Origin of the sequence: Faecalibacillus sp. MSK20_93 (assembly GCF_020589945.1) — a bacterium.
GTDB lineage: Bacteria > Bacillota_I > Bacilli_A > Erysipelotrichales > Coprobacillaceae > Faecalibacillus > Faecalibacillus intestinalis.
In genome coordinates, this window is sequence record NZ_JAJDKA010000020.1 from 1 (window position 1) to 43,971 (window position 43,971).

General features: G+C 29.1%; 42 protein-coding genes. 11 read left to right on the plus strand and 31 right to left on the minus strand.

Annotated elements, in window-relative coordinates:
* Positions 1-13 precede the first annotated feature (13 nt).
* Positions 14-586 carry an EFR1 family ferrodoxin gene (locus tag LJD34_RS07495; protein ID WP_227359573.1) on the minus strand — a complete coding sequence of 191 codons (573 nt, stop codon included), beginning with the start codon at positions 584-586 and terminating at the stop codon, positions 14-16.
* A 231-nt stretch (positions 587-817) separates the two neighbouring features.
* Here LJD34_RS07495 and LJD34_RS07500 point away from each other — a divergent pair, with 231 nt between their 5' ends.
* Entirely contained in the window at positions 818-1,222 is a 405-nt protein-coding gene (locus tag LJD34_RS07500) for a MerR family transcriptional regulator (RefSeq protein WP_227359548.1), read from the plus strand.
* Positions 1,223-1,270: 48 nt separating this feature from the next.
* Here LJD34_RS07500 and LJD34_RS07505 read toward each other — a convergent pair whose 3' ends face one another.
* The 5 genes from LJD34_RS07505 to LJD34_RS07525 form a co-directional block, all read right to left on the minus strand.
* Entirely contained in the window at positions 1,271-2,773 is a 1,503-nt protein-coding gene (locus LJD34_RS07505) for a glycoside hydrolase family 1 protein (protein ID WP_227359549.1), read from the minus strand.
* A 14-nt stretch (positions 2,774-2,787) separates the two neighbouring features.
* Positions 2,788-4,074: a PTS sugar transporter subunit IIC gene (locus tag LJD34_RS07510; protein ID WP_227359550.1), complete on the minus strand. Its 1,287-nt coding sequence runs from the start codon at positions 4,072-4,074 to the stop codon at positions 2,788-2,790.
* A 174-nt stretch (positions 4,075-4,248) separates the two neighbouring features.
* Positions 4,249-6,162, minus strand: a complete 1,914-nt coding sequence (locus LJD34_RS07515; RefSeq protein ID WP_227359551.1) for a BglG family transcription antiterminator — start codon at positions 6,160-6,162, stop codon at positions 4,249-4,251.
* A gap of 40 nt (positions 6,163-6,202) precedes the next feature.
* Complete coding sequence (locus LJD34_RS07520; RefSeq protein WP_227359552.1) at positions 6,203-7,606, minus strand: ROK family protein; 1,404 nt, start codon at positions 7,604-7,606, stop codon at positions 6,203-6,205.
* A 20-nt stretch (positions 7,607-7,626) separates the two neighbouring features.
* Positions 7,627-8,247 carry a flavodoxin family protein gene (locus tag LJD34_RS07525; protein WP_227359553.1) on the minus strand — a complete coding sequence of 207 codons (621 nt, stop codon included), beginning with the start codon at positions 8,245-8,247 and terminating at the stop codon, positions 7,627-7,629.
* A gap of 131 nt (positions 8,248-8,378) precedes the next feature.
* On the opposite strand from LJD34_RS07525, the gene LJD34_RS07530 reads away from it, so the two are divergent.
* Positions 8,379-9,266, plus strand: coding sequence for a LysR family transcriptional regulator (locus tag LJD34_RS07530; RefSeq protein ID WP_227359554.1), 888 nt, complete (start codon positions 8,379-8,381; stop codon positions 9,264-9,266).
* Positions 9,267-9,420: 154 nt separating this feature from the next.
* On the opposite strand, the gene LJD34_RS07535 is transcribed toward LJD34_RS07530, so the two are convergent.
* The 5 genes from LJD34_RS07535 to LJD34_RS07555 form a co-directional block, all read right to left on the minus strand.
* Positions 9,421-9,996, minus strand: a complete 576-nt coding sequence (locus LJD34_RS07535) for a metallophosphoesterase (RefSeq protein ID WP_227359555.1) — start codon at positions 9,994-9,996, stop codon at positions 9,421-9,423.
* An 8-nt stretch (positions 9,997-10,004) separates the two neighbouring features.
* Positions 10,005-10,994, minus strand: a complete 990-nt coding sequence (locus tag LJD34_RS07540; RefSeq protein WP_227359556.1) for a helix-turn-helix transcriptional regulator — start codon at positions 10,992-10,994, stop codon at positions 10,005-10,007.
* A gap of 9 nt (positions 10,995-11,003) precedes the next feature.
* Positions 11,004-11,636, minus strand: a complete 633-nt coding sequence (locus tag LJD34_RS07545; RefSeq protein WP_227359557.1) for a hypothetical protein — start codon at positions 11,634-11,636, stop codon at positions 11,004-11,006.
* A gap of 90 nt (positions 11,637-11,726) precedes the next feature.
* Entirely contained in the window at positions 11,727-12,896 is a 1,170-nt protein-coding gene (locus LJD34_RS07550) for an aminotransferase class I/II-fold pyridoxal phosphate-dependent enzyme (RefSeq protein WP_227359558.1), read from the minus strand.
* A complete protein-coding gene (locus tag LJD34_RS07555) occupies positions 12,896-13,387 on the minus strand; it encodes an Lrp/AsnC family transcriptional regulator (protein WP_032090857.1) in 492 nt (163 codons plus the stop codon). Before LJD34_RS07555 ends, LJD34_RS07550 begins: the two co-directional genes overlap by 1 nt.
* 136 nt (positions 13,388-13,523) lie before the next feature.
* Between LJD34_RS07555 and nagA the strand changes: the two genes are divergently transcribed.
* Positions 13,524-14,663, plus strand: a complete 1,140-nt coding sequence (gene nagA / locus LJD34_RS07560; protein ID WP_227359559.1) for an N-acetylglucosamine-6-phosphate deacetylase — start codon at positions 13,524-13,526, stop codon at positions 14,661-14,663.
* A gap of 67 nt (positions 14,664-14,730) precedes the next feature.
* Here nagA and LJD34_RS07565 read toward each other — a convergent pair whose 3' ends face one another.
* The 11 genes from LJD34_RS07565 to LJD34_RS07615 all read right to left on the minus strand — a co-directional run bounded on the left by LJD34_RS07565 (position 14,731) and on the right by LJD34_RS07615 (position 25,538).
* Positions 14,731-15,729: an MBL fold metallo-hydrolase gene (locus tag LJD34_RS07565; RefSeq protein ID WP_195932718.1), complete on the minus strand. Its 999-nt coding sequence runs from the start codon at positions 15,727-15,729 to the stop codon at positions 14,731-14,733.
* On the minus strand, positions 15,726-16,958 hold the full coding sequence (locus tag LJD34_RS07570) for a hypothetical protein (protein ID WP_195932719.1): 1,233 nt from the start codon (positions 16,956-16,958) through the stop codon (positions 15,726-15,728). Before LJD34_RS07570 ends, LJD34_RS07565 begins: the two co-directional genes overlap by 4 nt.
* Positions 16,948-17,688, minus strand: a complete 741-nt coding sequence (locus LJD34_RS07575) for a tyrosine-protein phosphatase (RefSeq protein WP_195932720.1) — start codon at positions 17,686-17,688, stop codon at positions 16,948-16,950. Before LJD34_RS07575 ends, LJD34_RS07570 begins: the two co-directional genes overlap by 11 nt.
* On the minus strand, positions 17,678-18,559 hold the full coding sequence (locus LJD34_RS07580) for a Nif3-like dinuclear metal center hexameric protein (protein WP_117871812.1): 882 nt from the start codon (positions 18,557-18,559) through the stop codon (positions 17,678-17,680). Before LJD34_RS07580 ends, LJD34_RS07575 begins: the two co-directional genes overlap by 11 nt.
* Positions 18,560-18,610: 51 nt before the next feature.
* The gene (locus tag LJD34_RS07585; protein ID WP_227359560.1) at positions 18,611-19,036 is read right to left on the minus strand and encodes a PTS sugar transporter subunit IIA; all 426 of its coding nucleotides are present in this window, start codon (positions 19,034-19,036) and stop codon (positions 18,611-18,613) included.
* 224 nt (positions 19,037-19,260) lie between these two features.
* Positions 19,261-20,061 carry a PTS system mannose/fructose/sorbose family transporter subunit IID gene (locus LJD34_RS07590; RefSeq protein ID WP_227359561.1) on the minus strand — a complete coding sequence of 267 codons (801 nt, stop codon included), beginning with the start codon at positions 20,059-20,061 and terminating at the stop codon, positions 19,261-19,263.
* Entirely contained in the window at positions 20,054-20,830 is a 777-nt protein-coding gene (locus LJD34_RS07595; RefSeq protein ID WP_227359562.1) for a PTS mannose/fructose/sorbose/N-acetylgalactosamine transporter subunit IIC, read from the minus strand. The genes LJD34_RS07590 and LJD34_RS07595 overlap by 8 nt, the downstream gene beginning before the upstream one ends.
* A 25-nt stretch (positions 20,831-20,855) precedes the next feature.
* Positions 20,856-21,338, minus strand: coding sequence for a PTS system mannose/fructose/N-acetylgalactosamine-transporter subunit IIB (locus LJD34_RS07600; RefSeq protein ID WP_195932723.1), 483 nt, complete (start codon positions 21,336-21,338; stop codon positions 20,856-20,858).
* 72 nt (positions 21,339-21,410) lie between these two features.
* Positions 21,411-22,112, minus strand: a complete 702-nt coding sequence (locus LJD34_RS07605; protein WP_117480747.1) for a nucleoside/nucleotide kinase family protein — start codon at positions 22,110-22,112, stop codon at positions 21,411-21,413.
* Positions 22,099-22,764 carry a hypothetical protein gene (locus tag LJD34_RS07610; RefSeq protein WP_117480746.1) on the minus strand — a complete coding sequence of 222 codons (666 nt, stop codon included), beginning with the start codon at positions 22,762-22,764 and terminating at the stop codon, positions 22,099-22,101. The genes LJD34_RS07605 and LJD34_RS07610 overlap by 14 nt, the downstream gene beginning before the upstream one ends.
* A 2-nt stretch (positions 22,765-22,766) precedes the next feature.
* Positions 22,767-25,538 (minus strand): sigma 54-interacting transcriptional regulator, encoded by a 2,772-nt coding sequence (locus tag LJD34_RS07615; RefSeq protein WP_227359563.1) that lies wholly within the window; start codon positions 25,536-25,538, stop codon positions 22,767-22,769.
* A 220-nt stretch (positions 25,539-25,758) separates the two neighbouring features.
* Between LJD34_RS07615 and LJD34_RS07620 the strand changes: the two genes are divergently transcribed.
* The 3 genes from LJD34_RS07620 to LJD34_RS07630 are packed head-to-tail and all read left to right on the plus strand — an operon-like array spanning position 25,759 to position 28,239.
* Complete coding sequence (locus LJD34_RS07620; RefSeq protein ID WP_175301379.1) at positions 25,759-26,781, plus strand: lactonase family protein; 1,023 nt, start codon at positions 25,759-25,761, stop codon at positions 26,779-26,781.
* A 13-nt stretch (positions 26,782-26,794) separates the two neighbouring features.
* Entirely contained in the window at positions 26,795-27,469 is a 675-nt protein-coding gene (locus tag LJD34_RS07625; RefSeq protein ID WP_195932725.1) for a TIGR00266 family protein, read from the plus strand.
* A complete protein-coding gene (locus tag LJD34_RS07630; RefSeq protein ID WP_032090861.1) occupies positions 27,469-28,239 on the plus strand; it encodes an HAD family hydrolase in 771 nt (256 codons plus the stop codon). The genes LJD34_RS07625 and LJD34_RS07630 overlap by 1 nt, the downstream gene beginning before the upstream one ends.
* Positions 28,240-28,306: 67 nt before the next feature.
* On the opposite strand, the gene carB (LJD34_RS07635) is transcribed toward LJD34_RS07630, so the two are convergent.
* The 6 genes from carB (LJD34_RS07635) to LJD34_RS07660 all read right to left on the minus strand — a co-directional run bounded on the left by carB (LJD34_RS07635) (position 28,307) and on the right by LJD34_RS07660 (position 38,047).
* Complete coding sequence (carB, locus tag LJD34_RS07635) at positions 28,307-31,504, minus strand: carbamoyl-phosphate synthase large subunit (RefSeq protein WP_227359564.1); 3,198 nt, start codon at positions 31,502-31,504, stop codon at positions 28,307-28,309.
* A gap of 1 nt (position 31,505) precedes the next feature.
* Positions 31,506-32,576: a carbamoyl phosphate synthase small subunit gene (locus LJD34_RS07640; protein WP_227359565.1), complete on the minus strand. Its 1,071-nt coding sequence runs from the start codon at positions 32,574-32,576 to the stop codon at positions 31,506-31,508.
* 273 nt (positions 32,577-32,849) lie between these two features.
* On the minus strand, positions 32,850-33,815 hold the full coding sequence (locus LJD34_RS07645; RefSeq protein ID WP_227359566.1) for a hypothetical protein: 966 nt from the start codon (positions 33,813-33,815) through the stop codon (positions 32,850-32,852).
* Positions 33,816-33,927: 112 nt separating this feature from the next.
* Positions 33,928-37,146: a carbamoyl-phosphate synthase large subunit gene (gene carB, locus LJD34_RS07650; protein ID WP_227359567.1), complete on the minus strand. Its 3,219-nt coding sequence runs from the start codon at positions 37,144-37,146 to the stop codon at positions 33,928-33,930.
* Between the two features lie 226 nt (positions 37,147-37,372).
* The gene (locus tag LJD34_RS07655; RefSeq protein ID WP_227359568.1) at positions 37,373-37,687 is read right to left on the minus strand and encodes a hypothetical protein; all 315 of its coding nucleotides are present in this window, start codon (positions 37,685-37,687) and stop codon (positions 37,373-37,375) included.
* Positions 37,688-37,858: 171 nt separating this feature from the next.
* Positions 37,859-38,047, minus strand: coding sequence for a hypothetical protein (locus tag LJD34_RS07660; protein WP_227359569.1), 189 nt, complete (start codon positions 38,045-38,047; stop codon positions 37,859-37,861).
* A 140-nt stretch (positions 38,048-38,187) separates the two neighbouring features.
* Here LJD34_RS07660 and LJD34_RS07665 point away from each other — a divergent pair, with 140 nt between their 5' ends.
* Entirely contained in the window at positions 38,188-38,400 is a 213-nt protein-coding gene (locus LJD34_RS07665) for a hypothetical protein (protein ID WP_227359570.1), read from the plus strand.
* A gap of 21 nt (positions 38,401-38,421) precedes the next feature.
* Here LJD34_RS07665 and LJD34_RS07670 read toward each other — a convergent pair whose 3' ends face one another.
* Positions 38,422-38,718 (minus strand): helix-turn-helix domain-containing protein, encoded by a 297-nt coding sequence (locus LJD34_RS07670; protein WP_158546495.1) that lies wholly within the window; start codon positions 38,716-38,718, stop codon positions 38,422-38,424.
* A gap of 171 nt (positions 38,719-38,889) precedes the next feature.
* On the opposite strand from LJD34_RS07670, the gene LJD34_RS16425 reads away from it, so the two are divergent.
* Genes LJD34_RS16425 through LJD34_RS07685 form a run of 4 tightly spaced genes read left to right on the plus strand, consistent with a single transcriptional unit; the run spans position 38,890 to position 41,376 of the window.
* Positions 38,890-39,021 (plus strand): hypothetical protein, encoded by a 132-nt coding sequence (locus tag LJD34_RS16425; protein WP_264474802.1) that lies wholly within the window; start codon positions 38,890-38,892, stop codon positions 39,019-39,021.
* Positions 39,022-39,037: 16 nt separating this feature from the next.
* Positions 39,038-39,736: a LytR/AlgR family response regulator transcription factor gene (locus LJD34_RS07675; RefSeq protein WP_227359571.1), complete on the plus strand. Its 699-nt coding sequence runs from the start codon at positions 39,038-39,040 to the stop codon at positions 39,734-39,736.
* A complete protein-coding gene (locus tag LJD34_RS07680) occupies positions 39,723-40,910 on the plus strand; it encodes a hypothetical protein (protein ID WP_227359572.1) in 1,188 nt (395 codons plus the stop codon). Before LJD34_RS07675 ends, LJD34_RS07680 begins: the two co-directional genes overlap by 14 nt.
* Positions 40,891-41,376 carry an accessory gene regulator B family protein gene (locus LJD34_RS07685; protein ID WP_158560057.1) on the plus strand — a complete coding sequence of 162 codons (486 nt, stop codon included), beginning with the start codon at positions 40,891-40,893 and terminating at the stop codon, positions 41,374-41,376. Before LJD34_RS07680 ends, LJD34_RS07685 begins: the two co-directional genes overlap by 20 nt.
* A 21-nt stretch (positions 41,377-41,397) precedes the next feature.
* Here LJD34_RS07685 and gltA read toward each other — a convergent pair whose 3' ends face one another.
* Positions 41,398-42,786 carry an NADPH-dependent glutamate synthase gene (gltA, locus tag LJD34_RS07690; RefSeq protein WP_175301391.1) on the minus strand — a complete coding sequence of 463 codons (1,389 nt, stop codon included), beginning with the start codon at positions 42,784-42,786 and terminating at the stop codon, positions 41,398-41,400.
* The gene (locus LJD34_RS07695; protein ID WP_117788143.1) at positions 42,786-43,634 is read right to left on the minus strand and encodes a sulfide/dihydroorotate dehydrogenase-like FAD/NAD-binding protein; all 849 of its coding nucleotides are present in this window, start codon (positions 43,632-43,634) and stop codon (positions 42,786-42,788) included. The genes gltA and LJD34_RS07695 overlap by 1 nt, the downstream gene beginning before the upstream one ends.
* Positions 43,635-43,971: the final 337 nt, after the last annotated feature.

Sequence of the window (43,971 nt, forward strand, 5' to 3'; positions counted from 1 at the left end):
ATTACAAATGTCTCTAATTAAAATGTAATGTCTCCAACCAAAATGTAAGTTTACAGTTTTCAACGTAGAATAAACCACGTGGACAGACATTCGTACAAATACCACAACCTACACATTTATCAGTGACAGTAATTTGTTCACCGTTAATTAGTTCTGGATTTTTCGCAAAGATTTCTTTGGTAGAAGCATGAAAATCTCTCCCTGCCTGTATTGCTTTAGGAATTTCTTCTTTTTTATTTTGAATATCTTGAAGTGCTTGTTGAATTTGTTGTTCAATATTTTTATTCATTGTCCTTTGTTCATTCATATCAAAGGATGGTAAGTAATTATCTACCATTAAAATAGAATTAATATAATTTACGTGTCTTCCTTTTTCTTCTAATAAACGTGCTATACATTCAGGAGCATCTGTGTCATCTTTTCCATAAGTTAAAATCAAATAGAAATAATCTGTTTCAAAGGTTGCCTTTTCTAAAAACTCTAAAACAATTTTTGGTGTTTCTCCAGCATAAACAGGATAAATAACACCAATTTTATCATCTTTAAAATGTAAGTTTTCTTGTTTTAATGCTTGTAGGATACTGATTGGATTAGCTTCTAATTATCTTGCGACATATAAACTATTTCCTGTTCCTGTAAAATAAAATAGCATATTCCTCTCTCCTTTTAATCATGTATTTTGTATTTATTGAGCCACTTTACTGGATAAGTATAATTAAAAGTATTCATTAATAATTCCCCCATTTCATCATTTATTATAGATTGCGATTGTAACTATCGGTCAAGTCCTCTAAAATAAATTTAGGAGATGATTTAAATGTATACCATGATGCAAGTATGTAGTGAAGTTGATATGACTTATCAAACATTAAAGTATTATTGTAATGAAGGATTAGTTACTCACGTTAAAAGAGATAAAAATAATCGTCGTATTTTTGATGAACATGGTGTTAAGTGGATCAAAGATCTTTCTTGTCTTAAAAGATGTAGCTTTTCTATTCAAAAAATGAAAGATTATTTAGACTTATGTCTAGAAGGTGAATCAACAGTTAAAATACGTAAAGAATTTCTTGTTAGAAAAAGAGAAAATTTAGAAAATACAATTCAGGAATTAGAAGAAAATATTGATTATATTGATTGGAAACAAAATTTTTATGATGATGTTTTAAGTGGTAAAAAGCCTTATGCTAGTAATTTAATTAATATAAAAAACGAGAAATAATCTCGTTTTTTATGTGCATTTCTATTTTGGGAAGAAATAAATATTATTTTATTCTAAAATTTCACCGTTTGATTCTATCACTTTTTTATACCAATAGAATGAATCTTTTTTTATTCTTTTTAAACTTCCATTTCCTAAATCATCTAAATCAACATATACAAAACCATATCTTTTTTTCATTTCACCTGTTCCTGCTGAAACAATATCAATACATCCCCACGTTGTATAGCCTAATAAGTCAACTTTATCTATTTCTACTGCTTTTTTCATTTCTTTAATATGATCTCTTATATAAGAAATACGATAATCATCATGAATTCCATCTTTTTCAATAATATCTTCGCTACCCATTCCATTTTCTACAATGAATAAAGGTTTTTGATATCTATCATATAATTCATTTAAAACAAACCTTAATCCTTCAGGGTCTATTGGCCATCCCCATGCAGTTTTTTCTAAATAAGGATTAGGCGATGCTTGTTGTCCTCCTGTTGTTGTTGTATTAGGTGAGAACCTATCATAAGCTGTTGTACGATAATAAGAGAACGCTAGATAATCGGAAGTATTTTCTTTTAACCACTTTTCATCTCCTGGTTCCATTTTTAATGTAAAACCGTATTCATCAAAAATTGATTGTGCATAATTAGGATAATACCCTCGACAAGTAACATCACTAAACATTAAAGCTTTTCTTCTAAATTCGTAAGCCCCAAAAACATCATCAGGATGACACGTTGCTGGATAAATACCTGAAAGTGCACACATTGTTCCTAACATAAAGTTTGGATTAATTTCTCTTGCTATTTTATTAGCCATCGCGCTCGCTACTAACATATGATGAATAGATTGAAATTTAATACCAGCATCTTTTAAAGGAGTTTCACCTTGATTAGAATGTTTACCACTCTTACGATTATTAGAAGCTAATCCTAGCGTCCAATATCCACCTAAAACATTAATTTCATTAACTGTAATCCAATATTTAACTTTATCTTTCCATCTTTCAAATAATACTTTTGCAAATTTTAAATAAAAATCAATGAGTTTTCTATTGATCCATCCGCCATATTTTGTTGCTAAATTCAATGGCATATCAAAATGTAAAATTGTTACTAATGGTTCAATATTGTACTTCTTTAGTTCATCTATTACATTGTCATAAAATTTTAACCCTTCTTTATTAGGTGTATCATCATCTCCATTAGGAAAAATTCTTGTCCATGATATAGAAAGTCGATATGTTTTAAATCCCATTTCTGCCATTAATGCAATATCTTCTTTATAATGATGATAAAAGTCAGTGGCTTGATGACTAGGATAATAATATCCTTCTTTTAAGACTCCTTTATATCCAAAGGGAATACATTCTCCCATTTGAATTGTTGTTTCTTCTCCTTGATCATTTTGACAATAAATACGGCGAGGATCATCTTTCGTTCCATTTGTGAGTAAATCATGAACGGCAATACCTCTACCTCCTTCTTGCCAACCACCTTCATATTGATTTGCAGCAGTAGCGCCACCCCATAAAAAATTCTTTGGAAAACTCATACTCTATTCCTCCATTATTTATTTTCAATTTCAACTTGTTTATTAGAAAGTAATACAAATGGAATCCAAATAACAAATGTAACTGCTAAAATAATTGCTTGAACAATAATACCATTAAATCCATAACTAATAAATCCTGTGATAAACACTGGTAAACCTGGTGGACAATCTAAAATACCACATGTAATAAAACCGATATTTGTCGCACCTATTGCAATTAAAGCAGCAATAGCAGAATTAATAATAAATGGAATAGCAAAAATTGGATTTAAGACTAAAGGTAAACCAAATACCACTGGTTCATTAATTCCACAAATACCTGGAATTAATGAGAATTTAGCAATAGATTTGTGATCTTCTCTTTTTGAAAAAATGAAAATAGCAATAAGTAATGATAAAGTGATACCACCACCTCCAACAACAACGAAACTCGTCCAAAAACCTCTCGTTAAAATATTAGTAGCAACTCCACCAGCTTGTACAGCAGAAATATTTTCAGCAATACCTGCAGCAGATAATGGTCCTCTAACTCCTTCAATAACCATACCACCATGAATTCCTAAGAACCAGAAAATTTGATTGACTAAGGAAAGAATAACAATACCCACTGTTGTATTAGCTAAAGCTTGTAAAGGCACTTGAATAATATTATAAATCCAAACATTTATGTAATTACCAGTATAGGCATTAAATAAACATCCTGCTACAGAAAATACTGTAATAATAATGAAAATTGGAATTAAAATATTAAATGATCTTGCAATTCCTGTTGGAACTGAATCAGGCATTTTAATTTTAATAACATCAATATTTGTTAATACTTTAAATAACTTAACTGCTAAAATTGACATAATCATTGAAACAAATAAACCTTGTGCTCCAATAACACCAGATCCTAATCCACTTGAAACAACTGGATCTTTTAAACCTTCGACAACTGTACTAATTGTATTTGGACATACAGCTAAATAAGATAATAACCCAATTAATCCACTTTCTAATTGAGGTACTTGTTCTTTTTCTGCTAGTTTATATCCAATAAGAAACGCTATTGGTAATGACATACAAGAAATAGTTACAAAATTGATTGTAGTAAATGCAGGTGATAACTTTGATAACCATGGTACCCATTTAGCTAATCCATTAGCTCCCGCAACTAATATATTCAACATACTTCCAAATGATCCAACAATAATAAATGGAACAAACATCGTAAATGCTTCTTTTATTGAACCAAGATATTTATTTGATTCAACTTTTGCACTAATTGATAATAAAACATTTTGCAATTTATCTTTCATTAAATTTCCCTCTTTCCTAAAAAATAATAATTTCATTTCTGCAGATTTGATTTCTTTTTATTTTTCAACATTATTATAATCATCACCTATTATGGAACTCAATGTGTAAAAATTCTATATTATTGTGGAACTTTTCAAAATGCAAAAAAAACTTTGAATAATTCAAAGTCTCTTTTAATTTAAGATTTCTTCTATTTCATTAAAAATTTTTATTATCTCTTCTTCACTTTGTTTCTTTATTATTCTTTTAATGTACACTGAATTTTGTGCTAAATAAGATAATTCTTTAAATAAATCAAATATATTATAGTTCTTTTCATTTCCAATAAGTGGCATAACAATTAATTGAACTTTCTTTTTATTCCATAAAATGGGTTTTGTAAGTATACCAATAATTACTTTCGGATTTTGATTAGAACTATTACTAGCTAAAATAGCAATTTTGTTTTCTAATTCATAATTTGAAATCTGATCACTTTTGAGAATATCATTCATCAACTCATTATTATTTATCGTATTTTTAATAATAAATTCAATAGCTTCTTCTTTGGTATTTACCTCAATATTATTTAAAATTAAATTATTTTCTATGTAACTTTCCATATGAAAATCTTCTTGATTATCGAAAAAAGTTAAAATTCTTTTTTTATCATTATCATTTAAAAAATAATTAACTTCTATCATAGGTATTGGTAGACTATATTTTATTGGAATACTCGATATAAGAAGATCAACACCAGTAAAGTCATATTTTTTTAACCCTATATAATCAACCGTTTTGATTTCATTTATATAATTCCAGTATATTTCTTTTATTTTATAAGCCAATGTACTTGATGTTCCTCTTCCTATTCCACACATAACTAATATATTCTTTTTCTCTTTAATTTGTTTACGATAAAGTGCTAATTCTATATGTAATGCTACATAACCAATTTCTTCATCACTTAAATGATTACCATGATAATCAACAAGTTGTTTACATGCTGTTGTTGCTAAATGATAAGCTAAAATATTTTGTTGTTTAATTTTGTCTATGAGCGGATTTTGTAAAACTACATTGTACCGTGAGCGGACTTCTAAAGGAATAAGATGTAAAAGTAATGATTTTCTTAATTCATTATCTTGATAAAAATCAATATGCCATTGTTCATAAATTGCCTCAAACATAGAGTCTACAATTTTATTTACATCAAAATTTCTAATAATACGATGAACACTTTCATCAATGTTTTTAATAATTCTTTTTGACGCTAAATGAATGGATAGTGATACAATTTCTTGATCACCCATTTCAATATTAAATTCTTTGTCAATTCTTTTTGCAAGTTCTACTGCAACAATGCTATCTGTCCAGCGTGAAACATCAATAATCATTTTTTCAGTTGCATTTAATATTATTCCTTGATTAATTCTTCTTAACGATACAAAAATATCAATAATAAAATTTTGAACAGCTACTTCTGACATAGAAATTTTAAACATCATTAATACATCATTTAAAATATCACTAATTTTTTGTATAATTTCTAACTCTTCTCCATTAAATTGATATCCCGGAAAATTTTCTCTTTGATCAATATAAGAAATATATATTGATGATAAACATAAGCGCTTATTAAATTCACGTCCTTCTATTTTCATTCCATAATGTGATTTTTGTTCTAATGTTAAATCATATTGTTTTAAAGACTTTCTAACTGATTTTAAACTTTGTGACAATACAGAAGGAGAAACATATACCAATTCACATAACCTTTCTAATTTCACCCAATCATTTGTTTCAATTAAATACTTTTCAATCCAGTCTTCTCTTTCTGTAACACTTAAAAGAACATTATCTTTAAAAGGTCGATAAGAATTACTCAAATTAACATACTCTTCAATATCATTGATATTAATTCGTATACCATGAGATGGTTTTACTTCTATAAAGTTATTTGAAGCTTTCATTTCTTCATTTAATAATTGAATATCTTTTAAGATTGTTTTTGTACTTACATTACATATCGCACTTAAATTTTCTGATGTAACATAATCTCCCGCTTCTTTTAAATATTTTAATATAATATAGTTTCTTGTATTCATAATTTAATTATAGTATTTTAAAAAAATTAATAAAAGAGAATCATCTATGATTCTCCTCTAAATGATCCATACATAATTTAGTAATACCATCTAACATATAATACCAAGGTTCTTTAATAGAATAGAAGGTGGGGATGAATTCTTTTGGCACAAAAGAAAGTAATCCTTTTTCTATCTCTAAAGTATCTGGTGTCATCGGTGAATAAAGTGCAATAGCATCAGGCCCAATTAAGGAAATGGATGGTAATAATGATTTAATTACAAGTTCCTTAACACCTGCTTGACTCCAAGCAAGTTGTTGGCAATCATCTGATAATTGCATTCTTCTTAAAAAGAAACGTACTTCTCCCGCAATTCCTTCTTTTCCTGTAATAACTTGCCCATTTACAAGGATTCCTTGACCACCAATACCAAAACCAAAAGGTTGTGAATGGAAAATGATATTTTTATATTCTTCATGTTCCAAAGAAAATCCTACTACCGCCGCATTAGCATTATTATAAATAAAGACATCGATATGATATTTCTTTTCAAATTCATTTCTAATATCTTGATCTCTACCATCAATGGTTGAACGTAGATGTTGATTATCTTTAATAATACCTGGTGTAGCAATACCAATAACATCAATTGTATGATGTTTTAATAAAACAGTATCGATAATATCATACAAATCATTCATATCAAGACTTGCTTTAATAATCGTTTGTTGATCAATAATTGTTGATTTATCATAAACGCGATAATAAATACGAGTTTGTGCTCTATTAGTTGATAAAACAATTGAAAGAATACGTTTATTTGATTTTTTACAACAGTGACATTTCTTAACTTGTTCTTCTTTCTTTTCTTTATTATAATTTTCAATTTCACTTTGAATAAATTTAATCGCACCAATCGCATCATAACTTGCAAAAGTTGCTGTTGGTATTTGTAAAACAAGTTTATCAGGTAAACTTTCTTGTAATCTTTTTAACATATAGCCAATTTGTGGAGCTATTAAAATAAGATCATAATTTTCTACTTGTTCATAAATATTTGAATAAGCAACCGCATCAAAGTGATAATCTTCCCCTAACATTTCTACTACAGAATTAAGGTTATCTGCAAACATTGATGTTGTAAGACCTGAGGAACAAGATAATAAAATACGGGTTGTTTTTTTGTCTTTTAAACCAATTAATGTTTCAATCATTTCATCATAAAGTTGATGAGCATGATTTTCATCATTAAGTTCAAAATGAAGATAAAACTGCACTTCTTGATTTTTATAAGAAATAATATTAAATTCAACAATTGTTCCATTGGTAACATCAGTAAATTGAATGGTAGCTTCACCATAAGATGTTGTTAATTTAATTGTTTGTTCACTTTCTATGTTGATTTGATAATCATCATTTTGATGATCAATAATCCATTTTTTAAATAGATCAGATGTATACATTTTATCTTCACACCTTTCTTTTATCTTATAAAGTTTGTACGATGGAATTTTTCTTTTTCTGGTAAACCATATTTTTCTTTACCATCATGAATACATTTCATTAAAAATGACATGTTTCTAGCAAGAACGCGCATTGTTTGTAATCCTTCTTCATCTTGGCTTGCTTCTCCCATTTCTCTACCATGGATTGCATTCCAATATTGTGAAGAAGCAATTGGCATTCCTGAAATAGCAAAAAATTTATTGATTTCATCATAAGTTGAGGAAATACCACCACGTCTTGCGACAATCGCACTAGCTCCTACTTTCATACTTTTATCAAAAGATGTACTATAGAATAATCTTGTTAGAAAAGCAATTAAGGTTGCATTGGCAGAAGCAAAATAAACAGGTGTTCCTACTACAAGACCATCAGCTTCTTCAAATTTTTTAGCGACTTCATTGACACAGTCATCAAAAACACAATGATCTAATCTTGTTTTACATGACATACAAGCAATACAACCACGAATATCTTTATTACCGACATGCACGATTTCACTTTCAATTCCTTCTTGATCAAAAATCTTAACCATTTCATCTAAAGCAATCTTTGTATTTCCTTGAGGACGAGGACTACCATTAATAATTAATACTTTCATTTTCTTTCTCCTTTTTCCTTTAACTTTATTTTAATCATTATTTATTCTATTGTACATGACTAAAAACAAATATCACTATAACAAAAAGTTATAGTATGTTATAATACGAAAAAAGACGAGGACGTAATACAATGATTGAATTTAACCAATTAGAACATCTTGTGGCTATTGCAAAAAATAAAACGATTTCTAAAGCAGCTGAAGAACTTCTTATTTCTCAGCCTGGCCTTACAAAATCCATGCAACGTTTAGAAGAAGATTTAGGTTTATCGTTATTTAATCGTAAGAAAAATAAAATAGAATTAAATGATAATGGTTTACTTGCGGTTGAATTTGCGAAAAAGTTACTTGATGGTAGAGAAGAAATGATCAAAGAACTGACAAAACATAATCAAAATTATTTATCTTTTGCCAGTTGTGCACCTGCTCCTTTATGGGGAATTGAATATACTTTTCAAACAAATACAAATTCACAATTTGAAAGTTATCTTATTCAAGATGAGCAAACACTCATTGATTGTTTAGAAAATGGAGACTATTCATTAATTGTATTAACACATCCTTTAGATAATAAAAACTATATTTGCCAAGAATTCTTAAATGAATCACTTTACTTATCTGTGCCTCCGGCACATCCTTTAGCACCATTTAAAGAAATTTCATTTTCTGATTTAGATGGACAAAGTGTTCTTTTATTATCACATATTGGATTTTGGAATGAAGTATGTAAACAAATGATTCCTAAATCTCATTTGTTATTTCAAGATGATCCCTTTGTCTTTAATGAACTTACAAAGATGTCTGCTTTGCCTAATTTTAAAAGTAATATTACAATACAAAGAGACAATGAAGAAGATAATCGTATTTTAATACCAATCACAGATAAAGAGGCTCATGTTAACTACTATGCTATTTATCCAAAAGACAAAAAACAATTCTATCAACCACTTCTTAAACAAATAAAAGATCTTGATTGGAAAAAAACAAAAGATTTACCTAAAGTATTCAATAATCAATAATAAAATATTTCTATCTAAAAAGCTGTTACATTTGTAGCAGCTTTTTAAAATTCAACAATTTCATTAAACATAAATATCATACAATCTATCTTTTTATCAGTATGAAAATGTCCACAATACCATTTCTTATAATCTAATCTTAATTCTAATTTATCTAAAAAAATTCTGTACTATAATCTACTTTTAAAGGATTAATACTTTTCATAAACACTTCTCGCGGAAGATATTTATAAGGACAAGTATGAGAAAGTACAACATCTATTTGTGGATTCTTTTCTACATACATTAAAAGTTTATCTTTTATTTCTTCACTAGGTTGTTCACTTGAATACCAATTATATCCCATTTGTAGACGATAGTTTTTATCAACACTATAAGCTCCACCAATAACTAAAACACTTTGTTCATTAAATTGATACACTTCACCATCTTTCGCAAATAATATATGAGGATATTCTTCTTCATAATATACAAGACCACCATGAAATATTTTTGTTTTATAGCCTTCTATATTTTCAGGACGTTCTTCATGATTTCCATGTATACAAAAGAAAGTCATTGGATATTGTAAAAGACTATTTTTTAAATAAATATCTTGTTCATTGGCGTAATAGTTAATACCTGCATCTCCTAAAACAATCATAAGATCATCTCTTGTTGTTTTATTTTTACAACAAAATGCATAAACCTCACTAAAATTTCCATGCTTATCACCTGTTATATAAATCATAATTTCTCCTATTGATATTGTTTTAATGTCTTTTTAATTCTTTTTTTCATTTCTTCTTGTAAAGAATAAGGTTTAATAACTGTAATTTTATCTTGTAACATCATTAACCACCCTATTAATCCTTCATTAATTAAAACATCTTTTACTATTAAATGATACCGATTTTCATAATCCTTTGTCACACGATTATCTTGTCCAAATTTATCAACAACTTCTTTAATAATCGATTGATCAAAACTAATCTCTAAATCTTCTTTTTCTCCGGAAATATACATATTAATTGGATTATCAATTTGTTCTACATCAAATTGTTCCCCTTCAAAATATTTACTCTTATGATTTCTTACAAGTCTCATACGATCTAATCGATAAAGAGATAAACTATCTGGTCTTTTATCAAAATAACCAATCACATAATATTTAGAATTATTTTGAATGAGTTTATACGGAGAAATAATATAAAATTCTTTATTATCTTGATGATTACCATGGATATTTGATATTTCTACCAACCTATTTCTTTTTATTTCATAATTAACATACTTAAAATAAATATTTTTCTTTTCATTAATAGCTTTAATAATGGTTGTCATATTTAATAGCAAATCATAATTTCTTATATCATTTTGTCTAATTGTTTGATTTTGAATACGGGATAATTGTTTATTTGAACTTAATGTTTGTAATTTTGTAAGTAGTATATTTACTTCTTTTTGATCTAAATCATTATTATAAAGAATACTATCCCATAAATATTGTATTTGTCCATCATTAAAGAATTCTTCATTTATTGTATAGCCTTTACGATGTTTAGTCTTAATGATTTCTTTTTGATAAATATACTTCGATAATTCATTAATATTTTTTATGGCTTGATAAACCGTTTTAACATCAACTTTGATTCGATATTTTTCTTCAAGTTGCCCTTTTATTTCAATAGCAGGTATATAATCTAATGATTCTTTGATAATAAGATATGTGTAATAGAGTCTGTCCATAGTTTTCTCCTATCTTGCATAATTAAGTGAATATGTCTTGTCTTTATGATACAACATTTCATAACGATATGGTGAATAATTATAAAGAGATTTTTCAAAGCGTTTAAAGGCTTCATCAAGTGTTACAAATGGTAAATGAAAATAAGCTTGTTTATATTGTTTTTCTAATAAAAGAATAAGACTTGCTTGATAATGTGTTTGTTCATCACTCATCATTTTATAATGTGTCATACCTAAAATGACTTGATTGAGTTGATTCATTTTAAATGTAAGCAAATGCCTTACTAGACAATAAATTTCTATATTAAAATCACTATGATCTAAAATATAATAAAATAAATTATATTTATATTCGACTAATGGTTTAAAATGTTGATTGATTAATAAATTCATCATGATTAAATGATATTCCATTTCATTATAAGATAAACTACAATCAATATATCTTTTAATATTTGAAAAAAGCCATAATTGAATATCTTTTCTTTTATTTAATTTTCTTTTTAATTGAAAAACATCAATACACGTATTCATTAAATCATAAATATCTTGTTGATAAATTCCATCACTATGAATTAATAAATACGTTTTTACTTCCATAATTGATACATCTGTCATTTGTTCATAACTTTTAACTACCATTAAAATCATCCCCTTTTCTTTATCTATATTATAGGAAAATGATGATTTTTATGATTAATTTGTATCTGCTTTAAATCCAAAAAAAAGGAGTTAAATAACTCCCTTATTTTCTAAGAATTTTCTAATTTTCTTTGTTGCCGCTTTAAGTTCTTCTAAACTATAGGCATAAGAAACACGAATATAACCTTCTCCAGCTTCACCAAAAGCACTTCCTGGCACGCAGGCTACTAACTGATCATTTAATAATTCTTCACAGAATTGTTCCGATGTTAAACCTGTTGATTTGATGCATGGGAAAACATAGAAAGCCCCTTGTGGTGTAAATGTTTTAAGTCCCATTTCATTAAATGTTTTGACTAAGAAATTTCTTCTTGCAAGATAAGCTTGTCGCATTTTTTCAATTTCTTCGTCACAATGTCTCATTGCTTCAATGGCACCATATTGAGCACATGTTGGTGCTGACATAATGACATATTGATGAATCTTTTTCATCATTTTAATAAGATATTCATTAGCAAGAACATAACCTAAACGCCATCCTGTCATCGCATAAGCTTTTGAAAAACCACTCACTAAAATAACTTGATCTTTGATTTCATCAAAAGATGCAATTGAACAGAATTTATGTTCATAAGAAAGTTCTGCATAGATTTCATCAGTTATGATCATAATTCCTGATTCTTTAAAGATAGGCACCAATTTTTCATAGTCTTCTTTTGTCATAAATCCACCTGTTGGATTACTTGGATAGTTTAAAAGAATGGCCTTTGTTTTTTCATTGATAGCTTCTTTTAAAAGTTCAGGTGTTAATTTAAATTCATTTTCTTCAGTTAAAATAATGTTTCTTACTATTCCACCAGCAAGTGCAACACCTGGTGTATAAGCAACATAACTTGGTTGTAATAAAATGACTTCATCACCTGGATTAATAATTGTTCTAAAGGCTAAATCGATTCCTTCAGATCCCCCAACAGTGACAATACATTGTTCTGGTTTATAATCTAAATTAAATCTTCTTTTTTGATATTTACAAATTTCTTTTCTTAATTCTAATAATCCTTGATTAGCAGTATAGAAAGTTTTTCCTTTTTCAATTGAATAGATTGCAGCTTCTCTAATTGTCCAAGGGGTTGCAAAATCAGGTTCACCTACCCCTAAAGAAATAACACCTTCCATTTGATTAGCTAAATCAAAAAATTTACGAATTCCACTAGGTGGAATATCCTTTACAATAGGATTTACAATTTTTTCAAAATCCATTATGGAGTTACCAATAATCTTTCTGCTGCATCTTTATTATCATCCTCAACAAGTTTACCCATATTTTTATATTGTTTCAAAACATACATTGTGGCTGTTCTTTCAATACCTTCAATAACCGCTAAACGACTATTAACGAATTTAGCAACTTCCACCATTGTTTTTCCTTTAACAATTAATAAAAACTCATAATTTCCCGCTAATAAATACATTGTATCTACTTCTGGAAAATTATAGATTTTTTTTGCAATACGATCATATCCATAATCTCTTTCAGGTTTCGCATTAACTTGAATCACAGCTGTACACACATCGTGATTTGTTTTATCCCAATTGATCAAAGTATGATAACCATAGATTGTTTTATTTTTTTCTAAATCTTTAATTGTCTTATCAACATTTTCTTCTGTTTCGTTTAAGGCGGCCGCAAGATCAACGACTTCCATTTTCGCGTTGTTTTCAATTAATGATAAAAGTAAATTTTCATCCATATCCTCTTCCTCCTTATTATGACTCTAATTATATACTAATTTAGAGGTAAGGTAAATTGAATTTTTATTAGAAATAAGAGGAGTTGTTTCTTGTCTAGATAAGTAAAGTGTTCTATAATAAATATGAGGTGAAATTATGATTATACAAAGTAAAAAAGTCTGGATTGCGGATCAATTCACGCCAGCACAATTAGAATTAGAAGATGGAATTATTAAAGAAATATATCCTTACAATGAAAAAGAAGTTACGAAAGATTATGGAGATTTAAGAATTCTTCCTGGCTTTATTGATATTCATTGCCATGGAGCTTATGGTTTTGATACAAATGATGCTAATCCTGAAGGATTAAGAAAATGGGCAAAAGGAATCGTTGATGAAGGAGTTACTTCTTTCCTTGCGACAACTCTTACTCAAAGTGAAGAAGTTCTTACAAACGCGGTAAGTAATGTCGCAAAAGTTGTAGAAGAAGGTTATGAAGGTGCAGAAATCTTAGGTATTCATTTTGAAGGTCCTTATTTAAATAAAGCACATAAAGGAGCTCAACCTGAAGAATATTGTGTAAAACCTAATATTGAACAATTTAAAAGATATCAAAAAGCTGCTCATGGTTTAATTAAATATATTACTATGGCTGTTGAAAATGATGAAGATTACGCTCTTACAAAATATTGTAGTCAAAATAATGTGGTCGTAAGTATTGGACATTCAAATGCAACTTATGAACAAGCTGTTCAAGCATACGCTCATGGAGCAAGAAGTATGACTCATGTTTATAATGCAATGACACCATTTACGCATCGTGCAAATGGTCTCGTTGGTGGAGCCTTGCGTATTAGAAATATGTATGGAGAAATTATTTGTGATGGAAATCACTCAACTCTTGCAGCTTTAAATAATTTCTTTACTTCTAAAGGACCTGATTATAGTATTATGATTACTGATTCATTAATGTGTAAAGGATTCCCTGTTGGTACTAAATTTGATTTTGGTGGACAAGAAGTTGTTATTTATCCAGATGGAAGTGCTCATTTAGTAGAAGCAGGTAACTTAGCTGGTTCTACTTTAAACGTAAACAAAGGATTAAAAATCTTAATTGAAGATGCTTTAGTTCCTGTTAATTACGCGATCAATGCATGTACATCAAACCCAGCAAGATGTTTACATGTTGATGATCGTAAAGGAACAATTGGCGTTGGTTATGATGCTGATCTTGTTGTTTTAGATAGAGATTATGAAGTTGTTCAAACTTATTGTAAAGGCGTTGGGCAAAAATAATTATTTTAAAGATATAAAAGATAAAGTGAGCTAAAATTATGTAGCTCACTTTTTATATATTTCTCTTTTAAAATTCTCTTTCTTCTGGATCTTCTTCTTTGATTACAGCACTCTTTGTATATTTCAAATCACTACCTTGTTGATAAATAAATTTAGCGTACATTGGTGTACCAAAGAAATCAACCTTTGTATCATACCATTCTGGATGATAAATAACACGATTTGCGGTATCTAAAATATATTTTAAAGTTTTTGGATGTAAATCAATCGTTCCATGTCCTGGAAATACTCCTGATACTTCTTCTAAACGTGGCATAAAATCTTGTAAAGCATCTCTTAAAGCATTGATTGTACAAAATTCTGGATAAACATCCCATGCTTCGCCACCAAAAGCACTTGTGACATCTCCAATAAAGAAACATCCTGTTTGATGATCTAAATATCCTGATTGACCTGGAGTATGACCTGGTAAATGAATTAATTCAACAATATAGCCATCTCCTAAATCAAATTGATGATGATTTTCGACACCTTCTACTTCATAAGAAGTAAATGGTGGTAGGTCATTAGCATCAAACCAAGTATATCCTAATTCACCTTTTTCATCATAAACAAATTCATCTACAACATCTTTTCCTTGATGTTCTTCAATATATTTTTGATCAGCATAGTGACAATAAACTTTATCAAAATGACTATTTCCTGATACATGGTCAATATGACAATGTGTATTACATACAATAATTTCTTTATCACCAATAAGTTTATGAATTAAGCCTTTTAAATCTCCTAATCCAAATGCTGTATCAATAAGCATTGCTTTTTGTGGACCATCAATAAGATAACACCACATTTCTCCACAATGAATTCCATCATAATAAATACAATAAAGATTATCTCTCATTTTATAAACTTCAGCATTAGGATTTATTTCTGGATAAAATAATCTTAAATCACTATGTTCTCTTAATATTTTCAAAAAAGACCATCTTGATGGTTTTTCTTTTTCAGGATTAATTAATTTTGTTTTAATATTTGTATTAATTGGTCTTGGATCTTGCATCATTTTTCCTCCCATAATATTTTTTCAATTTTTCTTTGTCTAGAATTATAAATAAAGCATTCTTCTCTATATTTTGTAACCGTTCTTCTTGAAATATAAATATCTTTTTCTTCTAAAAGTTTTCTTATTTTTTCATCACTATAAGGTTTTAACTTATTTTCCTTTTCAATGATTTGTGTGATTTCTTTTTTTATAGCCTTATCATTTTTGATAAAAGTTCCTGAGTGAATAAACATTTCTTTGATAGAATAATATTGATTATTAAATTCAAAAGATTTATGTGTAATTGCACGTGAAATTGTTGAGATAGCAAGTCCACATTTTTCCGCAACCATTTCTAAAGTTAAATGTTTTAACTCTCCATGATGAATAAAAAAGTCTTTTTGAACATGACACATTTCATTCATTATTTGTAAGAGTGTCATATTTCTTTTTTGTAAAGCACTTAGAAGTGTCTCAGCTTCTTTTCTTTGCTTCTTTAAAGAATCATCATCAATGACAGTAATAGATAAATCAAATTTTAATAGTTCTACTTGTAGATTTTCTCCTTCAACAGAAACTTTACACTCTGGTATAAGAAAAGTAGATTCTTGTGCGTAGTTTGCTGCTGGTTTAGGATTCAACGTTTTAATAAAATCAAATCCTTCATCTATTTCCTCTTGGGTTAATTCTGTTTTTTCTATAATCGCATGATAATGTTGTGTTGCCAGTTCTTCTAAATAATCACATAAAATCAATCCTGTTTCACTTTCTGCTTTTTCACTCATTAAACATTGAATACTTAAACATTCTTTTAAACTAAATGAAAATAATCCATAAGGTTCCAATTTTCTTAATAACTTTAAATGATATTTAAGAGAATCTAAGCCCCATAAACTCTCTTTAATAACTTCATCCTTGGAATATTTGAAATAACCATTACTATCTAAACAAGAAATCAGATAATCACAAACATCTTCATCATATTTTTCATTACTTAAATGAAGTTGTTCAAAAAGAACATCTCTTAATTGAGGTTTTGAATAATCATCAAATTCTAATAATAAATCTGGGTCTAATGATGAATTATATTCAATTAAAGGATTTGTTGACGCCTTATCTAATATGTATTGATGTAATTCTTCATAGGATGAAGATAATATTTTAAGATATTTTTCTTGAGTAGAATTATATTTTTGTTTTTGTTCCAACTTTAAATTAGGAACAAGTTGAATGCGCATATTATTTTTCATGACAATATTTCTTAATTAAGTTTTCCTTTACTTCTTTATCAATTGCATATTCTTTTTCAAAGTATTCATCAAATGAAGAATAACGTTTTAATATTTCATCAAATGATGATTTCAACAATTCTTCATGAACACTGCAAACATACAATAACATCTCTTTAATTTCATCCGTAAAATCTGATTGAACAAGACGTGGCATTAAATCTTTTTCTACACTTTTATTACTATAAAGATAATCTGCATATATTGTCTTTTCATCACAATCAAATAATTTTAATAGTAATGCCGCAAATAATCCTGTTCTATCTTTACCTGAACCACAATGAAAAAGTATTCCATCTTTTTCTTTTATTAATTGAAATAATTGTTTATAGGCCAAATTATCAAAAGGCATTATTTTATAGCCTTTGCGAATAAACCCGGCACTATTATAAACCTCTTCTTTTGTAGATTTTTTGGTAATCAATCTTGGAAAATAGAAATCATCGATTCCCGTTTCCGGTTTTAAAGCACTCCAATTATAGTGTTGAAATCGTTGATCACATTCATAACTATCTTCTTTTCTTTCAAATTCACTGCGAAAATCAATAATATAACGAATACCTAAATTATAAAGTTTGTCCCAATCCTGTTTCGTAAGATTTCGAGGTAGCGCACTACGATAGAGATGCCCTGCCTCTATAAAATCATAACAATCATGTAAATCTCTAAAATTAGAAGGATTAGTGATCATGACAACAATCCTTTGTCATATATTCATAATTGTCTCCTGATTGTTTAAACCACGCAGGTATATGTTCACCTATCGCTTCATCTAAGTATTCCAACATATATTCCATTCCAGGTTCTTCTAGATTAAAATGTCCCATTCCTAAAGCAACTCTATTTCTTCCTAACATTCCACTATCTCTTAGATACTCTGCATAAGTAAAATCTATAAGTTCCATCGATAACAGACAATCGACATCACTTTTATCAGTATTTTTAATAGCTTCATTAGCATCACCAAATACATGGAATAACACTGCTGCTTTTTTAATATCCGCATTTGAATTTCCTATCAATTTGATTCCATTTAAATGACAGGTATCAATTAATTCCTTGGCTAGATCTTTGGCTTTGATTGAATGATCAAAGCTATAGGCAGTAGAACATAATAAAGATGGTTCAAATTCATTGATTGGATTAACAATAAGTTTATCTTCCCATCCCATTTTCTTAGCTAGACCTAAGAAGATACCATCAATATAGTCTCCTTTATAAGGAATACCTGAATGAATATAATCATGATCTCTCCAGACTACGATTTGATGATCATCCAATAGTTTTCTTTTTTCTAAATAGACACTATTTTTTGATTCTTCTAGCCATTCTTGATGATCTCCATGATTCCAAAATAATGCTTCATGACTGATAATCAAGTTGGCTCCTTTTTCAATGGCATATTCAATAACATCAACAGAAGCCCAACAAGAAGTCACAATTCCTGTACATTCTTGATCAACATTTCCATAGAGCACTTTATCTCTTGTTTTTTCTTCATCAATTGTTCCATATCCTTTATGATATTTTTTCATATTTTCAATTATTGTACTAATTTTCATATCATTTCCTCTTTTCTAATAAAAAAGATAAGATGCAGTACGCACTCTTATCTATTCATCATCTTCATCGACTGCAAAATTTACTTCATTGACATATACAATTTGGTTTTTACTGTCCTCAACATATTGATGAACAAGTTCTTGTGTTAAAGGAGTATCTTCACTTTCTAAAACAAGTGCTAATGTTAAGGGTAAATTTATTCCACAAACAACATGTACTTTATCACTCATATATGGATAGAATTTTTGATAAACACTTCCACCCATCATATCAGCAAAAACTAAAACTTCATCATTTTCATCAAAAGAAGCAAATAATTCACTTACGACTTCTTCAATTGGTTTTTCTCCATCTTCTACATCTTCTACATAAGCATTTACATCATAAATCTTTTTGATTCCATTAGTTAAAAAATCTACGGTATCTTTTAATCCATAAGCAAGTTTATGATGTGAAGCAATAATATATCTTCTCATAATCTTCTCCAATCTTCATTAGTATAATTGGTTCAAAAGTTTGGCATTTAAAATTATTTCTAAAAATAAAATATTATTATATCCACAAGGGAGGGAATAGAGTGAACATTATATATAGCAATGCCAAAACAGTTCCTTTCTTCAATTATATCAAATATTATTGATGTTTTATATAACGAATGAGATTAACGGAGCTTTCACTCCTTTAATCAAATATTTATAGATTATGCAGTAAAGATTCCACATGCAGCACCAATCCATGAAAGAATGATGATAATCAAAATCATGTGTGTCATTTTAACTTTCTTTTTATTCATAAAATAATAAATAAGTGCAACAGCTGCAACTGGTAATAGTGAAGGCATAACACCATCAAGTAATTCTTGAACCTTCATTGTAACATCACCATTTGTATATATAATACCTGTTTGTAATTTAACCACTGAAGAAATAAGTGATCCAACAACAGTTAAACCTAGAACAGAACATGCTTCTGTAAATACAGTAATTTGTTTACCAAGCTTAGTAACAACATTGATACCCATATTATATCCCCATTCTACTTCTAGAATACGGACAGCTAAGAATGCAAAGGTAAAGGCAGCCCATAAGAAAATTCCTAAAGGATTTCCTTGCATACCCATACTTGCAGCAATTGAACCAAAGATTGTAGGAATCATTGCCCAACCAATAGTATCACCAATACCTGCAAGAGGACCCATGATACCAATTTTAAAGTTATTAACAGCTTCTAGTGATTCTACACCACCATCATCTTCAATACCTAAGGCAGCACCCATAACAAATGGTGAAATCCATGGCATTGTATTATAATATCTCATTGCATTTAACAATGAAGCTTTAAAATCTTCATCATCAGGATACATTTTTCTAAGTAATGGATAAACAGCAAAAGCATAAGATGGTGCTAATTGTGTTTCATAGTTAAATGTTGAAATACCGATCAACCAACGTTTAGCAGCAGTTCGACAATCTTTTTTAGTTAATACTTTTCCCTTACTCATCTTCTAATTCACCTCGGAAACTAGCTCCTGCTGGTGCAGTTGCAGTTGCTAATCCTTTTTTATAAACTTCATAAGCAGCAGCTAAACCAACAGCACCGATACCTAAAGTAGGTACTGATAAATAAGCAGCTAAAACAAATCCAACAATTAAGAATGACCAGTATTTATTTAATGGCATATACATTAATAACATTGCCATCCCAACACCAGGTAATAAACCTCCGGCAATTGATAATCCAGTTGTAAACCAAGTTGGCATGAAATCCAAAATAGCATTAACGATAGATGGACCAATTGCAACACATAAGAATACAGGTACTGCTGAACATAAACCATAGAATATAGGTGAAACTTTAACTAAACGTAAGAAAGAGTTAAATTTGCCTTCTTCAATTAAAGAAACTTCTTTTTGTTCTAAGAAACCATTGAAGATTTTATAAATAACATCAAAGTTAACACCTAACATTGCAACTGGAAGCCCAATAGCTAAACCAGCTTCCATTCCACGTCCAGTAGAACATGCAATAGCAGTAGCGATAATTGCTGCAACAGGGTAATCAGGCATTGATGAACCTCCAACAGCCACAACACCCATAGACATTAATTGTAAAGTAGCCCCAATTGTAAGTCCCGTTGCTGAATCACCCATAACTAATCCAACAAGCCAACCACAAATAATTGTATTAAATGCAAATAATTGTAATGTGACATTATCTGTCATTTTCCAATAGGCTATTAGTGTAATCAAAAGAATTTGAACAGTAGTCATATTATTTCCTCTCCTTTATTTTCTATTATAAGCTGACTTTTGATTCTAATGGCTCAGCCTTATCAGTAGTTGTAAATTGAACATCTACTTTTGTACCATTCTCAATAATTTTTTTGTAAACTTCTTTTTGATCATCAAGGACACTTGCTCTTGAGCTAACAACTGTACCTTCTTTATTATTTCTTGTAATTCCTAAAACAATGCGAGGAATTTTTTGCCCCGCTTCTTCTTGAAGTTTTAAGAATGTTTCTGGATTTTCTGTAACAACAAATACTTTATGATTGTCATATTTACCAGCTTTAAAATTTTTGATAGCTGTTTCTAAAGTAATGATTGAACAAGCCATACCTGCTGGTTTACCCAAACGCATACTTTCTTTAATAATAGGGTCATTAGCCACCTTATCATCAATAACCATAACACGTTGTGCTCCTGATTGAGGGGCCCACATTGTTGCTACGATCCCATGTAATAAACGAAAATCAATCCTTCCTAAAGTAATACTCATTATTTAACTCCTCCTTTCACTTCCTATATAGCAAAATTCATGCCAATTAGTGTCGAAAAAAACAAGGTAGTGTCAATATACCCTGTTTTTTGCAATATTTAAGACAATATCTGCTTTTTTACTTCTATTTATAACTGTTTCAACATTCTTTTTATCAGAAGCATTATAAAAATCAATTGCTTCTTCTTTAGATAAATGACCTTTCATCTTACGTAAAATCAATCTGTCTTGTAATTCTTCAACATTCACATTATAAAATAAACTTTCATCACATAACCTTTCTAACTGATTCCATGGTTCATCTTTTAACAATAAATAATTTCCCTCAATTATAATGATTTCACTATGTACAAAAATTTGATTTTCTATAGGATCATGTAATTTTCTTGAATAATAAGGCCAATAACAGTCTTCTTTTTTTGTTTGAATAATCTTTTGTTTTAACTTTTCTACATTAAAAGTACGGGGGCTTCCCTTTTCTTTCCTTAAATTCATTTTATCTAGTTCTTCATTATAATAATGAAAGCCATCCATTCCTACCGTTTGCAACTTACAATCAAAATCCATTTGATTAAATAAATACTCTAAAAAAGAAACAAAAGTACTCTTTCCACTACCAGGACATCCTGCAATAAAAATAACAATACGACATTGTTTTTGTTTATAAAGATCATACCAATGATTTAATAGAGGCTTATAGACTTTATCAATATCTTCTTCGTCATATTTTGCCTCTACCTCTAAACCATTTACTAAATATTTAAATGTTTTCATTCATTTTCTCGATGACTTGATTCATTTCAACTTCGTATGTCGTTCCTTTACAGTGAATTAATGCTGGTTTAAAATACTTCATCATATTCTTCTTATCATTTAAATAAGAATATTGTAATCCTATCAAATACTCTAATGAACCTACCATTAAGTCTTTATTAGGCATATTATTCCTTTGAGCAATTTCTAATTTCTTTTTAATTTCATCAATATGTTTGCTTTCTTTTAAAATAAAGATATCATATTGGATTTTAAGATTATTATAGGTTCTTTCATCTCCTAATTTTTTTACATAGTCTAACATTTGTTTACATGATGCCTCTTCTCTTTTTCCTAAAAAGAAATAAAATGCATTTGAAATACTCATTAATTTTTGTTGAGGTTTTATACGCATATTTTCTATAAGGGCTATTTCTTTTTTTACCTCTTCACTTTCTTCTTGGGCAATATATGCAGAAAGTTTCATACTTTCTTTTATATAAGGCTTTACAAATAAGAAACATAAAATACTTTGACTTGTTTTAAAAAAGGCATCATATTTTTCTTCTTCTAAAGATGTTGTCATTTTTTTCATTACAATGTTTTTACCAATATATTGTAATACTACGAAAACAATGATAATAAAAACAGCTATCATTAAACTTTCTTTCATATCTATTCCTCCATACCTTCATATTCATCAAATGATCTTACCATCATATTTTGAATATAAATATTAATAAATTCCACTTCTTCAATAGGAATTTCTACACGATAATATTTTTCAACCTGCTTAAAAGCTTTTTTTACTGTCATATAAAATTTAATGAAATCTTCATTACAATCAGATAATTCTTTTTGATAAGATTCAATGCCTTCTCTTGTCACTAATCTTTCCATCAAACAACATATATGAACATATAAGCCAAAGCATGTATTATTTGTAAATGTTGTCTTCATTTCTTGTTGTAATAAATCTATTGCATTGGCAACTCTTTCTAAAAGTTGAGTTGGATTTAATACTGTTAAATTATTTATTATATTTGTTAGTGAAAAATTCTTTAACATTTTCTTTTGAAAACTATCCATATCCTCTTGACTAATAACATCTGCAAAATAAGAGGTTAAGAAATCTAAAGAACTATTCATTATTAATTCTTCTATAGCAATAAAATGAAGATTCTTTAATTTTGGATTCAATGTTCCAATAACACAAATAACATCATAATCCTTTAATAATTTTTCTTCTAAATTAACTTCTAATAAAGAAGTATAATCATAGGTAATTACTTTCACAGGTAAATGTTCAGGTAAAGAATCTTCGATGATTTCTTTAAGTTTTTCAGCTGTTCCTAACCCTGTTGCACATGAACAAACAATTACTTTTTCCTTCTTTTGAGAATTAATAATTTTATAATTTGTTTGACTATATTCTATACTTTCATCAAATATTTCTTGTAGAGACTTTTTATCAAGAATTCCTTTTCCAACAAATAAGGTAAATCGTGTATTAACATTATTAGCGATTGCAATATTCGATTTTGAAACATTATTTAATCCATTATAAATTTCTTCTAAAGACCCCATATCTACAAGCAATATTAAATTCTTAATATTTCCACCATAACTTTCAATAAAAACATTCAATTTATTAATAATTAATTGCGTAGATGTATCTAATGGCATATCTATTGCCTCGAAAACATATTCATCTAACATACGATTAACTGCATCTGCGATAGATGATGCCGTAGCATAACCATGAGATAAAACAACTCCAACGGTTTGATTTAAAACACGATTACCATGATAAGATTCTATAAATAAAGCAAAAATCGATGTTAAATAATTGTGCCAATTCAAATTAATATAAATACCACATAATTCATTTAAATATTTTGCGATTTCATAAGATCTAAAATAGTTGGATTTAACAACCGTTTCTAAAGATTGAAATCCTTCTTGATGAATATCGAAATAAGATTCAACAATAACATAATATGTATAATAATCTTGAATAAGTAATGATAACGTAAGTATTTCACTTGATTGAAAATCACAACGATATTTATCATTAATAAGTTCTGCCATTTTTTTTATAACATTTGTAAAATAGGCAATATCTATAGATTTCTCTTTATTTTCTCTAAATAAAGAATCATTTGAATATGTTTGTGTTTCACTGAGTGCTTGTTCTAAAAAAGACTGAATAGATATTTCTTCTTTTGAATAATTTTCTAATAACTCTAATAATTTATTAGAATATTCTTTAAAAGGAAATTCATTTTCATATTTATTTTTTAAATCATTTAAGGAATATAACTGATTTCTTCCTACTAAAATACTATTATCTATATGATTATTAAAGCGTACACGTGATGGTAAACAAAGTGAATTTATTTCAATATAATCCTTATTCTTATTTGAATATAAGGCATTCATGCAGGTTTCTTGTATTACATTTTTCAATTCTCCAATATTTCCTTCATATTCATTGTTTAATAATGCTGCATATACAACATTACCAATACGAATTTCTTTATGAATATGTTTCGCTTCATTTTCTAAAAACCGTACAATAATATTTGATTTTTCCATTTTACTTCTTTTAGACAAAGAAGGTATTTCCATTTGAATTGGAATACGCCTTAATAAAGTTTTTAATAAAACTTCTTTAGGGTTTTCTGTTGTCGCAAAAGCCAAAAAAACATTACTATGATACTCGTTTTCACTATCTCCTAAAACATGATAATTTCCTTTATCCATAAATAGAAACAATTTTTCTTGGCATTCAGGTTTTAAACAATGAACTTCATCAAGAAACAACATTCCTCCATCAGCAACTTTAATTAGTCCCGGATTATCATTATCTGCTCCGGTAAAAGCGCCTCTTTTATATCCAAATAAATTCGCGGTAATAAGTTCTGGATTATTCGCGTATTCTGAACAATTCACATGTACAAATTTTGCTTTTTCTGAAAAGATTCCATTATTTTTTCCATACTCAAACATTTTTTCAATAATAAAACTTTTACCTGTGCCTGTTGGTCCATTTAAAAGTATAGGTAGTCCATGTGGTGGATAAGAGATACTTGCTTTACATGATTCAATAATCTTTCTTAAAGAACCATTATAACCTATTAAATCTCTAAAATCCTTGGATCCTCTCCCACAAGTTTTTGCATATTCATCTAATTCATCAAGTGAGGCAAACATCAATTTATTTATTTTAATATTATATCTTTTTTCTAATTCGCTCTTTTCTAAAAAAAGAACAGGACGTGTATTAATTTTCACAAAACGCCCTTGATTAAAATAATCGTTTAAATACGATGAAATACTGTTACGTGATAATCCAATGATATTTGAAAGATTTGAAGCATTATTATCTTCATAATCACCTCGTCTTGTATTTTCCTTTACTAACGTAATTAAGCGTTCTTCCATAATAAACCTCTCTTATAAGATTGTTTCTCTATTCCCATAAATTATTGTAATACAAAAATAAATATTTGAAAACTAAAACGAAAGATTTATATCTTTCGTTTTATAGACACTTTTTTATTATTCGCTTATTATCAAACTTTTTTTACTTTATTATTTTTCTTATATAGAAAGCTTTTTATAGTTATTTTATGGTACAATTATTTCAAAAGGAGGCGATTTTGTGTATCGTTTTTACGTATCAAGTTACGCTAAAGGAAAAGAAAAAGGTCTTTATGTATGTACTCTAGATGAAACTAAAAATGAACTTCATTTAAATAAACATATTCCTACCGAAGATTTTCCTTCTTATGTTATTAAAAAAGATGATTTTCTTTATGTATCTTTAAAAGATGCACGTGTTGGTGAAGGAGGAGGTGTCGCAAGTTATCATATTGAAGAAGATGATTTAAAACAACTTTCTTTTTATAATTCCCATGGTCGTTCTTATACTCATTTATGTTTAAGTCCTGATCAAAAATATTTATTTACAGCCAATTATCACGTTGGAGCAACAGCTGCTTTCCCTTTAAAGGATCATAAAATTGGAGATAAACTTTCAGTTGTTCACCATCATGGTTCAGGAATTGATTTACTTAAAAGACAAACAAGTCCTCATGCTCATTATGTAGGAATTACTCCTGATCATAAATATCTTTACAGTGTTGACCTAGGTGCTGATAAAATTATTATGTATGAATTTATTAATGAAAAATTACAAGAAACATCATTAAGTCAATCTGTGATTCCTGGTAGTGGGCCTCGTCATATGATTTTTTCTCATGATGGTAAATATTGTTATCTTGTTAACGAAATTGCAAATAGTATTATGGTTTATCAATATGAAGATGGACACTTTACTTTGATTCAAGTTATTCATTGTGTACCTCGTCATTTCCATGGTTTTTCAAGTGCTGCTGCTATTCATATGACATCAAGTGGTAAACATATTATTGTTTCTAATAGAGGTCATGATAGTATTGTCCTTTATCGTGTGAATCAAGAAACTGGAAAAATCACTTTACTTTATATGGTGCATACTGGAAAAGGACCTCGTGATTTTAATATTATTGATGATCGTTATATTGTTGTTGCTAGTCAAGAAGATGATCGTTTGGAGCTTTATACATTTGATGAAGAAAAAGAAGAAATTAAGCCTACAGGAAATACCTTAGATATTATTCAACCTGTTTGTGTGGCTTTATAAAAGGAGAAAAATTATGAAATACGAAATTGTTGGAGATACTCTCCCTGTTGTTATTTGTCATTTAAATAAAGGTGAAAAAATGATTAGTGATAGTGGTGCTATGGCTTGGATGGATCCATGTATGAAAATGGAAACAAATGGTGGTGGTGCTGGTAAAATCATCAGTAGAATGTTTTCTGGTGAAACTTTATTTAGAAATAGTTATACGGCAAACAAAGATGGTTTGATTGCCTTTGCCTCAAGTTTCCCTGGAAAAATTGTCGCTATTGATGTAGAGCCTGGAAAAGAAGTCATCATTCAAAAATCTGCTTTTCTAGCTAGTGAAGAAAATGTAGAAACATCGGTTTGCTTTAATAAGAAATTTTCTTCTGGTATATTTGGTGGTGAAGGTTTTATTTTAACAAAGATTTCAGGACACGGAACATGTTTTATTGAAATTGATGGAAGTACCGTAGAATATAATTTACTACCAGGTCAACAAATGGTGATTGATACCGGTTATCTTGCAATGATGGATGCTACTTGTAAAATGGATATCCAATCAGTTCCTGGTTTAAAAAATAAATTTTTAGGAGGAGAGGGATTATTTAATACAGTGGTTACTGGCCCTGGTAAAATTGTGGTTCAAACAATGCCTATTTCAGCAGTCGCAAATTCACTTGCAAGATTTTTCCCTCAAGGTAAATAATGAAGAAATTGTTTTGTTTTGATATTGATGGTACTTTAAGAACAACCACAGATCATCAAGTACCAGAAAGCACTGTCAAAGCTTTAAACTTATTAAGAGAAAAAGGACATCTTTTACTAGTTTCAACAGGAAGAAGTGTGGATTCTTTAAAAAATACACATATTTATGATACTTTTTCTTTTGATGGCTATGTATGTAATAGTGGACAAGCTTTATTAGATAAAGATTTAAATTTAATTCACAAAGAAAATCTTTCTCGAGAAGTGGTTTTAAAAGCTCTAGAAGCTTCTAAAAAACATAACATTCCTTTAGCACTTAAATGTACACCAAGAATTATTAATATGGAACCAAATGAAGATGTCATTCGCTCATGTAATTATTTCAATAACCCTATTCCAACTGTAGGTACATATACAAATCAAGAAGTAGGTGCCATGATTGCCTATGGTCCTTTAGGATATGATTATCAAGAATTTAAAGCTATTGATGAATTAGATGTAATGGTTGGTGAAAGTAGTTATGCAGATATTACAATCAAAGGCATTTCTAAAGCAACAGGTATTGCTTATTTTATGAAGTTATGGAATATAGATAATTATGTCGCTTTTGGTGATTCTTTAAATGATGTTGAAATGTTTAAGCATGCATCGTTTTCTATTTGTATGGGACAAGGAAATAGTGATTTAAAGAGATTAAGTGATTTTGTGACAACTTCTATTGATGAAGATGGTATTTATTACGCATGTAAAGAATTAGGTTATATCCAATAAGATATAACCTAATTTTTCATATAAAAAAGAACAATGCTTTAGTATTACTACATTGTTCTTTTTAGTTTTATCTTAATTTTGTAATATCAATTAATGATGGTACACCTTGTTTACGTTTTTCAAGTGAATCAATAAGTGCTTTTGCTGTATCAAGTGACGTATAAATTGGAATACCTGCTTCTACGGCAAAACGTCTAATTAAGAAGCCATCTTTTAAGTTATCATTTCTTGTTGGAATATCGATTACTAAATCAACTGTATCCGTAAACATTAAGTCAAAGATTGTATTTGTTTTTTCACAGATACGATTGACAAAATGTACAGGTACGTCATGTTCTTTTAAGAATTTATATGTTCCTTCTGTTGCATATAAATCATAACCAAACATATAATATTGTTTAGCGATTGGTAAGAATTCTTCTTTAGAAGAATCTTTAATTGTACAAATGATATTCTTTCTCTTAGGTAATTGAATACCTGTTCCCATGAATGCTTTATAAATAGCTTCATCTAAGTTTTTAGAAATGCCTAAAACTTCACCTGTTGATTTCATTTCAGGTCCTAAAGAAATTTCTGCACCTTTGATTTTTTCAAATGAGAACACTGGCATTTTAACTGCAATTGTTTCTTTTTCCGGAACAATTCCATAAGAATATCCTTGTTCTTCAATTGTATGTCCCATAATTGCTTTTGTAGCAATGGCAACAATTGGGATATCTGTAACTTTTGAAATATAAGGAATTGTTCTTGAAGATCTTGGGTTAACTTCAATAACATAAACTTGATCTTCATAAACAATGAATTGAATATTGATTAATCCCACAACATGTAATGCTTTAGCAAGACGTTTTGTATAATCAACGATAACATCTTTAATTTCTTGTTTGATTTTTTGTGGTGGGTAAACAGAAATACTATCTCCAGAGTGAACTCCCGCACGTTCAACGTGTTCCATAATACCTGGAATTAAGATACCATGTCCATCACAAACTGCATCAACTTCAACTTCTTTACCAGATAAGTATTTATCAATTAAGATTGGATGTTCTTGGTATTGTCTATTAATGATTTTCATGAACTTTTTAATATCACCATCATTTAAGGCAATTTCCATACCAGCACCACCTAATACATAAGATGGTCTTACTAAAACTGGATATCCTAATTTATTAGCAACTTCAATGGCTTCTTCTGTTGTAAAGACTGTTGAACCTCTTGGACGGTCAATATGACATTTTTCAAGAATTTCATCAAATCTTTCTCTATCTTCAGCTGCATCTACATCATCAGCATCTGTTCCTAAGATTTTAACACCCATATCTGTTAAAGCTTTTGTAAGTTTAATGGCTGTTTGTCCCCCAAATTGCACGATGGCTCCATCTGGTTTTTCAATATCAACAATGCTTTCTACATCTTCAGCAGTTAATGGTTCAAAATATAAACGATCTGCAATATCAAAGTCAGTTGATACTGTTTCAGGATTGTTATTAACAATAATTGTATCGTATCCTGCTGCTTTTAAGGCCCATACACAATGTACCGAACAGTAATCGAATTCGATACCTTGTCCTATACGAATTGGTCCTGATCCTAAAACCATGATTTTTTTCTTTTCTCTTTGAGGTTCTACTTCGTTCACTCCACCTTGAATTGAATAGTAATAAGGTGTTTGTGCATCAAATTCTGCCGCACATGTATCAACAACTTTATAAGCTGCAACAATATTATTTTCTTTACGCATTTGATGAATTTCTTGTTCTGTTTTTCCAGTTAATTCAGCAATGACTCTATCTGGGAATTGTAATCTTTTTGCTTGTTTTAATAAATCAACTGTTAATTCTTCTGTTTTAATTCTTTCTTCCATTTCTACTAAATGTTTGATTTTATCAATGAACCAAACATCAATTTTAGTAATTTCATGGATTTCTTGTTCAGTAATTCCTTTTCTTAAGGATTCAGCTACTGCAAAGATACGTTGATCATCAACATCTTTTAATTTTTGTTTTAATTCATCATGTGTTAATTTTGTAAAGGCATCTAAATGTAAGTAGAAAACATTTTGTTCAAGAGAACGTAAAGCTTTCATTAAAGCTCCTTCAAAGTTATTACAGATTGACATAACTTCTCCAGTTGCTTTCATTTGTGTTCCTAATTTTCTTGAAGCATCAACGAATTTATCAAATGGCCATTTAGGAATTTTACATACAACATAGTCTAATGTTGGTTCATAAGAAGCGTATGTTTTACCTGTAACGGCATTTTTGATTTCATCTAAGGTATATCCTAAAGCAATTTTAGCCGCTAATTTAGCAATTGGATAACCTGTTGCTTTAGAAGCTAAAGCTGATGAACGAGAAACACGTGGGTTTACTTCGATAACACAATATTCAAAGCTATTTGGATTTAATGCATATTGAACGTTACATCCACCTTCAATATTTAATGCTGTAATGATATTTAAAGCTGATGAACGTAACATTTGATATTCTTTATCTGATAAAGTTTGGCTTGGTGCCACAACAATACTATCTCCTGTATGAACACCAACAGGATCTAAGTTTTCCATGTTACATACAGTAATACAGTTTCCTACACTATCTCTCATTACTTCATACTCGATTTCTTTCCATCCAGCAATACATCTTTCAATTAAACATTGACTTACTCTTGATAGACGTAAACCATTTGAACAAATATCATGAAGTTCTTTTTCATTATTTGCGATACCTCCACCAGTACCACCTAAAGTATAAGCAGGTCTTACAACAACTGGATAACCAATTTTTTCGGCGAATTCTAAAGCGTCATTAACATGGTTAACAACGATGGATGCAGCACATGGTTCGTTAATTCTTTCCATTAAGTTTTTAAATTCTAAACGATCTTCTGCAAGTTTGATGGTATCTGTATTTGTCCCAATTGTACGAACATTGTGTTCTTCTAAGAATCCTTCATCCGCTAAAGCCATAGCGATATTTAATGCATTTTGTCCACCTAATGTTGGTAAAATGCTATCTGGTTTTTCTTCCATGATTAATTTTTTAACAACAGGTACAGTTAATGGTTCGATATAAACTTTATCTGCGATATCAGCATCTGTCATGATAGTTGCTGGGTTTGAGTTAATTAAAACAACTTCTACCCCTTCTTCTCTTAAAGCACGACATGCTTGTGTTCCAGCATAATCGAATTCTGCTGCTTGACCAATGATGATAGGTCCTGAACCGATAACTAATACTTTTTTAATACTTAAATCTCTTGCCATCTTATTTACCCTCCATCATTTTTTCAAATTCATCAAATAAAGCATCTGTATCTAATGGACCAGCACATGCTTCTGGATGAAATTGTACTGTTTTAATATTTTTACCAATATATTCAACACCTTCAATTGTTTGGTCATTTACATTAATAAACCAAGGTTTTGCGATATTTCGATCAATAGAATCATCACAAATTACATAGTTATGATTTTGTGTAGAAATATAAACACGACCTGTATTTAAATCTTTAACAGGATGATTTGCACCATGGTGTCCATATTTTAATTTTTCTGTTTTAAAACCATGAGCTAAAGCCATCAATTGATGTCCTAAACAGATTGCAAAGATTGGTAAACCACTTTCAGATAGTTTTTTAACTTCTTTAATGATTTCAACATTTTCGCTTGGATCTCCAGGACCATTTGATAACATCACTCCATCATAGTTTCCTTCAATGATTGTACTTGCAGGAGTAGATGCTGGATAAACTGTGACTTCTATATTTCTCTTTGCAAGTGATTTAGCAATATTCTTCTTAGCACCAAAATCTAATAAAGCAACTTTTCGATCTCCACTACCTACTGTATAAGGTTTGTCACATGTTGTTCTTTCAACGACACCAGTTACTTTAAAGTTATGTATTTTTTCCATCACTTCACTTAAATCATCATATTTTGTTGTTGTAATCATTCCATTCATACAACCTTTATTTCTAATGATTTTAGTTAAATGTCTTGTATCGATTCCTTGAATACAAGGAATGTCATGTTCAATTAAATAATCTTTTAAATCAATATTTTTTCTAAAATTACTTCCAAGTCTTGCAAGTTCATTTACAACAAATCCTTCAACATAAGGTTTTGTAGATTCTTGATCTTCTAAGCATACTCCATAGTTTCCAATCAATGGATATGTCATAACAACTGATTGTCCTGCATAGGAAGGATCTGTCAGTACTTCTACATATCCTGTCATCGACGTATTAAATACAAATTCACTGACAACTTCTTTGTCAGCTCCTACGCTTTCACCTTCAAATACGTTTCCATCTTCTAAGATTAAATAGGCTTTCATATATTTTCCTCCTTTTTTTGTTATAAAAAAACATATCAATTAAAAATGATATGTTAGAAACAATGAGAATATAAAAATGAGGTACTCGTATTCAATTGTAAGCAATCATATTTGACACTTTGTTGTAACATAGCCCTCATCTCCTTTTGTTCTTGAATAGTATAGTAGATTTGATAACATTTTTCAACACTATTTTATAATTTTTTATTATTATGTAATTTTATTTTATTAACAATTTTTTAGTATAAGAAAAAAAGAGATTTTACTCTCTTTCTATTTTTGAAAATACTTTTCTATTTCTTTTACTTCTTTTTCTGGAATTTTTAACAGCTCTGCTGCTTTAGAAAACGATATATTTAAACTACTCATCAAATTAGAAATAAGTTTCCTATTATTTTCTTTACGTTCCATTTGTTTACCCTGATTGATTCCTTGACTTATTCCTTCATTTCTTGCTTCTAATGCAATACTTTCGCCTAAATTACACATACCCTTAACCTCACTTTCTATCCTTTTCGTATCAAATCCATACTCTTCTATAATTATTTGTTTTCCCTTATAATCTAATACATTATTTAAAAAGACCATCAATGGTGTCAATAATTCATCATATACTTCGTACTTTTTATTTAAGTCATGTTCTTTGTTTAAGTATATCACAAGAATTACTCCCTTGTCATAAACTTCTTTTTCTTCTGCTGTCGTTCCACAAACAATCCTTTCATTTGTTTCATAGACATTCATATGCCCATCTTTTATCTTTGGAGCCTTTGGCATAATCCACAAAGAATAAACCTTTTTCATTCCATCATAGTTTTTACCATCATACTCTCTTCCCCATTGACTAGATAACATTCTGGCAATATAAGCTTGCCCTCTCGTAATAATTGAGTATCCTGGATAAAGATTATTTTGTATTTCTACATTCAAATAAACCCGTATTTTCTTTCCATCTTTTTGTGGTACATCAATATAACATAAAATATCATAATATACCATCCCTTCATCTTTGATGAAGCCTTCCTTATCTACAAGATGAAAATGTGGATTAACTATTCTATCACCTATATGTACTCCTTTTATTAGTCTTCTAATTTCTTCAATACTTAAATGCTTTGCTTCATCTACAACTACCTTTATGATTCTTGATAATACTTCTTCATTTCCTATGATCATTTTACACAGATGATCATACATTGTTGTTTGTTTACTTGTTGTTATTTTATTTATTTTGTCCATAAGTAGTCCTCCTACTTATTTATCTGTTCTTTTTTTACTTTTTTTCTTCTTTTTTTGAAAAAAAATAAAAAAATTGTTAGGAAATCAGATGATTTCCTAACAATCATGTATCTTAGTCTTTAATAGCTTTATGATATTCTTGAAGTGATTTAACTTCATGTGTTCCATGAATTTCAGCTTCTAAGATACCTTCTACAGCTGCATTTGCAGCAGCAATGTTTGTCATGTATGGAATTTTCATTTTAATAGCTGTTTTTCTAATATAACTATCATCATGTGCAGATTCTTTACCATGTGGCGTATTGATCACCATATCAAGTTCACCATTTGTAAGAGCATCTGCAATATTTGGACGACCTTCTTTGATCTTTTTAATTTTGATAGCTGGAATGTTATTGCTATTGATTAATTCAAATGTTTTACCTGTAGCCACAATTTCAAATCCTGCATCATAATATTTTCTAGCAAGAGCAACAACATCTTTTTTATCTCTATCAGAGACAGAAATTAAAACACGACCAGATGTTGGTAATTTTGTTTGAGTAGCTTCTTCAGCTTTAAAGATAGCAGCTCCATAAGAATTAGCTAAACCTAATACTTCTCCTGTTGATCTCATTTCAGGCCCTAGAATTGGATCAACTTCAGGGAACATATTGAATGGGAAAACAGCTTGTTTTACACCAATATGAGGAATCTTTCTATCTTTTAAATCTTTAACAGGTGATGGTCTACCTGTAAGTTCACTCGTAACGATATCTGTTGCAAGTTTTACCATGTTGATGTTACATACCTTAGATACTAAAGGTACTGTTCTTGAAGCACGTGGATTTGCTTCTAAAACATAAACTTTATCATCAGCAATCGCATATTGCATATTCATTAAACCACGTACATTCATTTCTCTAGCAATTTTCTTAGTATATTCTTTTATTGTTTGTACATGTCTTACTGGAATATGTTTAGATGGTAAAATACATGCTGAGTCCCCTGAGTGAATACCAGCAAGTTCAATATGTTCCATAACAGCAGGCACAAAAACATTTTCTCCATCAGAAATAGCATCTGCTTCACATTCCATCGCATCATTTAAGAAACGGTCAATTAAGATAGGACGATCAGGTGTTACCCCAACAGCAGCTGCCATATATTGTTTTAATGAATCATCATCGTAAACAACTTCCATACCTCTACCACCTAATACGTAAGATGGTCTTACCATTAATGGATAACCAATTCTTTGAGCGATTTCTAAAGCATCATCGATTGTTACAGCCATTCCTGATTCAGGCATTGGAATTTCTAATTTTTCCATCATTTCATTAAATAAGTCACGATCTTCTGCCATATCAATTGTTTCAGGTGTTGTTCCTAAAATATTTACACCATTTTCTTTTAATTGACTTGCTAGATTTAATGGTGTTTGTCCCCCAAATTGAGCAATGACTCCTAATGGTTTTTCTTTTTCATGAATACTTAAAACATCTTCTAATGTTAATGGTTCAAAATAAAGTTTATCAGATGTATCATAATCTGTTGAAACTGTTTCTGGGTTACAGTTAACAATGATTGTTTCAAATCCTAATTTCTTTAAGGCAAGAGAAGCATGAACACAGCAATAGTCAAATTCAATACCTTGACCAATTCTGTTAGGTCCTCCACCTAAGATCATGATTTTTTTATTATTTGATACTTCATCTTGATCTTTTCCATTATATGTAGAGTAATAATAAGAACTATCTTTTGTACTTGATACATGAACTGGTTCCCAGACTTGATGCATACCCATAGCAAGTCTTTGATTTCTAATTTCTTTTTCTTCAACATCTAATAACTTAGAAATATATTTATCAGCAAAACCATCTTGTTTAGCTTGTTTTAAAACATTGTCTGGTAATTGTTGTCCTTTATAAGAAGAAATTTTTTCTTCTTCTTCAACAAGTTCTTTCATTTGTTCAATGAAATAATGTTTAATTTTTGTAAGTTCAAATAATTCATCAACAGTAGCTCCTTTTCTTAAAGCTTCATACATAATGAATTGTCTTTCACTTGTTGGATTAACTAATAATTTTAATAATTCATCTTTAGATAAATCATTAAAGTTCTTTGCATATCCTAAACCATAACGTCCAATTTCTAATGAACGAATTGCCTTTTGAAAAGCTTCTTTATAAGTTTTACCAATACTCATAACTTCCCCTACAGCTTTCATTTGTGTACCAAGTTTATCTTCTGCTCCTTTGAATTTTTCAAAAGCCCAACGTGCAAACTTAATAACAACATAATCCCCATCAGGATAATATTTATCTAACGTTCCATATTTACCACAAGGAATCTCATCTAATGTAAGTCCAGCCGCTAACATTGCTGAAATTAAAGCAATAGGGAAACCTGTCGCTTTAGAAGCTAAAGCAGATGAACGAGATGTTCTTGGATTGATTTCAATAACAACAATACGATCTGTTACTGGATCATGAGCGAATTGAACATTTGTACCTCCAATAACTCCAATTGATTCAACAATACGATAAGCTTGTTCTTGTAAACGATTTTGCACTTCTTTTGAAATTGTAAGCATTGGTGCACTACAGAAAGAATCTCCAGTATGTACTCCTAATGGATCAATATTTTCAATAAAACAAATTGTAATCATGTTATTTTTAGCATCTCTTACAACTTCTAATTCTAATTCTTCCCATCCTAAAATAGATTCTTCAATTAAGCATTGGTGTACTAAACTTGCTTGCAACCCTCTATTTACAACTGTTTTTAATTCATCAACATTGTAAACAAGTCCTCCACCTGCTCCACCCATTGTATAGGCAGGTCTTACAACTACTGGATAGCCTAATTTATCAGCAATAGCTAAAGCTTCATCAACCGTATTTGCAATTTCACTTCTTGCCATTTCAATACCAAGTTCATTCATGGCTTTTTTGAATTCTAAACGGTCTTCTCCACGTTCAATAGCATCTACTTTTACCCCTAATACTTGAACGTTATATTTGTCTAAAACTCCGGCATTACTTAATTCAGAACATAGATTTAAAGCTGATTGTCCACCTAAGTTAGGAAGTAAAGCATCTGGTCTTTCTTTTTCAATGATTTGTGTTAATCTTTCTACATTCAATGGTTCAATATATGTCACATCTGCAGTTTCTGGATCTGTCATAATTGTAGCTGGGTTAGAATTGACTAAAACAATTTTATACCCTAATCCTCTTAATGCTTTACAAGCTTGTGTTCCTGAATAATCAAATTCACATGCTTGACCAATAATAATTGGTCCTGAACCAATGACTAATACTGTGTTAATATCTTCTCTTTTTGGCATCTTTAATCCTCCTTTTGATTGTAAAAAAAACATATCTTAGAAAAGATACGTTTCAAATTAAAAAATAAAAAGCGAAAAAGGGCCCATGTCTTTATATTGAATTGTCATAAGTAGATCTTTTTTCATAATGGCCTCCTATAAGCAATTTCGCTCTATCTATAGAAAAATTATATAAGATAATGATTGGGAATTAAATAAATTAAAATATAATTATCATACTAATTTTTTATTTCCATGCCAAATAATATCCTTGCCAATTCTTTTTAAGTTGAGCTGTTACTTCTTGTTTCTTTTTTATTCCCATTTCATTTGTATACGTATATTCAACCATCACAGTATCTTCTTTTTTTATATTTTTACATGTATACGCTTTTTCAAATTCAATATATTCTTTATCCCACAAATAGATTTCATCTTTCTTTATCTTATTTCCACTAAATGAAAGAGTAAAATCACCTTTGTTCTTTTTTTCATTATAACTTTCTAACATGATTCCACCACTAGCATCTTCATCTAAATAGTTTTCAAAGTTCACATCCATATCTAATACTTCCGAATTTGTTTCACCATTTGTTTGTGAAATAAGCTGTGCAGATTGAAGGGTTTGAATAGGAAGATTTATTGTTCCATTAAAACGATCTTCTTCTTTATTTAAAGAAAGTGTATATGTATCTTTATCTGTTTTAAAAATAACTTGTGCTGTTGTATTATCTTAATAATTTTTTAAAATCAAATCAATATTTATATTATAACTATCCTTTTTAATATCACTGATATAACCACTAAAATAAGAACAAATAGAATTTGTATCTAGTGAAATTGGTTGATCACCATAAAAGTCATTGATTTGTTGTTGCAACGAAGAATTTGCTTCTTCCAATGCATCCATTCTCTCACTCATCTTAACTGCTACATAACTTTCCATAATAAATGCTAGAAAAATAACAATTCCAAAGATAATAATCATATTTCGATGATTAGTATATAGAATCAAAAAAGAATAATGATACAGTTTATTATAATGATTCTATTCAAATTACTTTGAATAAAAAGAATAAAGTTAAAAAAGTAGAACTATTTACAGATCATTACAAAGTTGAAGGTAATTTCTACGTTGGTTTAGAAAAAAATAATTTAGATTACGAAAATCACAAAGAAGCGAACAATCAATATATTGCCTATAGTGAAAATAAAACAGTTAAAATGACCTACACGCTTTCAAACAATACAATTACAAAAATCACATTATCTTAAAAAATAGCTATCATTTGATAACTATTTTTCTTTTAGCTTCTTCATTTTTTCCTCTTTTGCAATCGTTTTAAAAATAATACTTTTACTTGTAGGACTATATGATTCAAAATCTATCTCATGTGCATGCTCATCATATATTGGTGCATCATCCACAATAATCGTTACATTCATACGTAAAATATCATAAATTCTTTTTACTAATTTATTATTGGGATTTAAATTAGGATTTGTTTCAATTCTATAAATAGTACTCTCACTTACTCCTAAGCCCTCTGCAAGCTCTTTTCTAGAAACGCCTCTTTCTATTCTTTTATTCATAATTATCTCATTAACATTCATTATCCGTCACCCTTTTAATTCATGTTAACAATTAAATCGTGCATTTTACGCATTATAAAAGATACCTTCAGGAACGATAACTATTCTTTCATGCGCATTCTATTGACTTCATATCTATGTCAAATATAAAGTACACTTAAGGAGGTAATTATGATAAACTATTTAATTGAAAAATACTTTACATTGTTAAAGGGAATTGCATACGGTAGTGCTTCATCATTATCAAGTATGGATTTTTATGAATTTGAAAAACCTGAACAATTAAAGAATTTAAACAAATAAGGAAGGTGGCATCATTATGAATATTTTGATATTAGAGGATACAAATACTTTTGTAGAGGAGTTTGTTGATATACTCAAAAATAACAATCTATTCACTGATGCCCATTTCTTTTGTCTAGGGGATCACTTTGAAGAGATTGATGATACAAAAGATTACCAAGTTATTTTTATAGATGTTCATTTAAGTAAATCAATAAATGGTATTGTCTTTTCTATAGAACTTAAAAAGAGGTTTCCCAAAGCACTTATTGTTTTTGTGACCATGAACAATAACTTTGTTCATAAATCTATGGAACTTCAACCATTTTATTTCATTAGAAAAGATCATTTAAATGAAGACATGTCTATCTTCTTTAAAATGTTTAAAGAACATTTAGAAAACACAAGTTTTATAGTCATTAACGCTAGAGAAAAACGTGTACGTATTAATACCAGTGATATTATCTACATAGAAGCTGATGGTCATTACTTAAAAATTATCACACTAGATGGTGAATATAAATTTAAAGAAAAAATCAAAGAATTCCAAAAACAACTTAATAATAACAATATCATTCAAGTACATAGATCCTATCTTATTAATTTAGATTTTGTCTATGATGTAAATTCCAAGTTCATCATCTTAAGAAATAAGAAAGAAATCAATATAGGTAAAACATATAAAAAGAAATTCAAACTAGCTTATCAGGACTATTTACTCAATGGTAGCTTATAGTATATTTCTTAATTTTGTAGAAGTATTTACCCTTACTACTTTCGTTTACCTTTATTATTCACTTTCAAATAAGAAAACATTTGTATTATTATTTTGTTGTTTATTATTTGGTTTTGAAATATGTGATATCTTAAAAGAAAACGGTATTGTATTAATGTCATTTAATTTTATAGTCTGTTATGGATTTATCTTGTATAAGAAAAAAGTGTTTAATTTTGGTGATTTGTTTATCCTAGGTTTTTATGTATTTTCAATGAATATTTTACCACTTTTAATATATTATTTTTTGAAACAAACATTAATTTTAAACATTTCAACAATTTATATTTTAGTTGGAATTATATCAAAAATCATACTTATTCTCTTTACTTATTGGTTAATAAAACATCTTAGATATCAAATATATGTTCCAAATAAACAATACTTTTTAGTTGTCATCACAGAAATAATAGTTTTAATTAGTTTAGGAATTATTGGTTATTCTACAGTAGATGCATATGTAAGCTATGCAGAAATACTTATTATTGTTCTATTATTTGTAATTTTTATATTAATTATACTTAATGGTGTTTACTTTAATATGGTTTATACAGAAAAGATGCAATATGAAAAACAATTACAAAAAGAAAAATATATAAAACAAAGCTTACGTCTCATACAAAACATTAGTTATGATATTGATGATAAGAAACATCGTATTCATTGGATATTAAAACACATTAAACACTTAAATAACGATACCAATCCAGAAATATCCAAAGCTATTGAACAATATCAATCTAAAAACACTTACCAAAAATTAGTTGCATCTAAAAATCCAGTATTTGATATTTTGATTTCTGTAAAAATCAATAGGTTACAAGACGATAATATAAGTATTAAACCTTTCTTTGAAATTAGCCAAAATGAAAAATATGATGATTTAGATTTTATTGATGTTATTTCTGAAATATTAGATTATGTTAAAAGACATAATGAAATAACTTTGCACATCAAAGGTCAAGGTATTTATACGTTAGTTGAGCTTTATTCAGAAAATGATTTTTATGATTATGATAGATGTAAAATTGAATCTGATTTAATTGTTAAGAAAAAGAACATTTATAAAGATGGTATTTATTACATGAAATTTTTATTAAAAGGAACAGATGATGATGTTAGAGAAAATTTATGATAAATATGATTTTGATCAAGATTATGAAGTCTATAAGTATGGTCAACAAGTTTTAATATTTAATTCAATCGTTAATATATTTATGTTTATTCTAGGATTATGTTTACATGAAGGACTTATGACACTAGTTTGGATGCTTTCATTTTCTGGCTTAAGAGTAAATTTAGGTGGTTATCATTGTAATAGTCCAATTAAATGTTTTATTACATCTAATAGCGTTTATCTTATTTCAATACTAGCATATCAATATTTAAGTAATTATTTCCTTGTATTTTTATTTATACTATTTGTATTATTACTAGTAATGAGCAAATATTTTAAATATTTAAATAAAAAAGCAAAATTAACAATGTGCATTGAAGTCATTTGCCTTCTAATTCCAAAAATAAATATGATTATAGTTCTAACATTAATAGAAAATATAATTAGTTATTTAATGACAGCCAAAGAAAAAGTCAATTCGTAATGTGAATTGACTTTTTAAATACTATTTATTTTGTAGATATTCATCCATTGCTTTAGCTGCTTTTTTACCAGCACCCATTGCTAAGATAACTGTTGCTGCACCAGTAACAACATCTCCACCTGCATAAACACCATCTTTAGATGTTTTCATTGAATCTTCATCAACGATAATTCCACCCCAAGATTGGCAATCTAAACCAGGAGTTGTATGTCTAATTAATGGATTTGGACTTTGTCCAATAGCAACAATAACTGTTCCTGTTTCAATTGTGAAGTTAGATCCTTCTTTAGCGATTGGTCTTCTTCTTCCAGATGCATCAGGTTCACCTAATTCCATTTCAACACATTCCATAGATTTAACCCATCCATCTTCACCTTCAATTTTAACTGGATTAGTTAATAATTTGAAGATAATTCCTTCTTCTTTAGCGTGATGTACTTCTTCAGCACGAGCAGGAACTTCTTCAGGTCCACGACGATAAACAATATATACGTTTTTAGCTCCTAAACGTTTTGCAGTTCTTGCGGCATCCATAGCAACGTTACCAGCACCGATAACACATACTGTATCTGTTACTTTAACTGGAGTTGGATGATCTGGGAATTGATATCCTTTCATTAAGTTAACACGAGTTAAGAATTCGTTCGCTGCATAAACACCGTTTAAGTTTTCCCCAGGAATTCCTTGGAAACGTGGTAAACCAGCACCACTACCTACGAAGATTCCTTGATATCCTTGTTCTTGTAATTCATCAATTGTAATTGAACGTCCTACAACAACATTTGTTTCGAAATCTACACCTAAAGCAGCAACACCGTCTACTTCGCTTTGTACTAATTTTTTAGGTAATCTGAATTCTGGAATACCATAAGATAATACCCCACCTGTTTTATGTAATGCTTCAAAAACAGTCACATCATAACCTTTTTTAGCTAATTCACCAGCACATGTAATACCAGCAGGTCCTGATCCAATAACAGCAACTTTTTTACCATTTTTTTCAACTTTTAATTCTGCAGGTTTTCCATGTTCTCTATGATAATCAGCAACGAATCTTTCTAATCGTCCGATTCCTACTGATTCAGTTTTAATTCCTCTAACACATTTACCTTCACATTGATTTTCTTGAGGACAAACACGTCCACAAATTGCAGGTAATGCATTTTCTCTTGTAATTGTTTGATAAGCTTCTTCAAATTCACCTTCAGCAACATGATGAATGAATTCAGGAATTGGTACTCCTACTGGACACCCGTCCATACAGAATGGTTTTTTACAGTTTAAGCAACGAGTTGCTTCTTCCATAGCTTGTTCTTTTGTATATCCTAAAGAAACTTCTTCAAAGTTTTTATTTCTTACATTAGGATCTTGTTCAGGCATTTTAACCTTATTTGGTGACATATTAGGCATTATTTTGCACCTCCCATTAAATTACAAATACGATCTGCATTCGCATCTACTTGATGTTCTTCTTCTTTAAACATTCTTTGGCGAGCCATTAATTCATCAAAGTCTACTGATAAACCATCAAAGTCTGGTCCATCAACACATGCGAATTTAATTTTACCATCAACAGTAACACGGCAGCATCCACACATACCTGTACCATCAATCATAATAGGGTTTAATGAAACCATTGTTTTTAAATTATGAGGTTTTGTTACCCCAACAACAGCTTTCATCATAGGTACTGGTCCAATAGCGATAACTTCATCAATTGGATCACCACTATCAATTAATTCTTGTAATTTAACAGTTCCAAATCCTTTTTCTCCTAAAGATCCATCATCTGTCATCACATATACATTTTTACAGAAAGCTTTGAACTTATCTGCCCATAATACATATTGTGCTTCACGTCCACCAATGATAACATCCACATCTACACCCATTTCAGCTAATTTTTTAAGTTGTGGATATAATGGTGCACTACCAACCCCACCGGCAATACCAACAACATGATTTGATTTATGTAAATCAGTTGGTACACCTAAAGGTCCAACGAAGTCAGTGATTTCATCACCTTCGTTTAATTTTGCTAATTGACGAGTTGAAAAACCTACAATTTGATAAATAATTGTAATTGTTTCAGCTTCTCGATCATAATCAGCAATTGTTAAAGGAATTCTTTCTCCATCTTCACCAACTCTTAAAATAATGAATTGACCTGGTTCGCACTTTCTAGCAACCATTGGAGCATGAACTTCCATTAATTCAACAACATCATTTAGTCTTTCTTTTTTGACTATTTTGTACATTTCTGGTTTCCCCCAATTCTTTTAGACTACCTCTATTATACGCTTATGTGAATAAAAAAACAACGTTCCTTCTAGTAAGATTTCCTAAAAGAAAATCGTTGTTTTAATTTTTTAAAAATTCTATATTTTGAATATTTTTTGCTCTTTCAAGCTTTTCAATTAAGTTAATATTATAGTTATTTTTAAACAATAAAGAATATAATATCCATTATATAATCTGCACTTACCTTTGATGAATAAGATCCTATCTTTGAAAAAATATTTTCTTTATAAAAAAGGGGAAAAATAAATTTTGTCCACATGGTAATAATCTTTGAAGATTATTACCTTTTTAGTG

Excerpts from the sequence above, each read along its gene's own strand:
- LJD34_RS07680 (WP_227359572.1), top strand. The coding sequence starts at position 39,723 with ATGGTAGCTTATAGTATATTTCTTAATTTTGTAGAAGTATTTACCCTT.
- LJD34_RS07610 (WP_117480746.1), bottom strand. The coding sequence starts at position 22,764 with ATGAAAGAAAGTTTAATGATAGCTGTTTTTATTATCATTGTTTTCGTA.
- LJD34_RS07515 (WP_227359551.1), bottom strand. The coding sequence starts at position 6,162 with ATGAATACAAGAAACTATATTATATTAAAATATTTAAAAGAAGCGGGA.
- LJD34_RS07505 (WP_227359549.1), bottom strand. The coding sequence starts at position 2,773 with ATGAGTTTTCCAAAGAATTTTTTATGGGGTGGCGCTACTGCTGCAAAT.
- LJD34_RS07535 (WP_227359555.1), bottom strand. The coding sequence starts at position 9,996 with ATGATTTATATAACAGGTGATAAGCATGGAAATTTTAGTGAGGTTTAT.
- gltA (WP_175301391.1), bottom strand. The coding sequence starts at position 42,786 with ATGCCTAATATGTCACCAAATAAGGTTAAAATGCCTGAACAAGATCCT.
- LJD34_RS07670 (WP_158546495.1), bottom strand. The coding sequence starts at position 38,718 with ATGAATAAAAGAATAGAAAGAGGCGTTTCTAGAAAAGAGCTTGCAGAG.
- LJD34_RS07655 (WP_227359568.1), bottom strand. The coding sequence starts at position 37,687 with ATGGATGTGAACTTTGAAAACTATTTAGATGAAGATGCTAGTGGTGGA.
- LJD34_RS07590 (WP_227359561.1), bottom strand. The coding sequence starts at position 20,061 with ATGAGTAAGGGAAAAGTATTAACTAAAAAAGATTGTCGAACTGCTGCT.
- LJD34_RS16425 (WP_264474802.1), top strand. The coding sequence starts at position 38,890 with ATGATAAACTATTTAATTGAAAAATACTTTACATTGTTAAAGGGAATT.
- LJD34_RS07580 (WP_117871812.1), bottom strand. The coding sequence starts at position 18,559 with ATGAAAATTAGTACAATAATTGAAAATATGAAAAAATATCATAAAGGA.
- LJD34_RS07600 (WP_195932723.1), bottom strand. The coding sequence starts at position 21,338 with ATGAGTATTACTTTAGGAAGGATTGATTTTCGTTTATTACATGGGATC.
- LJD34_RS07520 (WP_227359552.1), bottom strand. The coding sequence starts at position 7,606 with ATGTATACATCTGATCTATTTAAAAAATGGATTATTGATCATCAAAAT.
- LJD34_RS07550 (WP_227359558.1), bottom strand. The coding sequence starts at position 12,896 with ATGGATTTTGAAAAAATTGTAAATCCTATTGTAAAGGATATTCCACCT.
- LJD34_RS07565 (WP_195932718.1), bottom strand. The coding sequence starts at position 15,729 with ATGATGCAAGATCCAAGACCAATTAATACAAATATTAAAACAAAATTA.
- nagA (WP_227359559.1), top strand. The coding sequence starts at position 13,524 with ATGATTATACAAAGTAAAAAAGTCTGGATTGCGGATCAATTCACGCCA.
- LJD34_RS07510 (WP_227359550.1), bottom strand. The coding sequence starts at position 4,074 with ATGAAAGATAAATTGCAAAATGTTTTATTATCAATTAGTGCAAAAGTT.
- LJD34_RS07640 (WP_227359565.1), bottom strand. The coding sequence starts at position 32,576 with ATGAAAGCCTATTTAATCTTAGAAGATGGAAACGTATTTGAAGGTGAA.
- carB (WP_227359567.1), bottom strand. The coding sequence starts at position 37,146 with ATGCCAAAAAGAGAAGATATTAACACAGTATTAGTCATTGGTTCAGGA.
- LJD34_RS07660 (WP_227359569.1), bottom strand. The coding sequence starts at position 38,047 with ATGAGTGAGAGAATGGATGCATTGGAAGAAGCAAATTCTTCGTTGCAA.
- LJD34_RS07525 (WP_227359553.1), bottom strand. The coding sequence starts at position 8,247 with ATGAAAGTATTAATTATTAATGGTAGTCCTCGTCCTCAAGGAAATACA.
- LJD34_RS07605 (WP_117480747.1), bottom strand. The coding sequence starts at position 22,112 with ATGAAAACATTTAAATATTTAGTAAATGGTTTAGAGGTAGAGGCAAAA.
- LJD34_RS07555 (WP_032090857.1), bottom strand. The coding sequence starts at position 13,387 with ATGGATGAAAATTTACTTTTATCATTAATTGAAAACAACGCGAAAATG.
- LJD34_RS07530 (WP_227359554.1), top strand. The coding sequence starts at position 8,379 with ATGATTGAATTTAACCAATTAGAACATCTTGTGGCTATTGCAAAAAAT.
- LJD34_RS07685 (WP_158560057.1), top strand. The coding sequence starts at position 40,891 with ATGTTAGAGAAAATTTATGATAAATATGATTTTGATCAAGATTATGAA.
- LJD34_RS07595 (WP_227359562.1), bottom strand. The coding sequence starts at position 20,830 with ATGACTACTGTTCAAATTCTTTTGATTACACTAATAGCCTATTGGAAA.
- carB (WP_227359564.1), bottom strand. The coding sequence starts at position 31,504 with ATGGCAAGAGATTTAAGTATTAAAAAAGTATTAGTTATCGGTTCAGGA.
- LJD34_RS07500 (WP_227359548.1), top strand. The coding sequence starts at position 818 with ATGTATACCATGATGCAAGTATGTAGTGAAGTTGATATGACTTATCAA.
- LJD34_RS07645 (WP_227359566.1), bottom strand. The coding sequence starts at position 33,815 with ATGGACAAAATAAATAAAATAACAACAAGTAAACAAACAACAATGTAT.
- LJD34_RS07545 (WP_227359557.1), bottom strand. The coding sequence starts at position 11,636 with ATGGTAGTTAAAAGTTATGAACAAATGACAGATGTATCAATTATGGAA.
- LJD34_RS07615 (WP_227359563.1), bottom strand. The coding sequence starts at position 25,538 with ATGGAAGAACGCTTAATTACGTTAGTAAAGGAAAATACAAGACGAGGT.
- LJD34_RS07695 (WP_117788143.1), bottom strand. The coding sequence starts at position 43,634 with ATGTACAAAATAGTCAAAAAAGAAAGACTAAATGATGTTGTTGAATTA.
- LJD34_RS07630 (WP_032090861.1), top strand. The coding sequence starts at position 27,469 with ATGAAGAAATTGTTTTGTTTTGATATTGATGGTACTTTAAGAACAACC.
- LJD34_RS07625 (WP_195932725.1), top strand. The coding sequence starts at position 26,795 with ATGAAATACGAAATTGTTGGAGATACTCTCCCTGTTGTTATTTGTCAT.
- LJD34_RS07675 (WP_227359571.1), top strand. The coding sequence starts at position 39,038 with ATGAATATTTTGATATTAGAGGATACAAATACTTTTGTAGAGGAGTTT.
- LJD34_RS07575 (WP_195932720.1), bottom strand. The coding sequence starts at position 17,688 with ATGATCACTAATCCTTCTAATTTTAGAGATTTACATGATTGTTATGAT.
- LJD34_RS07585 (WP_227359560.1), bottom strand. The coding sequence starts at position 19,036 with ATGAGAAGATATATTATTGCTTCACATCATAAACTTGCTTATGGATTA.
- LJD34_RS07540 (WP_227359556.1), bottom strand. The coding sequence starts at position 10,994 with ATGGACAGACTCTATTACACATATCTTATTATCAAAGAATCATTAGAT.
- LJD34_RS07570 (WP_195932719.1), bottom strand. The coding sequence starts at position 16,958 with ATGAAAAATAATATGCGCATTCAACTTGTTCCTAATTTAAAGTTGGAA.